Here is a 43,416-nt window from a genome sequence, read left to right as displayed (position 1 = left end):
GAAGTTCCATGACTAATTATTGAGCCTAAGGTCTCAATAATTCCGAGTGCCTGAAACATAATTTTTTCAGGCACTTTTCTCACAGCGGAAAGTTTCAATATACTCTAATAATAATCAGATATTATTTGGATATTTTTGCACAATAATCCAGCATAGGTTATTCAAAGAAAAGAATTGTCAATTTTTTTAGCTTGCTCATAGCGGGCTTTTTTGTACGAAAACCGACTGCGATTGTTTTTGTTTTTCAAAGGGATACACAAAAAAGACTGAACCCGTAGAGTTCAGTCTTTGTTCACTTTCTATTAAAGTGATGTAAGGAAAGTCAATCCCCCTAGGATGACACCTGCCGAATTCGGAATGATCAAAATCCAGTCTTTTTTAGGTTCCTTTGTCCAACCATAAATGACCCAGATCAAGCAAGAAATAGCAGCTGACAAGGGTTGGAAAGGTTGGGCCTTATTTCCCTGTAAATTAGCAATAATTTGTGGGATGTAGGCAATGAAAACGATAATCCCAATAAAGGCACCGATCGAGCCAACGATTTTGTTGATTTTTTGTTTATTCATAAAATTTTACCTCTGTGTATTAAAATAGCATAAGTAGGAAGAAAATGCAATTAATTTGCATGCTACGCAAAATGAAAACGATCACATTTGCAAAAGAATTAGACAAAGTGTCAAAAAAATGGCAACTAGAGAGAAGACTCTCTCGAAAAGAAATCCATCTTCCTGCAAAATCACAAGATTGTGACACTTTACAGTTCGGTAACATTTGAAAAAAAGACTTGAATTTGTAAAGGACAAAAGGTAGAATAGTGCATACTTTAAAAAAAGAAAAGGAAATGGTAGTTTCAAAATGAATGAAAAACAAATGAAAATTCTTGGTTGGGTTGCGACCTTTATGTCTGTTATGATGTATGTGTCTTACTTCCCACAAATCATGGATAACCTCGCAGGTCACAAAGGGAACTTTGTTCAACCCCTTGTCGCAGCCATCAACTGTAGCCTTTGGGTTTACTACGGACTCTTCAAAAAAGAACGCGATATCCCACTTGCTGCAGCCAATGCTCCAGGGATCATCTTTGGTTTGATCACAGCCATCACAGCTTTATAAGAAGGAACTAGCTCCCGCAAGGAAGCTAGTTTTTTAATACCTTACAGAAATGTAAGAAATCAGGTTGAAAATGAAAGGTTAGCTTATTGTAGATCTCTTTCCAAATCGTTACAATAGAGATGTAAGAAGTTCTATTAATATCAATCATATAACTAGATGGAAATGGAGAATGAAAATGGCCTTATTAGATGTACAACATGTGAAAAAAATTTACAAAACCCGCTTCCAAGGAACTCAGGTCGAAGCCCTAAAAGATATCCACTTCACCGTGGAGAAGGGCGAATACGTCGCCATCATGGGGGAATCAGGGTCCGGGAAATCGACCCTTCTCAATATCCTGGCCATGCTGGACCAGCCGACGGAAGGACGGGTCTACCTCAATGGCACCGACACCTCAACCATCAAGAACAAGGATGCCTCTAGTTTCCGTCGGGAAAAATTAGGTTTTGTCTTTCAAGATTTCAATTTGCTCGATACCTTATCGGTCAAGGACAATATCCTCTTGCCTCTTGTCCTTTCTCGCAGACCAGTCAAGGAAATGATGAGTAAGGCGGAGAGCGTGAGTCGGGAGTTGGGCATTCACCAGCTCTTAGAAAAATACCCTTACGAAATCTCTGGTGGGCAAAAACAACGGGTGGCCGTAGCACGGGCTATTATCACCTCACCTGAAATCCTCCTCGCTGATGAGCCAACAGGGGCGCTGGATTCTAAGTCTTCGGCTGCTTTGCTAGATGTCTTTGAAGATATCAATAGCATGGGGCAAACCATCCTCATGGTGACCCACTCAACTGCAGCGGCAGCTCGGGCTAAGCGCGTGCTCTTTATCAAGGACGGGATCCTCTACAACCAGATCTTCCGTGGTGAAAAGACAGAGCGTCAGATGTTCCAAGAAATCTCAGATACTCTGACAGTCATGGCGGGAAAGGAGGATCGTGATGTTTAAATTAACAAGTAAATTAGCTCTTTCCAACCTCAAACAAAATCGCAAACTCTATTACCCCTTTGCCCTGGCTGTCATTTTAACGACCATGATCCTTTATAGTTTTATCGCCTTGTCATCTACCCCTCATTTAGAGGATTCTTACGGAGGGGGGGCGGCGAGAACTGTTCTTGGTTTTGGTAGTTTCGTTGTCCAGCTGGTCGTCATCATTTTGGTGGCTTATGCCAATGGCTTTGTCATGAAAAACCGTTCCAAAGAACTGGGCTTGTACAGTGTTCTGGGAATGGAGAAGAAGCATCTCCTCATCATGACCTTATGGGAATTGCTCTTCTTCTATGTTCTCACAGTTGGAGTAGGACTGGGTTTGGGGCTCTTATTTGATCGCCTGATTTTTGCCTTGCTCCTAAAATGTATGGGGCTACCAGTCGTCATTCAATCAACCTTCCAGATAGGGGCTGTTCTTAACACTTTACTTGGGTTAGCCTTAGCTTTTGCCCTCATTCTCTTGTTGAATTCTTTCCGCCTCTTGCGCTACAGTTCCCTCCACCTCATGCAACAGAAAAAAGCAGGGGAGAAGAAGGGACGCTTCTTGCTGGTCCAAACTCTTTTAGGACTTGGGCTCTTAGGAATTGCGTTTTATATAGCGCTAACCGTTGAGCGTCCAGTTGCAGCGGTTCAAGGATTCTTTATTGCTGTCATCTTAGTCATTCTGGCGACTTATCTTTTATTCAACGCAGGATCTATTACCTTCTTAAGATTTCTCAAAGGTCGGAAATCCTACTATTACAAGCCAGAGAATTTTATATCTGTCTCCAACTTAATAGCACGGATGCGAAAAAATGCAGCGGGTCTTGCGACCATTAGTATTCTTTCCACCATGGTCTTGGTCACCTTAACCGGGTCGCTCAATATCTTTATTGGAGGACAGAACTACCTAGATACTGTTTACCCTTCTGATTACATGATTAGTGTGGGGCATATGCCTTCAGATGCTGAGACAGAACCAGTTATCAAGGATGTTCAAGCTCAAATTAAGAAAACAGCCGATGCGACAAATCTATCAGATTATCAGGTGGCACAGACAACATACTGGTCGGCTGAAATTCGAAAGATTGATGGAAGGAGCTTAGAGGTTTATGAACAGTCCTATCAAGAAGCTGGTCAGGAGATGGAGATGAAGACAGAGGGAACAGTCTACTTTTTTGATCAGGCGACTTACGAGCAACTGACGGGTCAAAAAGTTGAGCTTGGAGAAAATGAAATCCTAGCCTATGGGTATCAGTATCCAGGAAAATTAGATTCGCAATTAGAAATCAATGGGAAGACCTTCACGATTAAACAAAAACTAGACTCCAATTTTATCCAAGGAAAACTCCCTCAATCCGACCTGTTTCAACATCAAATGGGTTTGTACCTTGTCCTCCCTGACTTGAACCAACTGGGACTAAAAGTTGATAAAAATTTGGAATTCGCTATTACTGCAAAAGATAAAGAGAATCAAGATTTCATCAGTGGCTTGATCAAAGACCTTTATTCGACAGACAAAATGAGTCAATATGGTGCGACTTTCTTTGGTGGATTTGAACGATACAGCATAGAGAAGGAGTGGCGTGAAACAGCAGGGACTCTCCTCTTTATTGGGATTTTCCTATCGGTCATCTTTCTATTAGCTACAGTTCTCGTGATTTACTACAAGCAGATTTCAGAGGGTCATGAGGATCGGGATAATTTTGTGATCTTGCAACAAGTAGGATTGGACCAAAAGCAAACCGGCACCACCATTCGCAAACAGATTCTCACCGTCTTTTTCCTTCCACTATTCTTCTCCTTCTTGTACCTAGGAGTAGCCTACAAGATGATTGCAAAGATCGTTGCCATCTTAGGAGCGACCAATGCGGGACTGGTCCTTCAAACAACCTTAGCAATCTGCGCTGTCTTTTTCATCTCCTATGTCCTCGTCTTTCTGCTGACTTCCAGAAGTTATCGGAAGATTGTCGTGAGGTAGCGTTTGATACGATGGAAGCTCTTAGGAAAATAGGTGAAGAAGAAATTAACTGGAACACTTTTTTCAACCAAAAACACCGAGGATTACATCCCCGGTGTTTTTATCGTGATTATTTCACGTGTTTTGCAAGTTCTTCTTGTGCTTTTTTATTGGTTTCTTCTTTTTCTTTCAACCAATTCTTATAAGCTTTGTCGTAGTCAGCCGTTGTGACTGTATCACTTTGTAATTCCATGTACTTGTAGTAGCTAGCCCCGTCTTTGATACCAATCAAGGAGAATGCTTTTGTAAATGGTTTGATCTTCGTGATAGAAGGGACAGCACCCTTAGAGTAGACAGGAAGTGCAAAGGCATTGTCTGTCAACCAAGCTTGAGCAACAGCATATTTTTCATAACGAGTTTTGGTATCCAATTGTTCCGCATTGGCATCATCCAATAGTTGTTTGTACTCGTTCAAACCTAGTTTTTCAATTAGGGCTTGGTCAGTTGACGGATTGATTCCCATTCCTGCTAAGGCTGAACCATCGACTGGATTGAAGATATCCAAGTAAGTTGATGGGTCTTGGAAGTCAGGTCCCCAACCAGCGATATCCATATCAAAGTCTTTTTGATCAGGACTTTGAGCGAAGTAGGTTGCATTGTCAGCATCTTCCGTAGACATTTTCTGAACATCCACGACGACATTTTCTTTTCCTAATGTTTTTTCGATGGAGTCTTTCATTGAATCAGCTTGTTGCACAATGCTAGCAGAAGACTGGTCAACTACATAGTCGATGTGGATTGGGAATTGGACACCTTGCGCTTGGAGCTCTTCTTTGGCTTTGGCAAATTGTGCTTTGGCCTTGTCCGCATTGAACATGCTATCTTGCGCATCAGCTAGGCTGACATCCTTCCAATCATCTCCTGTTGCAGCAAGTTTTTCTTCGACAACGCTACCGAAGTCTTTGTTGTCTACTTGCACAAATGTTGGAGGTACAAGAAGCGTACGAAGGGTTTTGCTAGCGCCATCTTTCCCGTTTGATTGGGCACTTAGTGAAGTACGATCAAGGGCAAAGTTGATGGCTTGACGGAAGTTTTTGTTTTGAAGAGCTGTTTTGGTTTGGTTCTTCTGGTCGTCTGTTGTTTTCTCAGTATGACCGTAGTTTTGACGGTTTACGTTGAAGTAAACATAGTAGACAGTCGCATCTTGTGGTGAATAAACGATATTGTCTTTGAATTTTTTCTCAATGGTACTAAATGTTGAGCTCGTTGGGAAGAGACGCGCAGTGGTCAAGTTTCCATCAGAGAAGTTACGAGCAAGGTAGTCTTGGTCAGAACCATCGAAGTAGGTCAATTTGATATTTTCAATCTTCACATTGTCTTTGTCGTAGTAGTTCTCGTTCTTGGTGAACTCCATCAAAGATTTGGAAGTGAAGGATTTCAAGTAGTAAGGACCGTTGTAAAGGATTCCAGAAGGTTTGACGCTACCGAAGTCTTTACCTGCAGATTTGAGGAATTTTTCATTGACAGGCATCATGGTCGAAGTTGTCAATTTAGAATTCCAGAAGGATTCAGGTTGAGCCAAGGTGTATTGGAGGGTATGGTCATCAACGGCTTTGACCCCAACTTTAGAGAAGTCTGTATTTTTACCAGTGACATAGTCATCCAGGCCGGCTACTGAGTTTTGAACCAAGTAGAGGGCATCTGACTTGTTGTCAGCTACGTATTTCAGAGAAGTGACGAAGTCCTGTGCAGTGACATCTGCATATTCGTTCCCTTCTGAGTCATACCATTTTGCATCTTTACGAAGTTTGTAAGTATAAGTCAATCCATCCTTAGAAACAGACCAATCTTCCGCTAGTGCAGGGACGAGATTACCGTATTGGTCATTTTCAAACAATCCATCAACCAAGTTAGTTGTAACGTCACTTGTTGTAGAACGGTTTGAAAGGAGGTAGTTCAAAGAATCTGGATCAGTGCTAAACACGTATGAGTATGTGTTTGTCTGAGAAGATTTTGAAGATGATCCACATGAAGCAAGGAACAGGGCTGAAGCAACCGTGACACCTGCTAGGAAAGCTAGTTTAGATTTTTTCATCACTTATCTCCTTTAATAAAGATTTTGTATTATTATACACCTTTTTTTATAAAAAGCAATCATTTTTCGAAATTAATTGTATATTTAGTCATAACGTTCGGATGTATTAATTTTTATTGATTATTCCCACTATTATGCTTTACAAACTAGTTTGGGTGGAGTATACTAATAGTGAGGAGACTAGTATGTAAAACAAACTAGCTAAAAAGAAGGGTGTATAGAAAGGGGGAGAAGAATGAAAGAATCGCAATTGCTCAAGGGTGTTCTGGAAGGTTGTGTTCTAGAAATTATTTCAAAGAAATCTATTTATGGCTATGAATTGATCCAAAGTCTTAAGGAAACCGGCTTTGATAAGATTGTTGCGGGGACCGTTTATCCCTTGCTTCAGAAGCTAGAGAAGCAGGGAGTCATAGTAGGAGAGATGAGGCCCTCTCCGGATGGACCTGATCGCAAATATTTCTCTCTAACCAAGGAAGGAAGAGAGCGCCTAGAGGAATTTTGGAACCAGTGGCAGGATCTGGTCATTAAAGTAGAACGTGTGAAAAAGGAGGGGGAAACATGATCGAAGATTATACAGAAAAAATGTCAGCTGAATTGTTGCACCTAAATAAGGAGAATCAAGCCTATGTGAAAAAAATGGTGGCCTATATTGGGGCAAAGGTCTATTTTTATGATGATGAAGCACTCGGTGAACAGCTCTACAATATGGTTTGCGACTTAAAAGTTGCTGAGAAAGAAGGCATTCGGGCAGTGGATTATTTCGGAAAGGATCCTCGGGCAATGGTGGATCAAGTTCTCTCGGAGTTACCTAGACGCAGGCTAGGTTCTTATGTGGGGTTATTCTTGATTCTTGGAACGATTTTCGTTGGCATGCGGTTTGTAATGGATTTTGCCTGGATGCTGCCACTAGTGATTGCTCCCTTAACATACCTGCTAGATCTACTTATTTTCTTTGTGTACAGTCAATTTATGATGTGGCTTTGGTCCAAGCAGAGCTATGGGGAAATCAAGTGGCCTTGGGCTCTTGTTATCAGTGTGATTAGTTTGATCCTGTCTCCTAGGATAGAGCGCGTGTTTTCTGACCATTTGAGTCTGAATCGAAGTATCCTTTTGCCAGATGGTTGGGCGATTGTTCTGGCTTTTCTGGTTCTTCTTGGATTTACGATCATGACCTATAGAAATCAGGGACGGCTTGCTGTTAGCCTACTGGTCATGGGAGTGACTTTCTTTGTAACTGGATGCTGTGTTCGCTTTGTGAATCCAGGAACTGCTAATTTATTACGCTGGCTACTCCCTCTGATAGGACTAGTCTTGTCCTTCATTGTATTTCGTCTCCAAAGAAAGGGGGAAACATCATGACATCAGCTATTTATTATGAAGAAACGCAGTCTTTGGTTCAAAACTTTAGCCAGGAGGACCAAGCTTATTTCCAAGATCTCTGGGATTATTTCAATTTTGCCGGCTTCTTATATGAGGAAAAAGCTTTAAGAGAGCAGGTCTATAATCTAGCGCTTGATTTTGCGCAAGCAAGTGGAGATGGATTGACGGCCAAGGACTATTTTGGACAGGATCCTAAGGGAATGGCAGACCTAATCATTGAGAATATGCCTAAAGAATCTACGCGGTCTGTTCTGAAGTATGGGGCGATTGTCTCGGGAATTGTGATTTTTTATCGCCTCTTAAGTGAGTTTGCCTCGCAAGCAGTCCTGGTTCTTAAGCCCCTCGTCTATCTAACGGATAGTATTTTGGGACTTTTAGCCGTTGGGTTACTATTTTATCTCCTACGTCGCCTTATTTTTGCAGAAGAAAAGTTAAAAAAAGCACTCTATGTGGCAGTCGTTCTCGTCCTTGGGATCTATTTCATCAGTGAAATAGTAGGGGTCCGTTTCTTGCCAACTCTAGGTTGGTTGACGGTACCTAGTCCATGGGATACCTTCATCATGACAGGGGCTAGTGCAGGACTTATCCTCTGGCAGTGGAAAGAGGAGTTTGCTCGTGCCTTCATCTTTCCTATTCTGGCCTTCTTAGTTGTGGGATTCTTGCATCGTTGGACTTTGGCCCAAGGGATTCAGAATTCTAGCATGACCATCATTTTGCCGACGGTGATCATCGTTATAGGATTGATGATTTACTATTGGTTCACGATTCGTGCCTTGAAAAAGAACAAGACAGAACATGCAGAATAGAGTGAAAAGGGGGAGGAGGCTCCTCCTTTTTGCAATTGAAAAACAACGAGCAAGCATGATTTTTGTTATAATGAAAGAGAGTATGAATCAAAGGAGAAGGTCATGACATTCGAAGAAATCTTGCCTGGACTAAAGGCAAAAAAGAAATATGTACGTACTGGTTGGGGTGGAGCTGAGAACTATGTGCAGCTCTTTGATACCATTGAGCAAAATGGGGTGGCTCTAGAAGTGACGCCTTATTTCCTCATTAACGTTTCTGGTGAAGGGGAAGGCTTCTCTATGTGGAGTCCAACCCCTTGTGATGTCTTAGCGACAGATTGGGTGGAAGTCCATGACTAAACAGGTCTTGATTACAGGCGTGAGTTCCGGAATTGGTCTGGCTCAAGCTCGCCTCTTTCTAGAAAAGGGCTACCAGGTCTATGGAGTGGACCAGGGAGCGGATCCCCAGTTGACGGGTGATTTTCACTTCTTGCAGCGGGACTTGACCCTGGATTTGGCGCCGATTTTTGACTGGTGTCCAGAGGTCGATGTCTTGTGCAATACGGCTGGGGTCTTGGATGACTACAAACCGCTCCTTGAGCAAAGCGCTCAGGAGATTCAGGAAATCTTTGAGATCAACTATGTGACTCCGGTAGAGCTGACACGGTATTATCTGACTCAGATGTTGGAGAAGAAGCAAGGGACCATCATCAATATGTGCTCCATTGCTTCTAGCCTAGCGGGAGGCGGTGGTCACGCTTATACCTCCTCTAAGCATGCCCTAGCAGGCTTTACCAAGCAGTTGGCCCTGGATTATGCAGAAGCTGGGATTCAGGTCTTTGGCATCGCGCCGGGAGCTGTCAAAACAGGTATGACCGCAGCGGACTTTGAACCAGGTGGCTTAGCGGACTGGGTAGCCAGTGAGACGCCGATTAAGCGCTGGATAGAGCCAGAAGAAGTGGCAGAAGTCAGCCTCTTTTTGGCAAGCGGAAAGGCGACAGCTATGCAAGGACAGATCCTGACGATTGATGGTGGTTGGAGTTTGAAGTAAGGGCTGAAATAAGCAAAAAAGATAAGAATGAAATGAGTCTAGTAGAACCGCTGGGCTCATTTTCTATTTTAGCTTTATGGAAAGGGAATCTTATGGTATGATAGCCTAAAAGGGACCTGTAATATGGAGGTCAAACTATGGAAAGAGAGACTCAAAAAGGAGAAGAGATGCTCATATTGACAGACACAGATCCAGCTATTTCAAGAGAAGATCTTTTACAATTTGAGGAGATTCTTGGAAAGAAATTGCCGGAAGCCATGAAGGATTTTTATCTCAAGTACAACGGTGGCCAGCCCCAAGTAAGGGGTGTTCACGATGACCGTCATCTCTTTCCTTTCAATTCCTTTGATTCACTTGAGGAGATGAAGAAGTCTTTTACCTGGTTTGACGATGAGGCTGTGCCGGCGGGATTTAAGGCCACAGATCTTCTCCATTTTGGCTATGATCCTGGATCGGGTAACTATGCTCTTTCTCTAAGGGAAGAGGATTATGGCAAGGTGTATTTCTATGTTCTAGAAGAAACAGCTGAGTTGTATGGTCAATGGCCATCTTTTGAGGATTTTTTGAATACCTTTGTTGAAGAGTGAGACTAAAAAGGAGAAGAGATGCGGAAACACCAAGAACTTTCACTAGAGCAGATCATCGAGCAGGTGTGCGTGGACAAGTTGGTATCAGATGATTTTTGCCTCTATGGCAAGGAGGATGGAGAACTAGCACTAGCTAGGTCCTATTGGGTATCAAATTATCCGGATGTCGTGGAAGACCGTGATATTTACCCTGCTGATGTAGTGGAGCAAGATCTCCAGCTAGTCTACTATGGAGAGCAGTTGATTGATGTCTTCTCGGTTGCACTTGAGGAAAAGCCAGATGCAAGTCTCCAAGACTTGGTTGATGCTTTGAATTATTATAATCAGCACGATAACTTTATGCCCTTTAATGATTAGCTAGGTTGATTAGAGAAATGGTATCTGATGACTGATAGCATAAGGAGAGAAAATGATGAGAGAATATAAATTTGATGTCCATAACGAGATGTTTGTATCGATTCCAGAGGAAAGAGAAAAGGTCTGTCTTGCTTTAAGTGATTCTTTAGAAGTTATCAATGAGGAGTTGACTCCGTATTATAAAGCAAAACTCGATAATCTACTGGATCAATCATCAGTATGGTATCCAAAAGCTTTGGAAAAAATTCAGGAGGAATTTCCAGAACTAGCGCACGCCACACTCCTATCCATTTTTATCTTGTCTGAACAAAGGGATATAGACCTAATTTTTGGCTTGGAATTTGGACTGAGAGAGGACTCGGAGCATGGTAGAGGACTTAAATTCTCCCTCGATAGTTTTGAAATTTTAGAATATGGTATAGGAGAAGTCGCTTACTACTAGGTGTAGTCGATAACAAGAGAAGCACTAGAAGATGGAGCAGGATATGGTTGAGAAAGATGGGATTATCATAAAGGATGGCCAGGTCATCCTAAACAGTGGTGAGAAGCTATCGATTGAAAATCTGAGAGAGGAACCTTTGATGAAAGAAAGAATCAAATTAACTGAAGGAGAGGTTTTCCTATTAACACCTCCTTATCAATCGGATCCATGTTTTGCTTGTCATTTAATCTATTTAAGTTACGAAACTAAAGGATTGTGCGCTTATGTGTTATCAAAGGAAGTAGTAAATCTTGAAGATATAGATATAGATAGTATTGAATTTGACACCAAAAAAGCGATTTATTCAAGTACTTATTTTATGAAATGGGGATTATGGAAAAAATTAGGGAATAGGTCTATCCTTGAGGAGGAGGATCAGCTATTACTTCGAAATGTTGGAAACTATAACCTAATGTATCGAGATGAGAATTGCAGACAAATGCCAAGCAAGAAGTATAAGGAGGAATATCCTTTACAGCCAGTTTATGATTCGCTAGAAGTTTTTGCTCTTATCTATGGAAAAAAATATAAAGAGTCCGATCCTAGAGTATTAGATTGGATGGAGGCAAATGTCAAAACACGTTTGGATGATTGATTTCTATTGTAATGATAATCTGATTGTGGAAATCAATTCAATAGAAAAGAAGTATAGAAGTATTAAGACTATTGAGAAGTCTTAGCTGAAATTCAAGGAAAATAAAAATGGCAAAATACGGAATATCCCCTTTTGATAATGATAGTGCAACTTTTGCTCATAATTGTATTTACTCAAGAGCATTGAAAACCATAAGTAAACAAATGGAAGAATTGGCTCTAACAAATCTGCTAGAGGAAGAGATGTTGGGACATATGTTTATTCTGGCTATTGATTTAGCACGTTTCCCCACAGAGCAACATAAATTTACGCAAGAAATGAATGATGAGTGGGAAGAACTATTAAGAAACTATGTGGAAGCTCATACTATTACATCAGAAACACTTGCAAAAACTATAGATGTTATTTTGAAGTATTTCTTTTTTAGAAATACTCCGAAGGGTTATGAGATAGGTTTTAAACAGATAGTATATATAGATTTTCCAGAAAAAAAAATCTATATTGCACTAGCAATCGATGTATATTTTGAAGCTCTGCTTGAATACATTGAGATCGCTTTCGAGGACGAGGAAGGATTGAGTGATTGGCAACCAGATAGAATGACAATACCAGCTTATCTTGATCTCTATGTGTCTTGGGCAATGGAAGTGCCAGAAAAGGCTAAAGGCCGTGTTGCAATGGAACAGTTTACTAGATGGAAAAATGCTTATTTTGAATGGTTTGAGACAAACTGTAAAAAAATTCCGAAGAAGTATCGAACAATAGATAAAATAAATATGCTTGAGTTGTTTGAGGAGTTTGAATATTATGCTACATGAGGAATTCAATAAGAACAGTTTTTTCTATTTTATGATATTCTCGATCATCTACTGGATCAATCATCAGTATGGTATCCAAAAGCTTTGGAAAAAATTCAGGAGGAATTTACAGATCTATCACATGCAAGAATCCTTTCCATTTTTATCTTGTCTGAACAAAGTGACGTTGACTTAATTTTCGGCTTGGAATTTGGACTGAGAGAGGATTCGGAGCATGGTAGAGGACTTAAATTCTCCCTCAATAGTTTTGAAATTTTAGAATATGGTATAGGGGAAGTCGCTTACTACTAGGTCTAGTCGATAACAAAAGAAGCACTAGAAAATGGAGCAGGATATGGTTGAGAAAGATGGGATTATCATAAAGGATGGCCAGGTCATCCTAAACAGTGGTGAGAAGCTATCGATTGAAAATCTAATAGAGGAAGCGAGTAGGATTCGTTTCATTAGTAATCAGCACTTTAAGGATACAAGCATCAGTATACTAGAGGGTTCACGAGTCATATTTGAAAACTGTATCTTTGAGAATGTCGTTTTTGAAAACTGCGATTTAAGGGACATCGGCTTTAAAAATCATACAGTTATTCGAAACTGTACTTTCAAAAGCTGCAATTTAAAGGGAACATTATTTTATGACAGTCACATAATATCGTCTACCTTCCTTTCTTGTCAGATGAAGCGTCCTCTTTTAGAGAATGTCAGCGAGATGAGAGATTGTCTCTTTAAAAAGTGTAGGATGAACGATATTTTCTTTCCTCTACCAGAATTTCAGCAGAATAAAATTGTTGGAAAACTGTCTGAATGTACCTTTGGGTCGAAAACAAAGAAAGTAGAAAAGTTATATGCAGATCTATCAGAGGCTCATCTCAGTTTTGTCGAGTTTACAAGGTGTGATTTGACAGAGACCATTTGTCCCTCGGATCCAGATATTCTCTATATAAAAAATCTGAGTGAACGGTCAAAGAAGGCTCAGGAAAAAATTGCGACAATCCAAGATGATAGAAAAAGGCAGGCCCTTTCTATTTATACAGAAAGTTGGATGAATGAAAAGTATGTGGATTACTTGATGAGTCGCAAAGATTACAAATGGGCCTGGGATGATTATTTTGAGGATGTGTCTAGGTGTTTGGGACTTGAATGGAAGTAACTAGCTCTTGTTTGAAAAATGACTGAGATAATTGCCAATAGGTAAGCAAAAAAAGGGAGATCGGATAGAGAAATGACAGTCAATATCAATGAATTAGTGAAGGAGCAAGGTTTTTGTGTGGTGCCTACAGAGGAGAAACCATTTAGTTTGGATGAGGTCCGTTTCAACCTTTTGGCATATTTAGAGGATTATTCTAAAATGGGATTTTCTTTTGTTAAAGCAGGTGACGAACTAGTCGAACTCAGGAGAAAGCAAGAGGTCTATAGGCTTTTTGGTCAGTGTTTTTTAGGTGCTTTTGTAATAGGAGAAGAGAAGCAGATCTTCTTGCTTTGCAATCGAGAAGGAAGGGAAATTTTTCAAGAATCGAAGGTTTATGTCAATTCTTCCTTACATACTTTTGTTTCCTCTTATTCGCTCTTTCTATCAAGCATCTTTCTTTTGAAAGCAAAGTTTTATGAGATTGAGCAAGATGAAGTCGAAGAAATTGCAGCACACTTGAAGGATCAAGTACTTGCCTTAGAAAAGCCCCTTGAACAAGAAGTTCCTTTCTGGGAGCACATGGCCTATTTGATAGAAGACGATGGAATTGTTCTAAGAGATGATCTCTTTCATATCTTAAATAAAGAGCAGTAGGACTTGGAATTATATAAATAATGGAGAACAAATGACCCAGATAAAGATTCGAGATTGGAATGAAAAGCCAAGAACAAAACTTCGATTTATTAAAATTGGTGATATTTTTTGCTATCAATTTTCGGAGGAAATGTTTGTATTTGGTCAAATCCTTGGAAAAGTGAATGTTGGTCATGTCATCCAATTTTTCGATATCTTTCAAGCAAGTCATACTATAACAGTTGAAGAGCTAAGTCGTGCTCAATTTATAGGTAAGCCCATCATTGTAGATTCCTTCACCTTGTTTGATCGAAGTCCAGTATGGACTTGGCAGATAATTGGTCACCAAGCGGATTTTGATCCAAGCCCTTTTAAGGATTTAGCCTTTAAGTGGGGAGACCCAAATGGTCTTCACTTTGGGAAGGTCTGGCTAGATGGTAGGCGGGAACCTAAGTTTTTTTCTAGGGAAGAAGTTAAGGAGCTGGACTGGGAAGCCTGTGTCGGAAGTATAGTTTATAACAGAATATTGGAAGAAGAACTGGCAAGCAGAGGAAATAAAGGAGTTTGAGATGGACTATGTAGATGAGTTAACTTCAGGACGTACGCCCTTGGTAAAAAAGGCAGCGAAAAAAATTTTAAAGGACAGACTAAAAGGATATGGACCATTCTTGCATCAGGCCTTGGAAGGGGAGATGGAAAAGCCTAAATCATGGGAATCACAAATGTACTTGCTCTACGCCATGGCCGCAACGGATTGTACAGAAGAAGTCCCCTATCTCAAGTCATTACTGCTGAGAGACATCCCAACCCCTGTAACCTATCGCTCTCTAGCAGTAGCGATTGCTTATCTAGAAAATTTAGAAACAGAGAACTTGTCTTTTGTTTATGAGTCCTTGGAATCGAATAACTTATTGCAAGCTGCAGGTGCTTGTGCAGCACTCTATCTAAGAAAGATTGTGCTGAAAGATGACGATTTTGAGAAAATCATGACCTTTATCACCAAGGATGTTTATTTGGAAAATATAAGAGGAACAATCGCTCCGTTTATGTTCATTTTGGCTGCATCTTATCTATATCCAGATCAGAATCGCCAGAAAATTGTAGACTTTTCCTGTCAATTTAATGAAGTACATATAAATACGATCATTGAGGATGTATCCAAAGGAAAGGACGGCAGGAGGATTAGGCTATTCTAAGACCTACTTAGAGAGAGAAGTTACCATCTCCTTAAAGAGCGAAACAAAAACTCTTAAAAATAATACTTTTATTCATTTTTAAAAAGGAGTTCTTACTGTGAAATGGTTTGAAAAAGTAGTGGGGAAGGAAAAGATTATTCATTTGTTTGATGGTGATTTGGACTTGAATAATGTATTTCTTGATACTGTATTATGTTACGATTACAAATTAGATCTTGTCCTTTATTTATATGATTTCCCAACTAATTTTCCTGAAAAGTGGCAGAAAAGTGCATTTAATGCCATAAAAATTAATTTAGAGTTTTTTAATTTAGATGAAATCCATTTTTATTCTAAGGGGATTCATAAGGTTAAGGGACAACTGGAACTGCTCTTTTTAGAGAATAAGGTTGAATTCAATTTTATAAACCAAAATGATGTGATGTTATCGGGTTCTTCTGACCTAGTTAGAATTGCTGAGATTGGTCCTGTGAAGATTGATACTTAAAGATGTATTCTTAGCTTATTTGCGGAGATTCTGGATGATCAAACAATCCTCCATTGCTAGGAGGGACACCACGACTATGGGAAAAAGTGAAGAAAGAGCACAAATATTAGACCTTGACCTAAGGCTAGACCTTTCTACAAGAAAAAAACTACGAGACCACGAATATGAAGTTACAGTATTTTGAATTAGATAAGCCCTATGTGGAAAATCAACAGAGGATTGAGGAGCTGATGGACTCAGCTACGCTAACTTACGAGGAAGCTAGAATTAAGGACTATCGACAGAATTGGAAAGACCTTCGAAGAGCGTTCGTATATGAATCCAAATGTATGACCTCTATGGTAGAGCGCCTTTTTAAACCAGTTGTGAGCAAGCATTGTTGGAAAATCATCGTAGAATGTGTAGATACGATTAGCAATCCAGCTATCATGAACCTCCTTGGCGTCTATACTGTTCAGGTCTTATTTGATTTTTCTAGCTATGAAAGCTCGAGTCCATTGGATCAGAAAAAGATGCTCTTAGGGGCCTTGTTAAAAGGGGTAAAGCGCGTGTTTCAGGAGCTCTCTATTCCATACTCCTTGATAGAGGATGTAGTCAATGAAATAGAGAAAAACGATTATGAAAATAGCTGGGAGTGGAAAAGGAAGAAGATCCAATCCACGATCTTTTCCATTCAAGTGGAGCATCAGCTGGATAAGGTGGATTTGTTTTGGAAGATAGAGCAAAAGGATAAGAGCATCCGTCAGTTGATTCAATCCTACCCTGCTCATGAGATGGATTATGGGGCTAAGCTTGGTAAACTGGAAGCAAAAGGTAACTTCCTGTATCTGCTGGATAAAGAGAATGAGATTGTGAGCAAAATTTCTGTTTCAGAATGGTGGAGCACAAACAATGAGTGACTTAAAAAAGAGATTATCTTTATTAAAAGTAGAAAAACGAATCAATCAGTTGAAGGGGATAAAGGATGTCCATTTTCTGACCGATAAACCTAAAGAAATTGCTTGGTATGCTGGGGAGTTGAATCCTATAGACTCTCCGCTTCCTTGCCTTTATGAGTTTCCTGTTGCCCACACTACTCAAGATTTAAGTAGGTTAATTCAAAGTCTAGTTGGCAATAGTAGTCAGTTTATCCTAGTTTTTTGGGAATTTTCACCGATTTATGTCTTGTTTCAAATGGAGTCTTTGGATGAATTTTTGCCCTCTTATTTTAGTGAATTTTCTACCAGAGACTTGACGCTATTCTTTCAAGACCAGGAAAAAGTATTGGATCTCCATTTAGCGGAGGATAAAGTAGAAGTGAGAGTCTTGGAGAATAAGGCTAAGAACCGGTAAATTCTATAAATTGAAAATGAACATAGAATTAGTCGATGAAAGAGACAGAGAGGAAAGAATGCCATTCTTGGAGAGACAAATGGTAAAGGAAGATTCTAATGTGTGAAAAAGAATATTATTATTATGGCAATAGTGAGTTTATGACAGGCCTAGGAGTTATTTATACAGAGTTTACTGGTCAGCGTGCAAGTCGACAAATTAACGTTTTGAATGGGCACTCTTATGCTTCCTCTTGCCTACAGGATTATGTTCCAGAAGTAGGGTTTCTACTCTATGATGGTCGAAAAGATGAGTTGGATCTATCAGACTCCATCAAGATTAGTCAAGAGGAATTTGAACGAATTTGGGCTCAGGCTGTCGCTAGCGGTCAGAATGATACGTAATCGTCAGTTGAAAATAGCCAAATATAATCCCAAAAATGTGAGAGGAGTCTAATAATGATGTTCAATTTGTTGAAGGAATTTGTAGAAGTCTATCATAGAAACAAGGGCTTAGGAGAGCTTGTATTTACTAGTGACTGTCTTCATGTCGAAAAGCGAGATTTGTCTGGTCAATTGAAAGAGTTCTACCAACATTTGAGCTTTGAGGAAGAAGCTTATTTTAGAGGAGCTCCCTATGATCTTGCTCTAATTCCTCTCCCTCTATGTGAAGCTGCATCAGAAGGATGGCAGGATACTAGCTGGAAAGAGAGTTATGTGGTTTTTGCTCACATGATGGGGGATGAGCCAATTTTGTGTGATCTAACTAGCGAGCTTAGTCCTGTATTTGGCAAGATTCCTGGGAATTCCAAGCTCTATTGCTTAAGCCCCTCTTTATCTACTTTCTTGTCTACTTATAGTCAGATGAAAAAGCTAGAAATCACCAAGTTTGATAATGACATCTACATTGATGAGGACTTGTCGGACTATAAAGAAGGTTTTTTAACAGGAATCATGGCTATTATCGAGGAGCAACTTCCTGAAGCCTATCGAAAAGACTTTATTGAATTTATGCTTGGCTAAAGCCAAAGATGAAGAGATGAGAAGCAAATGAAAATGAAGAATTTTTTAAAATGTTGTGAGGATCTGGTCATACAAGAAAGTGGGGCCTCAGCTTTTGAACTAGAAAAACTCAAAGCCAGACAGTTTCCTCAAGCTCACCTGAATTTGCTCTCCATGACCAATGGCTTGGAGTTTTATGGTGGCTATTATCGCTTGTTTGGGACGGATTCTACTCAAGCTATTACGCTAGATTCCTGGAATTCGGATGAGCTCTGGAAAGATGTCTGGAGAGATTATGCATCAGACTACTATTTTTTTGGTATGTCTGCTATTGGAGATCAATTCGCTTATAGATTGAAGGATGGGAACATTCAAAGTAATCAAGTTTATTATTTAGATGGGATTACGATGGATGTTATCGAGATCTACGACAGTTTTGAAGCGTTTTTTGAGAGGGAATTTGTTCTGAAAGCCCAAGGTGGGATGGAATCTATTTTTGTTTCTGCTAGGGAACGATTTGGAAATCTAGACCCCTCCACAAGCTGTATTTATTCCCCTTCCTTAATGATAGTGAATGATTCAAGTGTTGAAAATCTCATGCTTTTACCGACAAAGGATGTCATGACCATCAATGGGGATTTGTTTGTTCAATTGTCTGATTCAGAGGAGTCTATTACGAAACTAGAGCAATATCTAGACGCTTCGGGTAGAGCCAGAGTCAAGGTCATTTTTGATCGAGATTGAGCAAGCAGGATATATAGTTTATTTAGAAAAAATACTCTGAAGATTCGTGATTTTAACCTTTTGGCGACAAGCGATGATTTAGTCTTCTAGTCAGGGTGTCATTGTAAAATGATTTAGGTTGAACAAAGAAAACGAAGCATGATATTCATGCAAAGAGGTGAATGATGACCAGTTTAGATAAATATTTAGAGATCATTAAAAAAGGATTTTCCGAAAGAGAGAATCTAATGGCAATGGAGCCTCTGCATTCTATTGAAGAGATTGCACCATTATTGGACGAAACATTGACTTATAAAGAATTCATCGATATCAATCGCTTATTAAGACAAAAGTACATTGTTGAAAACCCAGAGGATATGATGAAGGATGTGGATTTTAATCAGCTTTCGTTACCTAGCAATACGAGAGTGATTTACTTGATGGGAAGTAAATCTGATGTGCTAGACTTTTCAAAATATGAACAAGTAGAAAAGATTTTATTAGTTGGGGCTAGAAGAGTAAGAAAGATCATCTTACCCCAGAAAGATTGTGTGAAAGCTCTAGGGATATCTTCTATGACAAATTTGGAGACGATAGAGAACATTTCTTTTCATACAGGTATGAGTTATCTGCACGTTGATTATGGTGTAAAGTTGCCGGACTTTGATTTTATAAGGGATTTAAATCAGTTGCTCTATCTTTCATTTACAGCAAATAAAAATTTACCAGAATTGGATTTTATCCAGCCCTCTAGTGAGCTTCGTTTTTTAGATTTTGTTGACACGTCTATTTTTAACTACGCATCAACAGTTAGCTACCTGAAGAGTCTGAAACATCTCCGATTTTTAACAACGGGAAGAACAAATCAAAAGCAAAGGGAACTTCTTAGAAGAGAGTTACCACATGTTTGCATGCGTGAGGAGTAAAAAATGCCTTTAATACAGCTTTTTATGACCGATGTTTTCATAATAAACGAAACTTTAGTCCCGTTGTTTAAGTAGGAGGAATTATGAGCCATACGAATCTAGCAAAAGAAACCATACTCCAGTTTATGCAGGCTATGTATTCTTGGGAAAGAAAAGCCACTAGGAGCATAAGAAATAAAGCTGATAAAGAGATGTTGAAGGATGAATTATCTACTATTTTTAATCAGTTTTGTACATCTAAAAAAACACTCAGAGAAAGGGAAGTATCTTTATCTGTTCGATTTCCATTTGACTATAAATTAGAAACGCATCCCATCATTGATGAAGAGCATGACGGGAATCAAACTTACTTCTATATCAAGGAGAATCGTTCTGGTTTAGAAACTCTCTATCGTTTTCGAATGGTGTTTCAAGAAGGACGATGGTGGATTGATAAGAAAGAATGGCTTGGTGACGGGAAGTGGATCAATTCTTCCTTGTGATATACTGAAGAATGTAGGAAGACAGGAAGAAATGTGTTTCAAAAGACAGTGGTAGTCTAAGTGTAAGTAATGAAATGTTAGAGGTCAATATGAATAAAACACTTTCAAATCAAAAAAGAAAATTAACTGCTATAAAAAATAAAATACTGAAGGCAAGAGATTTTCACTTAGAGGCAGAAAACCTATCTAATACTGAAGCCATTTTAACAGCTCTAAAATCTGATAAGAAAAGCGTTAAAGTTAACTATGAAGAAAAAGGTGAGAATCAATCATATCTGTATGATCATATAGATATGATTGATTCTATAAGTCCGTATCCTCTAGTCTCTAATTTTATAGAAAGTAAAACATCTGAAAACTACCAGTTATTATTGAATGGCTGTTTTTGTTCTGTAATGGCAGATATGGCTTCTGCTAAATATTTGGCTAAAGGGGGCTCAAACTTTGATACAGATATTTGTTTGAATATCTTATTTGCCCTTGCCTATTTAGATAATACTTATGTAGAGTTTTTAATTGATAAATTAGCCTATTTTAAAGAAGCCCAAGTTGAGAAAGGGAAAAAAATTATTTTCTTTTCAGCTAAGAGTTTATTGCCTTTAGTCGTTTTTCTTTATGGAAATGGTAAGGATGATCGACTTGCTAACCTACTGGAGAATGCTTGTGATGCCAAATATCACCCCTTGGACACGAATCCTTATCAGAATGTGAATGATGCCTATAAACAGGTTATGGAAACTATTTTTTCAGAGGACGATGATGTTTTTAGAGAAACAATTTTATCCATGTATGATTATCATTTAGCGAACACCAGAGATAGTCATTTAGTAGACTTCAATACCTTACTATGGCAATATTTCCCAATCGAAATCTTAGTTTTATTAAAAGAACGTCAGAAAAAAGGTCTCTCAATAGATGGAATTAGGCATCCCTTGTTTGATGACTTTTTGCCCTATTTCATGGATGACTTTCAGTTAACCGAGCAAAACAAGATGATTCTAGGAACGATCTTAGACTAGTTGTGTAGAATAGATGGAGAACGTCAATAACCCATGCAATCGCAAGGAATTATAGGAATCACCTATATCCATATAGATTTCTAGGAAAATGCAATGAGGAACTCTCCACATTCTTTTAGAAATAGAGGTAAAGAAATGAAAGAGGCCAAAGAACTCTTCCTAAAAAATGGCTTTTCGCGACTAAAGCGAACCCATAACTATTATAAAATTGATCATGATTTTTATACGGTCATCTATTTTCAACGAAAATCAGATGGTAGTGCCTATTTTGTGAATGTTGGCCTTCACCCCCTCTTTCTGGACGCGGGACTGTTAGAAGAAGTGGATTGTGCTTTACGGACGCGATTAGGTTCTATCGATTATAGAAATGGCATGGATCAAGCTGAATTGGAAAAGGCTGTCCAAGAGGCCATTGATTTTACTGCTCAGTATGCGTCGTATCCTACCGTATTTTCGAGCATAGATCCCGAGAAGGATCTTGAGAAGGATTGGTTGTTAAAACAATTCTCTATCACCAAAGTGAACTTATGCAGATTGTATGTTGAGTATTATGATTCAATCGATTCTAAGAAGTTGGCTTTAGATTTTGCAAACTATGGCTTATCCATTACGCCTAAGATTGCCTCTGTTCCTAAAAACTTCTTTAAAACCTATATTCGTTCGGGAGAAATAATTAAAACTACTTATTAGGGCGGAGTGAAAGTGAAGATTTACTGATCAATATCCTGACGAAAGAAACCGGTAGGAAAAAATAGATGTATCTTAATGAACTAATCTAAGACCTTGATAATAATCTTGAGCTGGCATTCTATGTCAGTCTTGTAGCAAAAAGGAAATAAGAGATGAAGAACTATTTACTGGACGAAAGGATATTTCAGTATCCTGAATCGTTTAAAAAATTGATTGAACTCAATTTAGTTGATTTTGATTGTTGGTATCTGTTGGATTCAGAATGGGCCCTATCTCTGTACAAGGGATTGCAGGAAAGATACCCAAGCAGAAAGTTGATTCCATTTGCTAAAAGAGGAGATTGTGATGATACAGCTTGTTTTGAAATAGGAAAGGGCAATAAGGTCCAACTCATTCATGATTTTGCTGCCGAAGGATGGGAGCAACGGAAAGAGTTTAACGATTTTTGGGAATGGGTAGAATACGCGGTAAAATGCATGATAGAGTACAACAAAGAGGATGGGATTGAATAATCACAAGCTCTTTTCTAGGGACGAAGGAACTCGTCCCTAATGATCTACAAGGTAAGGAGAACAAATGGAAATGATCACCCAATTATTAAATGAGATTGAAAAAAGTCTCCAACAGCTAGATTATCCTTGTGTAGACCATCTAAATTCGGGACTATCCTCTCAAAAAACTCAAGAGTTATTTGAGGAAATCCCGTTGCAGCCAACCCAGGACTTGTGTGCCCTTTATACTTGGAGAAACGGATCAAAAGATAGTGAGGGAATCACACTTGGTGAGCTGGCATTTTTTCCTGGCTTCTATTTGATGTCTCTGGAAGAAAGTATCCAGACCTACATGGAACTAAGAGCAAGGGATGTTTGGAACAAATTTTGGTTCCCAATTTTTGCCAGTGGAGGGGGAGATTTTTATGCCATGAACTTGGCTCCAGAATCTCAGGGTCAAATACATGGTGTTTACGTGTATGAAGAAGAACCTCAGGTCGAATACCGGTCATTGAAATCCATGCTCACAACCTTTAAAGTATGTTATGAACAAGGTATTATTTTCCGGAATGAACAAGGCTACTTGGATATGGATTATAGAAAGCATGCTGAGGTAGCGCATGAGATAAATCCAGATGTGAAGATGTGGCTGGAATTCTTAAAGGAGATGTAAGAAGAATGACCACGGAAAGAAATATGGCAGTAGTTACTGTATTAAAAAAGATCATTAAACTCTATGAGGAAACAACGTTTATCCCCCAATTGGTGAGTTTTTCAAACGAAAAATTAAGGATCCAGTCTTCCAATTTGACAGGAGAATTGCTTGCTTACTATCAACATATAGAGTTCGATAAGGATTTGTTTTTTGCCAATCAAAATTTTAATATTGTTTTGTTGCCATTAGACTCTCCTGCAAGGACAGTCGAATCTTGGGCCTTACAAGATGTTCTTCAATTTAGTGAAGGGCAATACCAGATATTCGCTACTACAGATACAGACGATATTCTTTTCTGCGATATGATAGATGAAAAATCCCCTGTTTACGCGGGCAGTCCTGGAGATCCTAATTTCTACAAACTCAGCTCAAGTTTGACGGAGTTTTTTGAGTTCTATTTTGCTTTTTCAAATTTCTGGGGCCAAAGAGAAGATGTCCCTCTGGAGGATTATATTGCAGGGACAGGTGACTTGATAGAGCGCTACCTTTCCCCGGATGTCCAAGCGATAGCGAAAGAATATCTATTTCGGTGAAATTGACCTGAGAAAAGCCTTTCTCAGTAACAAAAAGTGAATTGGATAGAAGAAAAGAAATGAATGTGAAAGAACTCATCGAAGAGGTTGAAAATGATCTTGAGTTAGTATCGTATTTAAACCGGGCCCCAAAAAAGAATAAGAAGACCCAAGCTAGCTATCTCGAATCGTTGAATCATCTGGCCTATTTACTTTATCTGGATGATCAAGAGGAAATGGCTAAGAAATTATTAGATAGGATCATACAAGTTCCATTTGAAGGGAATTATAACACGTGGACCTTTGTTGATAGCTCTCTGGTTTTATTGGCCTATCTGGAAAGAGAGGCAGAAAATCAGGTATTCGTCTATAAAAAACTCCTTTTGTTTCCGTTAGAACAAGGGGAGGAATCCACTCAAAACATAAGAAGGAGAGTTCATCAGAGATTTTTGAATGGTGATAGCTTGGAGCAAAAGCTTGCAAAAATCGAGCAAGCTTCAAGTCCTGAATCGGAAATGGAACGCCGTCTGCTATACTTAACAGATCTACTGAAAATTTACCTCTTTATTACTGAGTCAACTTGTGAAGAGACAGATATTCAGGCAAAAATTGAAGAGAATATGGAGATACTGAAGAAGTATATCAAAGAGCATGAAATATATAGCCTCTTTCCTTTTAAGGGATAAGGTGAGCTAGCAATCTTGGACTTTTAGAAAGGGTGGAATATGGAAATCAAAAATCACTTTGGTGTATATGGAATCTGTCTTCAAGACGGGAAATTGCTTTGCATTGAAAAAACGAGAGGCCCCTATCAGCATCGTTTTGATCTACCGGGTGGTAGTCAAGAACTAGGTGAGGGGTTGACAGAAACTCTCAAGAGAGAAGTTCTGGAGGAGACAGGCTATACGCTTATCCGTTATTCAAATCCTAGGATGTATGATGTGCTGGTTCAAGAAGAGGGGAAAGATTTCGCTGTACATCATATCATGGCCTTTTATGATATCGTACTCGATTTCGAAAACTCTCAAAAATCCCTTCCTCATGAAGTTCTTGATGGGACTAATGATTCAGCCAATGCAGTTTGGGTCCCTATTGAGCAGATGACCCAAGAAAATGCCTCACCCTTAGTATTGAAGGTGAAGGCAGAGTTAGGAGGATTTCCAGAATTGGAACTGACAAGTTATAAGAATTGGAAGGTAAAATAGAGGGATAATGGAACTATTTAAAACATGGAAGAAATATATGGTTCTCTATGGTCTTAAATCTCAAATCGGGACTGTTTATCGAAACAGTGATAGGACAACAAGCTTTTATGATATTGGGAATTTTCTATACCTAGCAGGGGAGTTGGATTCCAGATTTTGGGAAGATTTTGTTAGGCAATATGGTTTAGATTATAAGATTATTATTTCAGAAGACACTAAGTGGCAAGATTTTCTGCATCGGCAAGGTGGGTTAATTTCTTTTACTCGCTATTCTCTTAAGGATAAGGCAAATTTTCAAGTTGAATTTCTAAATGACCTAGTTACTCATATAGAGGAAGGTTACAATATTGTACCTATTGATAATCGTATTTATAACTGCCTTTCTGAGGAAGAATGGTCACAAGATTTACAGGGGGATTTTGAGTCCTACCAGGATTTTGCTTTAAAAGGTGGATTTGGCTTTGTGATTCTTAAAAATAATGAAGTGATTGCTGGGATTTCCTCAGGGTTAGTTTACCGTGAAGCAGTTGAAGTGGAAGTTGCAACTAGACCAAACGAACAAGGGAATGGATTTGCTAAAAAGCTTGGTGCTGCAATGATTCTAGAGAGTTTAAATAGAGATATGTTTCCACTTTGGGATGCTCATAACGAGGCTTCCAAAAAAGTAGCAGAATTTTTAGGATATGAGTTAGTTGAACCTTATGAAGCTTTTGAACTAGAGGAAAGTGTCGTATAATGATATCTGATATTGTATCTTTTAAGACGAGGTGAATGAACATGCAAAATCAACTAGCTCTTAGTGGCGAAAAAATTGTTGAAAAAGTTTATCCCCATTTATTGCACCACGTCGGCTTGATTCGTGGGGAATACTTGTTGAGAGAACTAAACCAAAACATACTATTACCAAATTGTCAGCAATTTGTGAAAGATTATCTAGACACTATTTGTCATTTGTACTCAGATGAAGAAGTCTGGTATCGCTTTTCAGAGTTAACAAATGCAGAAGCAAATATTCTAGACGGGACTAAAGAGTATTTTGACGAACGTCACCCCTTATTTGGATACAGAGGTATCAGGCGTTTGTTGGCGTGTCCAGATGAATTTCAGGCTGAGACAAATGTTGTTACAGAAGTTTTTCAAACCAATCCCAATCTGTCTATTATTTTTCCTTTTGTCAATGATGCCGAACAATTAAAACAAGCTATTACAGTATTGCGTCAGTATGGTTTTACCGGGAAAGTCGGCACGATGATTGAATTACCATCAGCTTATTTCGACTTGGACAGGATACTGGAAACTGGTATTTCAAAGATTGTAGTTGGAATGAATGATTTAACTTCTTTTATTTTTGCGACTGTGAGAAACAGTCAATGGCATGATATGGAAAGTCCAATTATGTTAGATATGTTGAGACAGATGCAGGATAAAGCAAGGAAGAACAAGATTGATTTTGCTGTAGCAGGCTATCTGAATACTTCTTTCATACAAAAAATGAATCAGATGGGTATCGAATGTATTCTCCATTACAGCTCTATTCCAGAGATTTTTGATTTAGAAATTGACCATCCAGACCATCTTAAACATATAAAAGAAGAAAGTAAAAAATTACAAAGGAGAACCCATGACACCGCAAGAAATGTGGAATGCATACAAGAAAATCAATCCCTCTATCGGTGATGAGATAGATGCCTGGGCTTTTGGAGTAGAGGCAGATCTCTTGGCTGACTTGGTTCTAAGAGGCGAAAAAACAGCAACTGCCTCAGCTTACGATCTTTACGCAGTAGAGGACGAACCCCTTCCCCAAGAAGGTACCTTTGATGTCATTTTAGACAGTCAAGATCAGGCTGTCTGCATTGTCGAAATTACAAAGGTTTCCGTTCAGCCCTTCCATCAAGTGTCAGCCGACCATGCATACAAGGAAGGTGAAGGCAACAAATCTCTGGCTTATTGGCGTCAGGTTCATGAAGACTTTTTCAAAGACTTGTTAGGAGAAGCAGGTCTGGATTTTACACCTGATAGCAAGGTGGTTTTAGAAGAATTTCGCAAGGTTTATCCATTATAGAACATGCTCTCCATTTAGAAAATCAGAAAAAAGAATAACTGTTTTTATACAAAATAGGCCTAGTGATTGTGACAAGCTAAAAATACTGCCCAGTTCTTAGAACTATTAAAATATTTTTTGAGACTTTCCGCTGTGAGAAAGGCGCTTGAAACCTAAAGTTTCAAGCGCTCGGGAGTTTTGAAACTTTAGGTTCAAAACTAAATCATGGAATTTCGTAGAAGTTCGCTGATGTCCGTACTCACCTAAGGAAAGTCTCAACGAAGATATGATCATAATCTGACTCTCCTTTTAGGAGAGTTTTTTGATCTACGTCAATTTTTCAAATCGGCCAAAAAATGGTATAATGTAAGCGATATTGTACAGAAAAGAGAATGTATATGCCAAATTATGCCATTATTTTAGCAGCGGGAAAAGGTACCCGTATGAAATCAGATTTGCCTAAGGTTCTTCACAAGGTTGCTGGGATCTCGATGTTGGAACATGTTTTCCGTAGTGTTGGAGCCATCTCACCTGAAAAGACTGTAACGGTTGTGGGCCACAAGGCGGAATTGGTAGAGCAAGTCTTAGCGGGACAAACAGACTTTGTTAAACAAACCGAACAATTGGGAACTGGTCATGCGGTTATGATGGCGGAGCCAGTTTTGGAAGGTCTTGAAGGCCATACTCTTGTCATTGCAGGAGATACTCCTTTGATTACGGGTGAAAGCCTCAAACACTTGATCGATTTTCATATCAACCACAAGAATGTGGCAACGATTTTGACAGCCGAAGCGGCTAATCCATTTGGCTATGGTCGGATTGTCCGTAATGACAATGCGGAAGTGCTTCGAATCGTCGAGCAAAAAGATGCGACAGAATATGAACAACAAATCAAGGAAATCAATACAGGGACTTATGTCTTTGACAATGAGCGCCTCTTTGAAGCCTTGAAGAATATCAATACCAACAATGCCCAAGGAGAATACTATATCACGGATGTCATCGGAATTTTCCGAGAAGCAGGTGAAAAAGTTGGGGCTTATACGCTCAAAGACTTTGATGAAAGCCTTGGGGTTAACGACCGCGTAGCCCTTGCGACAGCAGAAGGCATCATGCGTCGTCGCATTAACAAAGTCCACATGGTTAATGGAGTGAGCTTTGTTAATCCAGATGCGGCCTATATCGATATCGATGTCGAAATCGCCCCAGAGGTACAAATTGAAGCCAATGTCACCCTAAAAGGACAAACAAAAATTGGGGCTGAAACCGTCTTAACCAATGGAACTTATGTCGTGGACAGTGAGATTGGTGCAGGTGTGGTTATTACCAACTCTATGATTGAAGAAAGCACCGTAGCCGATGGTGTGACAGTAGGGCCATACGCACATATTCGTCCTGGTTCTAGCTTGTCAAAAGATGTCCATATTGGAAACTTTGTCGAAGTCAAAGGTTCGTCTATTGGCGAAAATACCAAAGCCGGTCATTTGACCTATATTGGTAACTGCCAAGTCGGCAACAACGTTAACTTTGGTGCGGGGACTATCACCGTCAACTATGATGGGAAGAATAAATACAAGACCCTTATTGGAAATAATGTCTTTATTGGCTCAAATTCGACCATCATTGCACCAGTTGAGTTAGGCGACAATTCCCTAGTCGGTGCTGGATCCACCATTACCAAGGATGTACCAGCTGACGCGATTGCGATTGGTCGTGGCCGTCAAGTCAATAAGGATGAGTACGCTACTCGCCTTCCTCACCATCCTAAAAATAAATAGGAGATTTTCATGCAATTTGAAGAAAAAACCATTGATCGCAAGGAGATTTACCAAGGACCGATTTTCCAAGTAGTTACAGATCAAGTGGAACTGCCCGATGGAAAAGGTCAAGCACAGCGTGATTTGATTTTTCATAATGGAGCAGTAGCGGTTTTACCGATCACAGATGAGGGCAAAACCATTTTGGTCAAGCAGTACCGCAAGGCGATCGAGAGAACTTCTGTAGAGATCCCAGCAGGCAAGTTGGAAAAGGGTGAAAATGCGGATCCTCAAGCAGCTGCTCTGCGTGAATTGGAAGAAGAAATTGGTTACACAGCGGATTTAGAGTTGTTGTATGATTTTTATTCTGCCATTGGTTTTTGCAACGAGCGGATCAAACTCTATCTTGCGACCAACTTGAAAAAAGTGGAAAATCCTCGCCCTCAAGATGCAGATGAGACCCTGGAACTCTTTGAGGTGACTTTAGCAGAAGCTGAGGAGCTGATACAAACGGGTGATATCTGCGATGCAAAAACCATTATGGCAATTCAATACTGGAAACACCTACAAAACAATTAAAGAATAGAGGAGAAACCGATGGGCAAACCTTTATTAACAGATGAAATGATTGAGCGGGCAAACCGGGGAGAAGCGATCTCTGGTCCCCCGCTCTTTGATGAGGAAGAGACAAAAATTCTCCCGACAGGAAACAGAGGCTTTGGTTATGAACGGCCGGTGACCTCAAGAGAAGTAGATGGTGGACGAGGAGCCTCCTATCCTCAGGAGACTATTCCGATCAGAGTCCAACCTACAGTGACCAAGAGCCGTCGGATTGAAAACCAAAAGGATGAGGTTTTTCAATCAAAATTAAATAAGATTTTATTTTGGGTCATCTTGCTCCTCATCTTGTTAATTCTTGCAATCTGGCGCCTATAGGGAGTGCCTACCAAAGGAGTAACGATTATGAAAATTGGAATCATTGCGGCCATGCCACAAGAGTTAAAAATCTTAGTGGAAGCTTTGCAGAACGGAGAGAAACACCTTCGCTTAGGAAAAGTCTACTATACAGGATCGATTGGTCGCCATGAAGTGGTCTTGGTTGAAAGTGGTATCGGAAAAGTCATGTCTGCTATGAGTGTCGCTGTATTGGCCAACGATTTTAAGGTGGAAGCCATTATCAACACGGGCTCTGCAGGTGCCGTAGCACCAGGGATGGCTGTTGGAGATATCGTCCTAGCAGACAAATTGGCTTATCATGATGTGGATGTGACAGCATTTGGCTATAAGTATGGTCAAATGGCAGGGCAACCACTTTACTTTGAATCCAGTCGCTATTTTGTATCAGAAATGAAAAAAGTGCTAGCTGAGGAACAAACACCAACTCATGTTGGCTTGATTGCGACTGGGGATAGCTTTATTGCGAGCGAAGAAAAAGTTGCTGCGATTCGGGAGCATTTCCCAGAAGTCTTGGCAGTTGAAATGGAAGGAGCAGCCATTGCCCAAGCGGCTCATGCAGCTGGGCGTCCTTTCATGGTGATTCGGGCTATGAGTGACACGGCAGATCACGCGGCCAATATCTCTTTTGATGAATTTATCGTAGAGGCTGGCGAGCGTTCAGCTCAAACCTTGATTTCTTTCTTGAAGAGATTGGTGTAGAATAAACAATAGAGGCTAGGCGCCTCTACTATAAGTAGGAAGTGGGACAGAATGAATATCATTTAAAATTCATTCTGTCCTACTTCCTTTTCTGAAGCCGATTCCTTCAGAAATAGACGGACTTCATGCTATAATAAAGTCTAGTAATACAAAGGAGACGTTATGGTTTTATCAAAAAAACGGGCACGACATGTGATTGAAGAAATTATCGCCCTCTTTCCAGATGCCAAGCCAAGTTTGGATTTTCGCAATCATTTTGAATTATTAGTAGCGGTGATGCTCTCTGCTCAAACAACGGATGCCGCGGTTAATAAGGCAACTCCTGCCTTGTTTGAGGCTTTCCCAACTCCTCAAGCCATGGCGGTCGCTAGTGAAGCCGACATTGCCAAGCATATTTCCAAATTAGGTCTCTATCGCAATAAGGCTAAGTTTCTCAAAAAATGTGCCCAACAATTGTTGGACAACTTTGATGGCCAAGTCCCTCAGACACGGGAGGAACTGGAGAGTTTAGCCGGAGTGGGACGCAAGACAGCCAATGTGGTCATGAGTGTGGGATTTGGGATACCTGCCTTTGCTGTTGATACTCATGTAGAGCGGATTTGCAAGCACCATGACATCGTCAAGAAATCAGCAACACCATTAGAAGTGGAAAAACGAGTCATGGACGTTCTTCCTCCTGAACGCTGGCTCCCAGCTCATCAGGCCATGATCTATTTTGGACGGGCCATTTGCCATCCGAAAAATCCTGAATGTGATCACTATCCGCAATTGTATAACTTTAAAGACAGTTAAAAAGCGAGGTCTAATGACTTCGCTTTTATTTGATAGGGAAGAAAGTAAGTAAGAGCCAAGAAATCAGTAGAGTAATAGCGCCAATTCCAAGGACAAATAGAATAGGAATGAGGATTCCTTCGTAGGGAGCTTTACCCCTTTCTTCAGCTTCTTCAATCTCGCTCAGACTGCGTCCTTGTTCATAGGCGACAAGCTGGCGATAAGTACGAAGATTATGCTTTTTCTTGAATTTTTCAATGCGTAGGGCGTAGAATATAGCGACAGCAAGAATCAAGCAACTAATAGCGATGCCGTATCCATCCAAATAAAGAATTAGGGGAGTGCTGATGATAGGACTGCCAATTAGCAGTAAGCTAAAGACCACTTCATCTTTTTGATAGCGCATAAATTCTTGGTCGTGAATAATTTGTTTCATGGTTTCCAAATCTCCTTTGACTAGTTTGTCCAATGACACTTCAAAGACCTTGCTTAGTAAAAGCAGGTTTTGAATATCCGGGTAGGTTGCGCCTCGTTCCCAGTTGGAAATCGATTGACGGCTGACAAAGATGATTTCAGCTAATTCGTCTTGAGATAAGTTTTTCTCTTTACGATAGTGCTGGATTTGTTTTCCGACTTGCATAAGATTTCCTCGCTTTATGATTTCATTCTACCTAATTATACAAAAAATGGCTATCAAAGTTCTTTGACATGTTGATTTCATAGGCTTTGGCAACTGTTTTTGACCGTGGATTTGCAAGCCTGTCAATGGATAATTAGCTAGTGAAAAAGAGGCCAATAGCCTCCTTTTTCTTATTCACTAAATCTTAAAAAATAACCATCTGGATCCAAAATCGCAAATTCATGGGGATAGATAAAGTTATCTCCCACTCGAAATTCTCTTTTTGTCAGCGGACGATGGATGGGATAGTCAGCTTCCAGCAGTTTTTGGTGGAGCTGTGGAACATCTTCAATGCCAAAGGAAATATTGACACCGCGCCCGAACGGATAGGTCAGTTGGGATAATTCTTCTGCGTTGCCTTCTTCTAGCATAAGTTGGCAGTCTTCAAGCGAGAGGAAGAGAAATTTCTCCTCTGGACGCTCGTATTGGACAGAGAATCCCAACAAGTCGCAGTAGAAGCGACGCGATTTCCCAATATCCGATACGACAAATTCAGGGATGACAGCTTGATAGTCCATTGTTTCCTCCTTAGAGATTAATCTCCATGACAATTGGTGTATGGTCTTGACGAGCTCCTGAGTCAATCATAGCTGACTTGGTCACCTTGTCCGCAACTCGGTTAGAAGTGAGCCAGTAGTCAATTCTCCATCCTGTGTTGTTGATTTTAGATGTCTTGCTACGTTGTGCCCACCAAGTATATTGATCTGGAAGGTCCCCATGCAAGTGGCGGAAGGTATCAGTGAACCCTTTGGCTAGCAAGTTAGTGAAGCCAGCACGCTCTTCATCGGTAAAGCCTGGGGAACGACGGTTGTTAGCTGGATTGGCCAAGTCGATTTCCTTGTGGGCTACGTTGTAGTCTCCTGTTGCCAGAACTGGCTTTTGCTGGTCTAGTTCTGCCAAGTAGTCTGCATATTTGGCATCCCAGATTTGGCGTTCTTCCAAGCGTTTGAGCCCATCTCCAGCATTCGGAGTATAGACCTGGGTCACAAAGAAGTCATCAAATTCAAGGGTAATAATCCGACCTTCGACGTCCATGGTAGAAGGAGCACCGATTTCTGGGAAGGTTACGGTCGGTTTCAATTCTTTTTTGTAGAGGAACATGGTTCCTGCGTAGCCTTTACGGGCTGGTTCTACAGAGGACCGCCAAGTATTTTCATATCCAGGGAAAAGTTCTGCTAAGACCTCCAAGTGTTTTTTCGTTGGTCCTTTAGCAGATAATTTTGTTTCCTGAATGGCAATGATATCCGCATCCTCTGCAACCAAGGTGAGAAGGACGTCTTGTGAGAGTTTTGCGCGTGCAGAGTCACTCGTCAAGGCGGCATTCAATGAGTCAATATTCCATGAGATCAGTTTCATATCGTTTCCTTTACTAACTTTTTCGATGTTTCTATTATACCAAAAAATCTCCTATCACTTGTCTCCTGTGATTTGAGGAAGGAGCTATTTTGCAGTCAAGAGCTATGCCTCCCGCATATGCATAAACGAATGCTTGCCAAGGAGTTCAGAATAACGATGATTTTATCTGGTCTAGCGACTCGTGTCTGGATGAAATGTGCTATAATGGAAGTTGAGTTTAAAATAGAAATATTCCTCAGATTCCCTTTAAAGTTATCCTATTTTTACCAGGTATTGTTAGGGACTGGGGCTGAGAATCACAGTGAAAGGAGAGGTATGGCGCAAAAATCTAAACGTTCAAAAAAAGCGAATTCTAAGGTGAGAAAATTTGATAATCGGTGGATTACTAGACGACTTTATTTGTTATTCAGTATCGTCTGTACCCTCTTTTTGATTTTAATTGCTCGACTAGGGTATATGCAGATTACTCATCAAGGCTTTTATACACAAAAATTGGCAAAAGCTACCAAAAAACACTTAACAAGAGGGAGTCTCCGGGGACAGATTTATGATGCTTCTGGTCAGCCTCTGGTAGAAAATGTTGACAAGAAGGTCTTGTCTTTTACCCGAAGCAATAAGTTTACCGCAGAAGAGATGCGTCAAACAGCTCAGCTTCTTCTGAATTATGTAAGTGTTTCGAATCCCCAAATCACCAAGCGTCAAGAGATTGACTTTTATCTCGCGAACACGGAAGTCTATAAAGAAGTAGTGGACAAGTTGCCCAAAGACGAACGAATCGATACGGATGGGAATCCACTTCCAGAAGCAACTATCTATCAGCATGCTGTTGATAGTATTGAGACTGAAAAATTAGGCTATACAGAAGAAGAAAAGAAGGCCATCTATCTCTTCAGCCAAATGAATGCCGTTGAAAATTTTGCCAGTGCTACGATTGTGACCGATCCGATGTCCGAAGAGCAGGTAACGACGGTCAAAGATCATTTAAAAGAATTTCCAGGATTTGAAGTGATCACGAGTTGGGATCGAAAAGTGGTTGATAGCCCCTTGGCTTCCATCGTCGGTAGTGTGTCGACAGAGCAAGCCGGTCTTCCAGCTGAAGAAGTGGATGATTATTTGGAAAAAGGCTATGCCTTAAATGATCGCGTCGGAACTTCTTATCTAGAAAAACAATATGAGTCTGTCCTCCAAGGAGAACGGGTTGAAAAAGAAATCCATTTGGACAAGAATGGCAATGTCGAAAAGATCGAAACTCTCTCAAAAGGAAGCAAGGGAAATAATATCAAGCTTTCGATTGATTTGGATTTCCAAAAAGGAGTGGAAGACATCTTGAAGAAGTCCTTCCAGGCAGAATTAGCTGCTGGCAATGCGACCTACTCTGAAGGAGTCTATGCTGTTGCCTTGGATCCAAAAACGGGTAAAATCCTTGCTATGGCGGGGATGAAGCATGAAGCAGGTTCGCAAGATCTTACCCCTGATGCTTTAGGGACGGTGACCAATGTCTTTGTCCCAGGATCTGTCGTTAAAGCGGCTACCTTGACAGCAGGATGGGAAAATGGGGTGATTTCTGGGAACCAAGTCTTATTGGATCAACCAATCTCATTTTCTGGCTCAGCTCCAATTACTTCCTGGTTCACTCAGTTTGGAAGCCGAGAAATCAATGCGGTACAAGCGTTAGAATATTCTTCCAATACCTATATGGTGCAGATTGCTCTTGGTTTGATGGGCCAACCCTATCAGCCTAATATGACCTTAAAGACAGATCAATTGGATCCTGCTATGGCGAAACTGCGTTCGACTTTCGCCTCCTATGGTCTGGGATCAGAAACGGGGATTGACCTTCCAAATGAATCGACGGGCTATGTTCCCAAAGAGTATTCGATTGGCAATTACTTAACAGACGCTTTTGGTCAGTTTGATAACTATACGCCTATGCAGTTGGCTCAATATGTGGCAACCATTGCCAACGATGGGAAACGCGTGGCGCCACACTTGGTCCAAGGAATTTATGAGAATGATGCCAAGGGAGGTTTGGGCCCTCTGAAAGAAGAGATTGCAACAAAAGAACTCAATCAAGTGGCTCTGACACCCGAAAATCTAGCTATCATTAAACAAGGTTTTTATCAGGTGGTATACGGAACCAGTGGCTTAACAACTGGTAAAACCATCGGAGAAGGAGCTGCCGTTCCAATCAGTGCGAAGACCGGGACTGCAGAAACATTTGTAAATGGTGGGACCCCTGCTGTAAATACCAATGTCATCGCCTATGCCCCATCTGAAAATCCTCAGATTGCGGTGGCAGTCGTCTTCCCTCACAACACCAATCTCCAAGCGACTGTTAGTCACAGTATTACCAGAGAGATTATCAATCTCTACCAGCAAAAACATCCTATGAATTAGAAAGGAAGCTATGCTCTATCCAACACCTATCGCAAAATTAATTGAAAGTTATTCGAAGCTCCCTGGTATTGGGATCAAGACAGCAACTCGTCTAGCCTTTTATACCATCGGAATGAGTGATGACGATGTCAATGAGTTTGCCAAGAATCTCTTGTCAGCAAAGCGGGAGTTAAGCTATTGTTCCATCTGTGGGAACTTAACAGATGAAGAAGAGTGTGCCATTTGTCGAGACGAGACTCGCGATCCATCGACCATCTTAGTGGTAGAAGATAGTCGAGATGTGTCAGCCATGGAGAATATTCAGGAGTACCACGGTCGCTACCATGTCCTTCATGGCTTGATTTCGCCCATGAATGGGGTCGGACCAGATGATATTAACCTCAAGTCCTTGATTACACGATTAATGGATCATGAGGTCCAAGAAGTGATTGTGGCGACCAATGCAACTGCAGATGGGGAAGCAACTTCTATGTATATCTCACGCGTCCTCAAACCAGCTGGCATCAAAGTGACTCGTCTAGCACGTGGATTAGCTGTCGGAGCCGATATCGAATATGCGGACGAAGTGACCCTTCTTCGAGCTATTGAAAATCGAACCGAGTTATAAGCGGTTACAAAAACTGGAGGACCCCCTCCGGTTTTTTTGTTTTTTAGGTGTTCTCTCTCGTTTTCTTTCTTTTTAAAGTGTGGTATACTAGAGGGACGAACTCGTATGTGAGGAGTGCTTCTGACAAGTCAATCAGGAAGCACAAAATTAAATAAAGGATTAGGACCAAACAATGGCAAAAGAAAAAATTGTACTTCTTTATGGTGGCCGTAGCGCAGAGCGCGAAGTGTCTGTACTTTCAGCTGAAAGCGTCATGCGGGCGATTAATTATGACAAGTATTCTGTTGAGACCTATTTCATTACTCAGGCGGGAGACTTCATCAAGACCCAAACCTTTGAAGAGAAGCCTGCTGAAACCGAACGCTTGATGACCAATGAGACCATTGATTGGGATGCTAAAGTAACTCCGAGCAGTATCTATCAAGAAGGAGCAGTTGTCTTTCCAGTCCTTCATGGACCGATGGGAGAAGATGGCTCGGTTCAAGGTTTCCTAGAAGTCTTGAAACTCCCTTATGTGGGCTGTGATATTCTTTCTTCTAGTGTGGCTATGGATAAGATTACCACGAAACGGGTCCTAGAATCTGCAGGGATTCCACAAGTTCCGTATGTGGCCGTCCTTGAAGGAGAGAATCTAGAATCTAAGATTGCCTTAATCGAAACCGAATTAACCTATCCGGTCTTTACCAAGCCTTCTAATATGGGATCTAGTGTTGGTATTTCAAAAGCAGAGAACCAGACAGAACTTCGTCAGTCTTTGGAATTGGCCTTTAAATATGATAGCCGTGTTCTGGTTGAGCAAGGTGTCGTAGCGCGTGAAATCGAAGTGGGGTTGTTAGGCAACTACGATGTCAAGAGCACCCTCCCTGGTGAGGTGGTCAAAGATGTAGCCTTCTACGACTACGAAGCCAAATACATCGATAATAAGATTACGATGGCAATTCCAGCTGAAATCCCAGCAGAAGTTGCTGCAACCATGCGTCAAAATGCTGAATTGGCCTTCCGTGCCATTGGTGGTAAAGGTCTCTCCCGTTGTGATTTCTTCTACACAGAGGACGGCGGCATCTACTTGAATGAGCTCAATACCATGCCCGGCTTTACCCAATGGTCTATGTATCCCTTGTTGTGGGACAACATGGGCTTGTCCTATCCTGATTTGATCGAGCGTTTGGTTGAGTTGTCAAAAGCAACTTTCGAAAAACGCGAAGCACACTTACTGTAAGAATCTGTTCCAAGTGGGAGTAGGGGATGGAATCAACTCAATGAGGAGTCGATTTTCTTCCTGCTCCCCCTTTTTAGAGGAGAATACTATGAATCTAACCTTGCACGAAGTAGCAGGTGTCCTGGCTGCTCGCAATGATATCAGTCAATTTGAAGATGTAGCCCTTACCAAGCCTGAATTCGATAGCCGTTTGATTGGGCCTGGAGACCTTTTTGTACCTCTTAAGGGCGCGCGTGATGGCCATGATTTCATCGAGACGGCCTTTGAAAATGGGGCTGTAGCGACCTTGTCTGAAAAAGAAGTAGAAGGCCACCCGTATTTGTTGGTAGATGATGTTCTAGCAGCCTTTCAAAAATTAGCCCAATATGTGTTGGAGAAAAGTCAAGTAGATGTCTTGGCAGTCACTGGTTCAAACGGTAAGACAACGACCAAAGATATGTTGGCTCAATTGCTGTCAACTACCTACAAAACCTATAAAACACAAGGGAACTACAATAACGAGATTGGCCTTCCTTATACGGTTCTCCATATGCCAGAAGGGACAGAGAAGCTTGTCCTTGAAATGGGGCAGGACCATCTGGGAGATATCCATCTTCTCTCAGAAATTGCGCATCCAAAAGCAGCAATCGTAACCCTTATTGGGGAAGCTCATCTTGAGTTTTTCAAAGACCGCAAAGAAATTGCCAAAGGGAAATTGCAAATTGCGGACGGGATGCCAGCTGGTAGCTTGCTTCTAGTGCCGGCCGATCCTATTGTCGAGGATTTTTTACCGAGCCAACAAGAGCTTGTGCGCTTTGGTGAAGGAGCAGATATCAGCATTACCAAGTTGGAGGAACGCAAGGACAGCCTAACTCTTGAAGCGAATTTCTTATCAGATGCTATTGACTTACCTGTCACAGGTAAATACAATGCGACCAATGCCATGATTGCGGCCTATGTTGCCTTGAAAGAAGGAATCAGTGAAGAGGCCATCCGTGCAAGCTTTAAAGGCATAGAGCTGACTAAGAACCGCACAGAATGGAAGAAGGCAAGTAACGGAGCGGATATCCTATCCGATGTCTACAATGCCAATCCGACGGCCATGCGCCTGATTTTAGAAACCTTTTCGACCATTCCTGCCAATCCAAATGGTCGCAAGCTAGCGGTCTTGGCAGATATGAAAGAACTTGGGGAGCAATCCATTGATCTGCACAACCAAATGATTCTCAGCCTGTCACCGGATGTCTTGGATACGGTGATTTTCTACGGTCAAGACATTGCGGGCTTGGCTCAATTAGCGAGCCAGATGTTCCTACTCGGACATGTCTATTATTTCAAAAAGACCGCTGAGGAAGATCAATTTGAGGACCTGGTCAAACAAGTCAAGGAAAGCTTAAAAGAGCAGGACCAAATCCTCATCAAGGGAAGCAATTCCATGAATCTAGCCAAATTGGTAGAGGAGTTGGAGAATGGCGAGTAATAATGTACTAAAGAACATTCAGCGCTTGATTTCAATCACCAATACAGGCTTAGCGTTCTCAAAAGATCCATTTGATCAAGAGCGCTATCAGGATATTCGTGCCCTTTTACAGGATCTTGTGAGAGAAGTGACTGATTTGAATCCACAAGAATTATCGGATTTGTTTCGTCCGACAGACCATTACGACACTCCCTTAATTGATGTAAGGGCCTGGATTGTCAAAGATGGAAAACTTTGTCTGGTGAAAGGTCAGGGAGAAGAGACCTGGGCTTTGCCGGGTGGCTTTGGTGAGGTTGGCTATTCTCCGACGGAAAACATTTTAAAGGAAATCCAAGAAGAAACGGGCTATGTAGCACGTGTCAATCGCTTGTTGGCAGTATTTGATACCAATCGCTACCAATTGCAAAGTCGCCAATATGTGAAATTGGTATTTGAATGTGAATTGCTGGATGGAAGTTTTCAACAGAATCAGGAAATTTCCGATCTTGCATTTTTTGAGAGAGAGAAGATGCCTGCTCTTTCTACCAAGCGCAATACAGAAGAACAATTGAACTTCCTTTGGGAGGTCTATGATGGGAAACGAGATTTGTATTGTGATTAAAAACGATCTATAAATTAAAGGAATGTGAAAATGACACTTTGGGATTTATTGTTTACAAACCAAAAATCAGCCCCGCCTGGGTTTGGTCTCTGGTATTTCATTCTGCCGGCCTCTTTGTTGGTGGTTGGTTACTTTTCCATCAGATATGCGCAGTCCAAAAGCTACCAACGCTTTTGGTATTGGGCACAGTTGATCCAAGTCCTGACCATCAATGCTTGGTATATTCTCGCCCACATGCCTTTGACGGATAATTTGCCTTTTTATCATTGCCGCTTGGCCATGTTGGTGATTCTCTTTGCCCCTAAAGGGACCTATATCAAGCAATATTTTGCTCTCTTGGGAGTTTTGGGATCGATAGCGGCCTTGGTGTATCCAGCCTTTGATCCCTTCCCATTCCCTCATATCACAGTTTTGAATCTAATTTTTAGCCACTGGGCCTTGCTTGCCAATAGTTTGATTTACCTACAGGATCATTATCAATCTGAAAAACAAGACAGCTTGAGAATTTTCAAGATTACTTTTGGCATGAATGCCTTGATTTTCTTGGTCAATCTTTTGACGAAAGGGGATTATGGCTTCTTACGACGTCCACCAATCATTGGGGACCACGGTGCTCTCTTAAACTACCTCTTGGTAAGCTTTGTGATGGTAGCTGGAATTTTCTTGGTCAACCAACGTTATAAGTACAAATACAAGATGGTTGAAGAGACTGTCGGTTCGCGTTCGGAATAGAAATTAGTTGAGCTGAGGTAAGGAAGACATGACTCTTTGGGATTTATTTTTCACCAGTCAACCAACGGCTCCTCCTCAATTGGGGGCTTGGTATTTCTTGTTGCCGACATCATTGCTAATGGTGGGGCTTCTGTCTATTCGATTTGCTTCTTCCAAAGGCTATCAAAACTTTTGGTATTGGGGGCAATTGATCCAGTTGCTCATTATCAATGCTTGGTATATTGCAGCATGTTTGCCATTTTCAGAGAGTCTTCCCTTCTATCATAGCCGGATGGCCATGTGGATTATTCTGTTTGCTCCTAGGGGAAGATTCAAGCAATATTTTGCTCTTGTTGGTGTCTTTGGATCTATCATGGCTTTGGTTCATCCCGTCTTTTATCCCTATCCTTTTCCTCACGTATCCTCGATCAACAATGTCTTTAGTCACTGGGCCCTCTTGGCCAATTGCTTGATCTATCTGGTTCAATCCTACCAGGTGGAAGCAAGGGATGCCTGGAAAATCTGTCAGATGACTTTTGGGGTTAATGCTATTATTCAGCTTGCGAATCTTGTAACAGGTGGAAATTATGGTTTTATGCGTCGTCCTCCTGTACTTGGTGATCATGGACTTGTGCTCAACTATTTGATCGTGACCATCCTGATGACAGGAACCCTTATCCTGATCAATGCAATCGTTAACTCCAGTAAGAAAAGAAAAAGAACATCTGAATCCGTTTAATAAGGAGATCCTATGCATCATTTTTTTACAACTGAATCCACTGCACCACCTGTTATACCGCTCCTCTGGTATGGGGTCATGGTTCTTTTAATCCTAATGGCAGTTTGGGCTTCATTACGTTACTATCAAAATGAACAATTTCGGAAGATCTTTCGAAACTTACAAATATTTCAATTGATCTGTCTCTATATCTGGTATTTTGCTTTTCAACTTCCCTGGTCCAATAGTTTACCCTTGTACCATTGCCGTTTGGCCATGTTTGCTGTCTTGCTCTTGCCAGACAGATGGAAGAGCAAGCAGTTCTTTGCCTTGATGGGAGTCAGTGGGGCGATCTTTGCCTTGGGTTATCCGGTCTTTGATCCCTATACCTTCCCTCATATTACGAGCTTTTCTTTTCTCTTAGGGCATTACTGTCTCTTGGTTAATTCCTTGATTTATCTCTTGAGATGCTATGATTCGAGCCTCTTAAAAAATCGAGAAATTGTTCTTTATACCTTCTTCCTTGATATGTTTCTAGTTGGTATCAACCAAGTCACTGGAGGAAATTATGGACTTATGGCCCGGCCACCGATTATCAAAGGGGACAGCCTCCTGGTGAATTATGTCGTGGTTTCCAGCATCCTAGCAGCAGCCTTGCTTCTCTTTAATGTATTTTTCAGTCGCAGAAGAGAGCGGGTTAAAGTAAGTAATTCAATATAATTGAAGAAGACTAGAATCGTATGATTTTAGTCTTCCTTTTTGATTTCAAAGAAGAATCATCGTTGAAAAAAGTGCCTATTTTCGCTATAATAGGACAGATAGAGAAATTGAGGAGAAATCCGATGTAGAGATGAATTTGTAAACTTGTCAGAAAATAAGAAGAGAAAGAAATAGGAACATGAACGTACAAGAAGAAATTAAAAAACGCCGTACTTTTGCCATCATCTCCCACCCGGATGCTGGTAAAACGACGATTACAGAGCAGTTGCTCTACTTTGGGGGAGAGATTCGGGAAGCTGGTACTGTAAAAGGAAAGAAAACAGGAAACTTTGCCAAGTCTGACTGGATGGATATCGAGAAGCAACGTGGGATTTCAGTAACCTCATCTGTCATGCAGTTTGACTATGATGGAAAACGGGTCAACATCCTTGATACCCCAGGGCACGAGGACTTTTCAGAAGATACTTATCGGACCTTGATGGCAGTGGATGCTGCGGTCATGGTGGTGGACTCTGCCAAGGGTATCGAGGCTCAAACCAAGAAATTATTTGAGGTTGTCAAACACCGTGGCATTCCAGTCTTTACCTTTATGAACAAGCTGGACCGTGACGGTCGCGAGCCACTGGATCTCTTGCAAGAATTGGAAGAGGTCTTGGGCATCGCAAGTTACTCGATGAACTGGCCGATTGGGATGGGGAAAGCCTTTGAGGGACTCTATGACCTTTATAACCAACGTTTGGAACTCTATAAAGGAGACGAACGCTTTGCCAGTCTAGAAGACGGAGACAAGCTTTTTGCTAACAATCCATTCTTTGAGCAAGTGAAAGATGACATCGAACTCTTGCAAGAAGCTGGAAATGAATTCTCAGAAGAAGCCATCCTTGCGGGTGAATTAACACCAGTCTTCTTCGGATCAGCTTTGACGAACTTTGGGGTACAGACTTTCTTAGAAACTTTCCTCAAGTTTGCTCCAGAACCACATGGCCACAAGAAGACTGACGGAGAGCTTGTTGATCCATATGACAAGGATTTCTCAGGCTTTGTCTTTAAAATCCAAGCCAATATGGACCCTCGTCACCGTGACCGCATCGCCTTTGTTCGAATTGTATCGGGCGAGTTTGAGCGGGGCATGAGCGTTAACCTCCCTCGTACTAGTAAGGGGGCTAAGCTTTCTAACGTCACTCAGTTTATGGCCGAAAGCCGTGAGAATGTCAGCAATGCTGTAGCAGGAGACATCATCGGGGTTTACGATACTGGTACTTATCAGGTTGGGGATACGCTGACTGTTGGAAAAAACAAGTTCGAATTTGAACCACTGCCAACCTTTACACCTGAAATCTTCATGAAGGTATCTGCTAAGAATGTCATGAAGCAAAAATCCTTCCACAAAGGGATTGAGCAATTGGTGCAAGAAGGGGCCATCCAGCTCTATACCAACTACCAAACAGGTGAATACATGCTTGGGGCCGTTGGTCAATTGCAGTTTGAAGTCTTTAAACACCGGATGGAAAATGAGTACAATGCAGAAGTGGTCATGAGCCCAATGGGTAAAAAGACTGTTCGCTGGATCAAACCAGAAGACTTAGATGAGCGCATGTCTTCAAGCCGAAACATCTTGGCTAAGGACCGCTTTGACCAGCCAGTCTTCCTCTTTGAAAACGACTTTGCCCTCCGTTGGTTTGCGGACAAGTATCCAGATGTTGAACTAGAGGAAAAAATGTGATTCAGTAAGAAAGCGGCCTAGCTAACTAGTCTCTCGGATTACTTTGGTAATAAAATATATTAGTTAAAAAAACCAGCTCAAGCGAGCTGGTTTTAGAATATCGACAAATTTTCTTTTTCCATAAAAACCAAGTGATTGTTCAATAAATAGAAATAAATCTATATTAATTTTTGTTATTAAAGCAAGGACTGAAACTTTCCGCTGTGAAAATAGTTCTAGAGACAATAGTGTTTCTAGAACTCGGGAGTTTTGAAACCTTAGGTTCAAAACTAAGTCATGGAACTTCGTAGAAGTTCGCTGA

Annotated in this window: 55 protein-coding genes; 49 read left to right on the top strand and 6 right to left on the bottom strand. The window is 40.7% G+C overall.

The features are described 5' to 3' along the window. Positions 1-302 precede the first annotated feature (302 nt). Complete coding sequence (locus ADH49_RS09055; RefSeq protein WP_006596747.1) at positions 303-566, bottom strand: SemiSWEET family transporter; 264 nt, start codon at positions 564-566, stop codon at positions 303-305. 289 nt (positions 567-855) lie between these two features. Between ADH49_RS09055 and ADH49_RS09050 the strand changes: the two genes are divergently transcribed. From ADH49_RS09050 to ADH49_RS09040, 3 genes are all read left to right on the top strand, one after another. Beyond that, positions 856-1,113 carry a SemiSWEET family transporter gene (locus ADH49_RS09050; protein ID WP_003006102.1) on the top strand — a complete coding sequence of 86 codons (258 nt, stop codon included), beginning with the start codon at positions 856-858 and terminating at the stop codon, positions 1,111-1,113. Between the two features lie 175 nt (positions 1,114-1,288). Next, entirely contained in the window at positions 1,289-2,056 is a 768-nt protein-coding gene (locus ADH49_RS09045) for an ABC transporter ATP-binding protein (RefSeq protein WP_048691853.1), read from the top strand. Continuing rightward, positions 2,049-4,058 (top strand): FtsX-like permease family protein, encoded by a 2,010-nt coding sequence (locus tag ADH49_RS09040; protein ID WP_048691851.1) that lies wholly within the window; start codon positions 2,049-2,051, stop codon positions 4,056-4,058. The genes ADH49_RS09045 and ADH49_RS09040 overlap by 8 nt, the downstream gene beginning before the upstream one ends. Positions 4,059-4,167: 109 nt before the next feature. Here ADH49_RS09040 and ADH49_RS09035 read toward each other — a convergent pair whose 3' ends face one another. Continuing rightward, positions 4,168-6,132 (bottom strand): peptide ABC transporter substrate-binding protein, encoded by a 1,965-nt coding sequence (locus tag ADH49_RS09035; protein ID WP_048691848.1) that lies wholly within the window; start codon positions 6,130-6,132, stop codon positions 4,168-4,170. A 235-nt stretch (positions 6,133-6,367) separates the two neighbouring features. On the opposite strand from ADH49_RS09035, the gene ADH49_RS09030 reads away from it, so the two are divergent. The 37 genes from ADH49_RS09030 to nth all read left to right on the top strand — a co-directional run bounded on the left by ADH49_RS09030 (position 6,368) and on the right by nth (position 30,946). After that, entirely contained in the window at positions 6,368-6,694 is a 327-nt protein-coding gene (locus ADH49_RS09030) for a PadR family transcriptional regulator (protein WP_048691846.1), read from the top strand. Continuing rightward, the gene (locus tag ADH49_RS09025) at positions 6,691-7,491 is read left to right on the top strand and encodes a hypothetical protein (protein ID WP_048691844.1); all 801 of its coding nucleotides are present in this window, start codon (positions 6,691-6,693) and stop codon (positions 7,489-7,491) included. The genes ADH49_RS09030 and ADH49_RS09025 overlap by 4 nt, the downstream gene beginning before the upstream one ends. Next, on the top strand, positions 7,488-8,318 hold the full coding sequence (locus tag ADH49_RS09020; protein ID WP_048691842.1) for a hypothetical protein: 831 nt from the start codon (positions 7,488-7,490) through the stop codon (positions 8,316-8,318). Before ADH49_RS09025 ends, ADH49_RS09020 begins: the two co-directional genes overlap by 4 nt. Before the next feature lie 102 nt (positions 8,319-8,420). Beyond that, complete coding sequence (locus ADH49_RS09015) at positions 8,421-8,657, top strand: DUF2829 domain-containing protein (RefSeq protein WP_000141913.1); 237 nt, start codon at positions 8,421-8,423, stop codon at positions 8,655-8,657. Continuing rightward, on the top strand, positions 8,650-9,348 hold the full coding sequence (locus ADH49_RS09010; RefSeq protein WP_048691839.1) for a 3-oxoacyl-ACP reductase: 699 nt from the start codon (positions 8,650-8,652) through the stop codon (positions 9,346-9,348). The genes ADH49_RS09015 and ADH49_RS09010 overlap by 8 nt, the downstream gene beginning before the upstream one ends. A 137-nt stretch (positions 9,349-9,485) precedes the next feature. Beyond that, a complete protein-coding gene (locus ADH49_RS09005) occupies positions 9,486-9,935 on the top strand; it encodes an SMI1/KNR4 family protein (RefSeq protein WP_048691836.1) in 450 nt (149 codons plus the stop codon). An 18-nt stretch (positions 9,936-9,953) separates the two neighbouring features. Beyond that, the gene (locus tag ADH49_RS09000) at positions 9,954-10,292 is read left to right on the top strand and encodes a DUF7716 domain-containing protein (RefSeq protein WP_048691833.1); all 339 of its coding nucleotides are present in this window, start codon (positions 9,954-9,956) and stop codon (positions 10,290-10,292) included. Positions 10,293-10,344: 52 nt separating this feature from the next. Beyond that, entirely contained in the window at positions 10,345-10,734 is a 390-nt protein-coding gene (locus tag ADH49_RS08995; RefSeq protein ID WP_239681829.1) for a hypothetical protein, read from the top strand. Between the two features lie 43 nt (positions 10,735-10,777). After that, positions 10,778-11,368 (top strand): hypothetical protein, encoded by a 591-nt coding sequence (locus ADH49_RS08990; RefSeq protein WP_152904163.1) that lies wholly within the window; start codon positions 10,778-10,780, stop codon positions 11,366-11,368. A gap of 107 nt (positions 11,369-11,475) precedes the next feature. Continuing rightward, entirely contained in the window at positions 11,476-12,186 is a 711-nt protein-coding gene (locus tag ADH49_RS08985) for a hypothetical protein (RefSeq protein ID WP_048691828.1), read from the top strand. 334 nt (positions 12,187-12,520) lie between these two features. Further along, positions 12,521-13,330 carry a pentapeptide repeat-containing protein gene (locus ADH49_RS08975; protein WP_048789726.1) on the top strand — a complete coding sequence of 270 codons (810 nt, stop codon included), beginning with the start codon at positions 12,521-12,523 and terminating at the stop codon, positions 13,328-13,330. Between the two features lie 72 nt (positions 13,331-13,402). After that, the gene (locus tag ADH49_RS08970; RefSeq protein WP_048691821.1) at positions 13,403-13,963 is read left to right on the top strand and encodes an immunity protein; all 561 of its coding nucleotides are present in this window, start codon (positions 13,403-13,405) and stop codon (positions 13,961-13,963) included. Between the two features lie 31 nt (positions 13,964-13,994). Beyond that, complete coding sequence (locus ADH49_RS08965) at positions 13,995-14,510, top strand: Imm26 family immunity protein (RefSeq protein WP_048691819.1); 516 nt, start codon at positions 13,995-13,997, stop codon at positions 14,508-14,510. A gap of 1 nt (position 14,511) precedes the next feature. After that, complete coding sequence (locus ADH49_RS08960) at positions 14,512-15,138, top strand: hypothetical protein (protein WP_048691817.1); 627 nt, start codon at positions 14,512-14,514, stop codon at positions 15,136-15,138. Positions 15,139-15,235: 97 nt separating this feature from the next. Then, positions 15,236-15,625 carry an Imm50 family immunity protein gene (locus tag ADH49_RS08955; RefSeq protein ID WP_048691815.1) on the top strand — a complete coding sequence of 130 codons (390 nt, stop codon included), beginning with the start codon at positions 15,236-15,238 and terminating at the stop codon, positions 15,623-15,625. Between the two features lie 164 nt (positions 15,626-15,789). Further along, positions 15,790-16,524 carry a hypothetical protein gene (locus ADH49_RS08950; protein WP_048691812.1) on the top strand — a complete coding sequence of 245 codons (735 nt, stop codon included), beginning with the start codon at positions 15,790-15,792 and terminating at the stop codon, positions 16,522-16,524. Beyond that, a complete protein-coding gene (locus ADH49_RS08945; protein ID WP_048691810.1) occupies positions 16,517-16,957 on the top strand; it encodes a hypothetical protein in 441 nt (146 codons plus the stop codon). The genes ADH49_RS08950 and ADH49_RS08945 overlap by 8 nt, the downstream gene beginning before the upstream one ends. A 98-nt stretch (positions 16,958-17,055) precedes the next feature. After that, positions 17,056-17,340: a hypothetical protein gene (locus ADH49_RS08940; protein ID WP_023917559.1), complete on the top strand. Its 285-nt coding sequence runs from the start codon at positions 17,056-17,058 to the stop codon at positions 17,338-17,340. Positions 17,341-17,394: 54 nt separating this feature from the next. After that, positions 17,395-17,958 (top strand): hypothetical protein, encoded by a 564-nt coding sequence (locus ADH49_RS08935; protein WP_048691806.1) that lies wholly within the window; start codon positions 17,395-17,397, stop codon positions 17,956-17,958. A gap of 27 nt (positions 17,959-17,985) precedes the next feature. Beyond that, positions 17,986-18,681, top strand: a complete 696-nt coding sequence (locus ADH49_RS08930; protein WP_048691804.1) for an SMI1/KNR4 family protein — start codon at positions 17,986-17,988, stop codon at positions 18,679-18,681. Positions 18,682-18,845: 164 nt separating this feature from the next. Beyond that, the gene (locus ADH49_RS08925) at positions 18,846-19,586 is read left to right on the top strand and encodes a hypothetical protein (protein WP_048691802.1); all 741 of its coding nucleotides are present in this window, start codon (positions 18,846-18,848) and stop codon (positions 19,584-19,586) included. 83 nt (positions 19,587-19,669) lie between these two features. Beyond that, entirely contained in the window at positions 19,670-20,068 is a 399-nt protein-coding gene (locus ADH49_RS08920; protein WP_048691799.1) for an NTF2 fold immunity protein, read from the top strand. 89 nt (positions 20,069-20,157) lie between these two features. Continuing rightward, complete coding sequence (locus ADH49_RS08915; RefSeq protein WP_048691796.1) at positions 20,158-21,087, top strand: hypothetical protein; 930 nt, start codon at positions 20,158-20,160, stop codon at positions 21,085-21,087. 135 nt (positions 21,088-21,222) lie between these two features. Continuing rightward, on the top strand, positions 21,223-21,777 hold the full coding sequence (locus ADH49_RS08910; RefSeq protein ID WP_048691856.1) for a DUF4304 domain-containing protein: 555 nt from the start codon (positions 21,223-21,225) through the stop codon (positions 21,775-21,777). A 152-nt stretch (positions 21,778-21,929) separates the two neighbouring features. Continuing rightward, a complete protein-coding gene (locus ADH49_RS08905; RefSeq protein WP_045615162.1) occupies positions 21,930-22,289 on the top strand; it encodes a hypothetical protein in 360 nt (119 codons plus the stop codon). A 64-nt stretch (positions 22,290-22,353) separates the two neighbouring features. After that, the gene (locus tag ADH49_RS08900) at positions 22,354-22,941 is read left to right on the top strand and encodes an SMI1/KNR4 family protein (RefSeq protein ID WP_048691794.1); all 588 of its coding nucleotides are present in this window, start codon (positions 22,354-22,356) and stop codon (positions 22,939-22,941) included. Beyond that, entirely contained in the window at positions 22,914-23,516 is a 603-nt protein-coding gene (locus tag ADH49_RS08895; RefSeq protein ID WP_239681828.1) for a hypothetical protein, read from the top strand. The genes ADH49_RS08900 and ADH49_RS08895 overlap by 28 nt, the downstream gene beginning before the upstream one ends. Positions 23,517-23,575: 59 nt before the next feature. Then, positions 23,576-24,181: a DUF6707 family protein gene (locus ADH49_RS08890; RefSeq protein ID WP_048691789.1), complete on the top strand. Its 606-nt coding sequence runs from the start codon at positions 23,576-23,578 to the stop codon at positions 24,179-24,181. 39 nt (positions 24,182-24,220) lie between these two features. After that, positions 24,221-24,700, top strand: coding sequence for an NUDIX hydrolase (locus tag ADH49_RS08885; protein WP_048691786.1), 480 nt, complete (start codon positions 24,221-24,223; stop codon positions 24,698-24,700). Positions 24,701-24,707: 7 nt separating this feature from the next. After that, complete coding sequence (locus tag ADH49_RS08880; protein WP_048691784.1) at positions 24,708-25,436, top strand: GNAT family N-acetyltransferase; 729 nt, start codon at positions 24,708-24,710, stop codon at positions 25,434-25,436. A gap of 41 nt (positions 25,437-25,477) precedes the next feature. Further along, complete coding sequence (locus ADH49_RS08875; protein ID WP_048691782.1) at positions 25,478-26,377, top strand: putative PEP-binding protein; 900 nt, start codon at positions 25,478-25,480, stop codon at positions 26,375-26,377. Continuing rightward, positions 26,322-26,762 carry an ASCH domain-containing protein gene (locus tag ADH49_RS08870; protein WP_048691781.1) on the top strand — a complete coding sequence of 147 codons (441 nt, stop codon included), beginning with the start codon at positions 26,322-26,324 and terminating at the stop codon, positions 26,760-26,762. The genes ADH49_RS08875 and ADH49_RS08870 overlap by 56 nt, the downstream gene beginning before the upstream one ends. A 377-nt stretch (positions 26,763-27,139) precedes the next feature. Continuing rightward, positions 27,140-28,519: a bifunctional UDP-N-acetylglucosamine diphosphorylase/glucosamine-1-phosphate N-acetyltransferase GlmU gene (gene glmU, locus ADH49_RS08865; protein WP_048691779.1), complete on the top strand. Its 1,380-nt coding sequence runs from the start codon at positions 27,140-27,142 to the stop codon at positions 28,517-28,519. Positions 28,520-28,528: 9 nt separating this feature from the next. Then, entirely contained in the window at positions 28,529-29,077 is a 549-nt protein-coding gene (locus ADH49_RS08860; RefSeq protein ID WP_048691777.1) for an NUDIX hydrolase, read from the top strand. Between the two features lie 18 nt (positions 29,078-29,095). After that, a complete protein-coding gene (macP, locus tag ADH49_RS08855; RefSeq protein WP_048691775.1) occupies positions 29,096-29,434 on the top strand; it encodes a cell wall synthase accessory phosphoprotein MacP in 339 nt (112 codons plus the stop codon). Between the two features lie 27 nt (positions 29,435-29,461). Next, the gene (locus ADH49_RS08850; protein ID WP_048691773.1) at positions 29,462-30,154 is read left to right on the top strand and encodes a 5'-methylthioadenosine/adenosylhomocysteine nucleosidase; all 693 of its coding nucleotides are present in this window, start codon (positions 29,462-29,464) and stop codon (positions 30,152-30,154) included. Between the two features lie 162 nt (positions 30,155-30,316). Then, positions 30,317-30,946, top strand: coding sequence for an endonuclease III (gene nth, locus ADH49_RS08845; RefSeq protein ID WP_048691770.1), 630 nt, complete (start codon positions 30,317-30,319; stop codon positions 30,944-30,946). A 25-nt stretch (positions 30,947-30,971) separates the two neighbouring features. Here nth and ADH49_RS08840 read toward each other — a convergent pair whose 3' ends face one another. The 3 genes from ADH49_RS08840 to ADH49_RS08830 all read right to left on the bottom strand — a co-directional run bounded on the left by ADH49_RS08840 (position 30,972) and on the right by ADH49_RS08830 (position 32,960). Beyond that, positions 30,972-31,565: a helix-turn-helix domain-containing protein gene (locus ADH49_RS08840; protein ID WP_006596703.1), complete on the bottom strand. Its 594-nt coding sequence runs from the start codon at positions 31,563-31,565 to the stop codon at positions 30,972-30,974. A gap of 170 nt (positions 31,566-31,735) precedes the next feature. Next, positions 31,736-32,122, bottom strand: coding sequence for a bleomycin resistance protein (locus tag ADH49_RS08835; protein ID WP_048691768.1), 387 nt, complete (start codon positions 32,120-32,122; stop codon positions 31,736-31,738). A 10-nt stretch (positions 32,123-32,132) separates the two neighbouring features. Beyond that, the gene (locus ADH49_RS08830; RefSeq protein ID WP_048691766.1) at positions 32,133-32,960 is read right to left on the bottom strand and encodes an exodeoxyribonuclease III; all 828 of its coding nucleotides are present in this window, start codon (positions 32,958-32,960) and stop codon (positions 32,133-32,135) included. 315 nt (positions 32,961-33,275) lie between these two features. On the opposite strand from ADH49_RS08830, the gene pbp2b reads away from it, so the two are divergent. The 9 genes from pbp2b to ADH49_RS08785 all read left to right on the top strand — a co-directional run bounded on the left by pbp2b (position 33,276) and on the right by ADH49_RS08785 (position 43,115). Further along, a complete protein-coding gene (gene pbp2b, locus ADH49_RS08825; protein WP_048691764.1) occupies positions 33,276-35,357 on the top strand; it encodes a penicillin-binding protein PBP2B in 2,082 nt (693 codons plus the stop codon). A 10-nt stretch (positions 35,358-35,367) separates the two neighbouring features. Next, on the top strand, positions 35,368-35,964 hold the full coding sequence (recR, locus tag ADH49_RS08820; RefSeq protein ID WP_006596694.1) for a recombination mediator RecR: 597 nt from the start codon (positions 35,368-35,370) through the stop codon (positions 35,962-35,964). A gap of 172 nt (positions 35,965-36,136) precedes the next feature. Then, positions 36,137-37,183 (top strand): D-alanine--D-alanine ligase, encoded by a 1,047-nt coding sequence (locus ADH49_RS08815; protein WP_048691761.1) that lies wholly within the window; start codon positions 36,137-36,139, stop codon positions 37,181-37,183. A gap of 88 nt (positions 37,184-37,271) precedes the next feature. After that, complete coding sequence (locus ADH49_RS08810; protein WP_048691759.1) at positions 37,272-38,642, top strand: UDP-N-acetylmuramoyl-tripeptide--D-alanyl-D-alanine ligase; 1,371 nt, start codon at positions 37,272-37,274, stop codon at positions 38,640-38,642. Continuing rightward, complete coding sequence (locus ADH49_RS08805) at positions 38,632-39,243, top strand: NUDIX hydrolase (protein ID WP_048691757.1); 612 nt, start codon at positions 38,632-38,634, stop codon at positions 39,241-39,243. The genes ADH49_RS08810 and ADH49_RS08805 overlap by 11 nt, the downstream gene beginning before the upstream one ends. 30 nt (positions 39,244-39,273) lie before the next feature. Further along, complete coding sequence (locus ADH49_RS08800; protein WP_048691755.1) at positions 39,274-39,975, top strand: YwaF family protein; 702 nt, start codon at positions 39,274-39,276, stop codon at positions 39,973-39,975. A 28-nt stretch (positions 39,976-40,003) separates the two neighbouring features. Continuing rightward, positions 40,004-40,693: a YwaF family protein gene (locus tag ADH49_RS08795; RefSeq protein WP_048691753.1), complete on the top strand. Its 690-nt coding sequence runs from the start codon at positions 40,004-40,006 to the stop codon at positions 40,691-40,693. 12 nt (positions 40,694-40,705) lie between these two features. After that, the gene (locus tag ADH49_RS08790) at positions 40,706-41,392 is read left to right on the top strand and encodes a TIGR02206 family membrane protein (protein ID WP_048691751.1); all 687 of its coding nucleotides are present in this window, start codon (positions 40,706-40,708) and stop codon (positions 41,390-41,392) included. Between the two features lie 178 nt (positions 41,393-41,570). After that, positions 41,571-43,115: a peptide chain release factor 3 gene (locus ADH49_RS08785; protein WP_048691749.1), complete on the top strand. Its 1,545-nt coding sequence runs from the start codon at positions 41,571-41,573 to the stop codon at positions 43,113-43,115. 63 nt (positions 43,116-43,178) lie between these two features. On the opposite strand, the gene ADH49_RS10290 is transcribed toward ADH49_RS08785, so the two are convergent. Further along, on the bottom strand, positions 43,179-43,416 hold a 238-nt coding region (locus tag ADH49_RS10290; protein ID WP_048691747.1), incomplete at its 5' end, for a hypothetical protein.

The organism is Streptococcus sp. 400_SSPC, assembly GCF_001072745.1.
Taxonomy (GTDB): domain Bacteria; phylum Bacillota; class Bacilli; order Lactobacillales; family Streptococcaceae; genus Streptococcus; species Streptococcus xiaochunlingii.
Note: the sequence above shows the minus strand (reverse complement) of the source record. Positions and strands in the feature narration are given on the sequence as shown.

Excerpts from the sequence above, each read along its gene's own strand:
- ADH49_RS09055 (WP_006596747.1), bottom strand. The coding sequence starts at position 566 with ATGAATAAACAAAAAATCAACAAAATCGTTGGCTCGATCGGTGCCTTT.
- ADH49_RS09050 (WP_003006102.1), top strand. The coding sequence starts at position 856 with ATGAATGAAAAACAAATGAAAATTCTTGGTTGGGTTGCGACCTTTATG.
- ADH49_RS09045 (WP_048691853.1), top strand. The coding sequence starts at position 1,289 with ATGGCCTTATTAGATGTACAACATGTGAAAAAAATTTACAAAACCCGC.
- ADH49_RS09040 (WP_048691851.1), top strand. The coding sequence starts at position 2,049 with ATGTTTAAATTAACAAGTAAATTAGCTCTTTCCAACCTCAAACAAAAT.
- ADH49_RS09035 (WP_048691848.1), bottom strand. The coding sequence starts at position 6,132 with ATGAAAAAATCTAAACTAGCTTTCCTAGCAGGTGTCACGGTTGCTTCA.
- ADH49_RS09030 (WP_048691846.1), top strand. The coding sequence starts at position 6,368 with ATGAAAGAATCGCAATTGCTCAAGGGTGTTCTGGAAGGTTGTGTTCTA.
- ADH49_RS09025 (WP_048691844.1), top strand. The coding sequence starts at position 6,691 with ATGATCGAAGATTATACAGAAAAAATGTCAGCTGAATTGTTGCACCTA.
- ADH49_RS09020 (WP_048691842.1), top strand. The coding sequence starts at position 7,488 with ATGACATCAGCTATTTATTATGAAGAAACGCAGTCTTTGGTTCAAAAC.
- ADH49_RS09015 (WP_000141913.1), top strand. The coding sequence starts at position 8,421 with ATGACATTCGAAGAAATCTTGCCTGGACTAAAGGCAAAAAAGAAATAT.
- ADH49_RS09010 (WP_048691839.1), top strand. The coding sequence starts at position 8,650 with ATGACTAAACAGGTCTTGATTACAGGCGTGAGTTCCGGAATTGGTCTG.
- ADH49_RS09005 (WP_048691836.1), top strand. The coding sequence starts at position 9,486 with ATGGAAAGAGAGACTCAAAAAGGAGAAGAGATGCTCATATTGACAGAC.
- ADH49_RS09000 (WP_048691833.1), top strand. The coding sequence starts at position 9,954 with ATGCGGAAACACCAAGAACTTTCACTAGAGCAGATCATCGAGCAGGTG.
- ADH49_RS08995 (WP_239681829.1), top strand. The coding sequence starts at position 10,345 with ATGATGAGAGAATATAAATTTGATGTCCATAACGAGATGTTTGTATCG.
- ADH49_RS08990 (WP_152904163.1), top strand. The coding sequence starts at position 10,778 with ATGGTTGAGAAAGATGGGATTATCATAAAGGATGGCCAGGTCATCCTA.
- ADH49_RS08985 (WP_048691828.1), top strand. The coding sequence starts at position 11,476 with ATGGCAAAATACGGAATATCCCCTTTTGATAATGATAGTGCAACTTTT.
- ADH49_RS08975 (WP_048789726.1), top strand. The coding sequence starts at position 12,521 with ATGGTTGAGAAAGATGGGATTATCATAAAGGATGGCCAGGTCATCCTA.
- ADH49_RS08970 (WP_048691821.1), top strand. The coding sequence starts at position 13,403 with ATGACAGTCAATATCAATGAATTAGTGAAGGAGCAAGGTTTTTGTGTG.
- ADH49_RS08965 (WP_048691819.1), top strand. The coding sequence starts at position 13,995 with ATGACCCAGATAAAGATTCGAGATTGGAATGAAAAGCCAAGAACAAAA.
- ADH49_RS08960 (WP_048691817.1), top strand. The coding sequence starts at position 14,512 with ATGGACTATGTAGATGAGTTAACTTCAGGACGTACGCCCTTGGTAAAA.
- ADH49_RS08950 (WP_048691812.1), top strand. The coding sequence starts at position 15,790 with ATGAAGTTACAGTATTTTGAATTAGATAAGCCCTATGTGGAAAATCAA.
- ADH49_RS08945 (WP_048691810.1), top strand. The coding sequence starts at position 16,517 with ATGAGTGACTTAAAAAAGAGATTATCTTTATTAAAAGTAGAAAAACGA.
- ADH49_RS08940 (WP_023917559.1), top strand. The coding sequence starts at position 17,056 with ATGTGTGAAAAAGAATATTATTATTATGGCAATAGTGAGTTTATGACA.
- ADH49_RS08935 (WP_048691806.1), top strand. The coding sequence starts at position 17,395 with ATGATGTTCAATTTGTTGAAGGAATTTGTAGAAGTCTATCATAGAAAC.
- ADH49_RS08930 (WP_048691804.1), top strand. The coding sequence starts at position 17,986 with ATGAAAATGAAGAATTTTTTAAAATGTTGTGAGGATCTGGTCATACAA.
- ADH49_RS08925 (WP_048691802.1), top strand. The coding sequence starts at position 18,846 with ATGACCAGTTTAGATAAATATTTAGAGATCATTAAAAAAGGATTTTCC.
- ADH49_RS08920 (WP_048691799.1), top strand. The coding sequence starts at position 19,670 with ATGAGCCATACGAATCTAGCAAAAGAAACCATACTCCAGTTTATGCAG.
- ADH49_RS08915 (WP_048691796.1), top strand. The coding sequence starts at position 20,158 with ATGAATAAAACACTTTCAAATCAAAAAAGAAAATTAACTGCTATAAAA.
- ADH49_RS08910 (WP_048691856.1), top strand. The coding sequence starts at position 21,223 with ATGAAAGAGGCCAAAGAACTCTTCCTAAAAAATGGCTTTTCGCGACTA.
- ADH49_RS08905 (WP_045615162.1), top strand. The coding sequence starts at position 21,930 with ATGAAGAACTATTTACTGGACGAAAGGATATTTCAGTATCCTGAATCG.
- ADH49_RS08900 (WP_048691794.1), top strand. The coding sequence starts at position 22,354 with ATGGAAATGATCACCCAATTATTAAATGAGATTGAAAAAAGTCTCCAA.
- ADH49_RS08890 (WP_048691789.1), top strand. The coding sequence starts at position 23,576 with ATGAATGTGAAAGAACTCATCGAAGAGGTTGAAAATGATCTTGAGTTA.
- ADH49_RS08885 (WP_048691786.1), top strand. The coding sequence starts at position 24,221 with ATGGAAATCAAAAATCACTTTGGTGTATATGGAATCTGTCTTCAAGAC.
- ADH49_RS08880 (WP_048691784.1), top strand. The coding sequence starts at position 24,708 with ATGGAACTATTTAAAACATGGAAGAAATATATGGTTCTCTATGGTCTT.
- ADH49_RS08875 (WP_048691782.1), top strand. The coding sequence starts at position 25,478 with ATGCAAAATCAACTAGCTCTTAGTGGCGAAAAAATTGTTGAAAAAGTT.
- ADH49_RS08870 (WP_048691781.1), top strand. The coding sequence starts at position 26,322 with ATGACACCGCAAGAAATGTGGAATGCATACAAGAAAATCAATCCCTCT.
- glmU (WP_048691779.1), top strand. The coding sequence starts at position 27,140 with ATGCCAAATTATGCCATTATTTTAGCAGCGGGAAAAGGTACCCGTATG.
- ADH49_RS08860 (WP_048691777.1), top strand. The coding sequence starts at position 28,529 with ATGCAATTTGAAGAAAAAACCATTGATCGCAAGGAGATTTACCAAGGA.
- macP (WP_048691775.1), top strand. The coding sequence starts at position 29,096 with ATGGGCAAACCTTTATTAACAGATGAAATGATTGAGCGGGCAAACCGG.
- ADH49_RS08850 (WP_048691773.1), top strand. The coding sequence starts at position 29,462 with ATGAAAATTGGAATCATTGCGGCCATGCCACAAGAGTTAAAAATCTTA.
- nth (WP_048691770.1), top strand. The coding sequence starts at position 30,317 with ATGGTTTTATCAAAAAAACGGGCACGACATGTGATTGAAGAAATTATC.
- ADH49_RS08840 (WP_006596703.1), bottom strand. The coding sequence starts at position 31,565 with ATGCAAGTCGGAAAACAAATCCAGCACTATCGTAAAGAGAAAAACTTA.
- ADH49_RS08835 (WP_048691768.1), bottom strand. The coding sequence starts at position 32,122 with ATGGACTATCAAGCTGTCATCCCTGAATTTGTCGTATCGGATATTGGG.
- ADH49_RS08830 (WP_048691766.1), bottom strand. The coding sequence starts at position 32,960 with ATGAAACTGATCTCATGGAATATTGACTCATTGAATGCCGCCTTGACG.
- pbp2b (WP_048691764.1), top strand. The coding sequence starts at position 33,276 with ATGGCGCAAAAATCTAAACGTTCAAAAAAAGCGAATTCTAAGGTGAGA.
- recR (WP_006596694.1), top strand. The coding sequence starts at position 35,368 with ATGCTCTATCCAACACCTATCGCAAAATTAATTGAAAGTTATTCGAAG.
- ADH49_RS08815 (WP_048691761.1), top strand. The coding sequence starts at position 36,137 with ATGGCAAAAGAAAAAATTGTACTTCTTTATGGTGGCCGTAGCGCAGAG.
- ADH49_RS08810 (WP_048691759.1), top strand. The coding sequence starts at position 37,272 with ATGAATCTAACCTTGCACGAAGTAGCAGGTGTCCTGGCTGCTCGCAAT.
- ADH49_RS08805 (WP_048691757.1), top strand. The coding sequence starts at position 38,632 with ATGGCGAGTAATAATGTACTAAAGAACATTCAGCGCTTGATTTCAATC.
- ADH49_RS08800 (WP_048691755.1), top strand. The coding sequence starts at position 39,274 with ATGACACTTTGGGATTTATTGTTTACAAACCAAAAATCAGCCCCGCCT.
- ADH49_RS08795 (WP_048691753.1), top strand. The coding sequence starts at position 40,004 with ATGACTCTTTGGGATTTATTTTTCACCAGTCAACCAACGGCTCCTCCT.
- ADH49_RS08790 (WP_048691751.1), top strand. The coding sequence starts at position 40,706 with ATGCATCATTTTTTTACAACTGAATCCACTGCACCACCTGTTATACCG.
- ADH49_RS08785 (WP_048691749.1), top strand. The coding sequence starts at position 41,571 with ATGAACGTACAAGAAGAAATTAAAAAACGCCGTACTTTTGCCATCATC.